The following is a 57,671-nucleotide window of genomic DNA, read 5'->3' as shown; positions in this document are numbered from 1 at the left end:
AATCGGAATTACTGGGCGTAAAGCGTACGCAGGCGGTTTGTTAAGCGAGATGTGAAAGCCCCGGGCTTAACCTGGGAACTGCATTTCGAACTGGCAAACTAGAGTGTGATAGAGGGTGGTAGAATTTCAGGTGTAGCGGTGAAATGCGTAGAGATCTGAAGGAATACCGATGGCGAAGGCAGCCACCTGGGTCAACACTGACGCTCATGTACGAAAGCGTGGGGAGCAAACAGGATTAGATACCCTGGTAGTCCACGCCGTAAACGATGTCTACTAGAAGCTGGACTCTTCGGAGGACTTTTTCAAAGCTAACGCATTAAGTAGACCGCCTGGGGAGTACGGCCGCAAGGTTAAAACTCAAATGAATTGACGGGGGCCCGCACAAGCGGTGGAGCATGTGGTTTAATTCGATGCAACGCGAAGAACCTTACCTACACTTGACATACAGAGAATTTTCTAGAGATAGATTAGTGCCTTCGGGAACTCTGATACAGGTGCTGCATGGCTGTCGTCAGCTCGTGTTGTGAGATGTTGGGTTAAGTCCCGCAACGAGCGCAACCCCTATCCTTAGTTGCCAGCGATTCGGTCGGGAACTCTAAGGAGACTGCCGGTGATAAACCGGAGGAAGGTGGGGACGACGTCAAGTCATCATGGCCCTTACGTGTAGGGCTACACACGTGCTACAATGGCGCATACAGAGTGCTGCGAGCTCGCGAGAGTCAGCGAATCACTTAAAGTGCGTCGTAGTCCGGATTGGAGTCTGCAACTCGACTCCATGAAGTCGGAATCGCTAGTAATCGCGGATCAGAATGCCGCGGTGAATACGTTCCCGGGCCTTGTACACACCGCCCGTCACACCATGGGAGTGGGTTGCTCCAGAAGTGGTTAGCCTAACCTTCGGGAGGGCGATCACCACGGAGTGATTCATGACTGGGGTGAAGTCGTAACAAGGTAGCCCTAGGGGAACCTGGGGCTGGATCACCTCCTTATACGATTTAGAACTTATTTGTTCGAAGTGTCCACACAGATGATTGTTGATTAGAATTAGAGAACACAAACATTGTTTGGGTCTGTAGCTCAGCTGGTTAGAGCGCACGCCTGATAAGCGTGAGGTCGGTAGTTCAAGTCTACTCAGACCCACCACTTTGCTTAAAGTCGGTCATAAACAATGTTACACACCAGTATTGTGGGGCTATAGCTCAGCTGGGAGAGCGCCTGCCTTGCACGCAGGAGGTCAGCAGTTCGATCCTGCTTAGCTCCACCACTTTACTTTTTAAAGATAAACATACTTCAGGTAAATCCTGAGTATGAAGTGTGTTTCTCTTTGAGAAGTTAAATTCTCTTGCTCTTTAAAAATTTGGAAAAGCTGATAATTAATTCTTGTAGATATTTATATCTATAAAGAGTTTTCAAAAGTAAAACATGCCGATAAGCAGTTCTTATTAAGGATTTGTTTATTAGCGTCTACTTTAGTATTCAATATTAACTTCTGGCGAAGTTAAACTGTCTTTGACGATACAAACCATTTTGGGTTGTATGGTTAAGTGACTAAGCGTACACGGTGGATGCCTTGGCAGTTGGAGGCGATGAAGGACGTACTAACTTGCGATAAGCCTAGTTGAGCCAGTAAGAGGCGCTTGAGACTAGGATTTCCGAATGGGGAAACCCGGCCCTTTGGGTCATCATGCAGTGAATACATAGCTGTATGAAGCGAACGCGGAGAACTGAAACATCTAAGTACCCGTAGGAAAAGAAATCAACCGAGATTCCGAAAGTAGCGGCGAGCGAAATCGGACCAGCCCTTAAGCTTTAGTGTAGTTAGTGGAACATTCTGGAAAGTTTGACGACACAGGGTGATAGTCCCGTACACAAAAACTTATCTAAAGTGAAATCGAGTAGGTCGGAGCACGTGAAACTTTGACTGAATATGGGGGGACCATCCTCCAAGGCTAAATACTCCCAACTGACCGATAGTGAACCAGTACCGTGAGGGAAAGGCGAAAAGAACCCCTGTGAGGGGAGTGAAATAGAACCTGAAACCGTGTACGTACAAGCAGTAGGAGCACCTTCGTGGTGTGACTGCGTACCTTTTGTATAATGGGTCAGCGACTTATATTTTGTAGCGAGGTTAACCGATTAGGGTAGCCGTAGCGAAAGCGAGTCTTAACTGGGCGCTTAGTTGCAAGGTATAGACCCGAAACCCGGTGATCTAGCCATGGGCAGGTTGAAGGTTGAGTAACATCAACTGGAGGACCGAACCCACTAACGTTGAAAAGTTAGGGGATGACCTGTGGCTAGGAGTGAAAGGCTAATCAAACCGGGAGATAGCTGGTTCTCCCCGAAATCTATTTAGGTAGAGCCTCGGACGAATACTTACGGGGGTAGAGCACTGTTAAGGCTAGGGGGTCATCCCGACTTACCAACCCTTTGCAAACTCCGAATACCGTAAAGTAATATCCGGGAGACACACGGCGGGTGCTAACGTCCGTCGTGAAGAGGGAAACAACCCAGACCGCCAGCTAAGGTCCCAAAGTGTATGTTAAGTGGGAAACGATGTGGGAAGGCTAAAACAGCTAGGAGGTTGGCTTAGAAGCAGCCACCCTTTAAAGAAAGCGTAATAGCTCACTAGTCGAGTCGGCCTGCGCGGAAGATGTAACGGGGCTAAACATACCACCGAAGCTGCGGCTGCGAATATACCACCCAAACTATTTTAAGATTAACGTTGACGCACGAAGTGCCCAACGGTCAAGCGACCAACACGTTGAGTTGGTAAGAGATAGTTTCGGGGTATATTCGCGGGGTAGGGGAGCGTTCTGTAAGCCGTTGAAGGTGTACCGGGAGGTATGCTGGAGGTATCAGAAGTGCGAATGCTGACATGAGTAACGACAATGCGGGTGAAAAACCCGCACGCCGGAAGACCAAGGGTTCCTATCCCATGTTAATCAGGGTAGGGTAAGTCGACCCCTAAGGCGAGGCTGAAGAGCGTAGTCGATGGGAAACGGGTTAATATTCCCGTACTTGGAATAATTGCGATGGGGGGACGGAGCAGGCTAAGTAAGCATGGCGTTGGTTGTCCATGTGAAAGTGCGTAGGCTGAGAACTTAGGAAAATCCGGGTTCTTAAGGCTGAGACACGAGACGAGCCACTACGGTGGTGAAGTTACTGATGCCCTACTTCCAGGAAAAGCCTCTAAGCTTCAGATTATTTCGAATCGTACCCCAAACCGACACAGGTGGTCAGGTAGAGAATACTAAGGCGCTTGAGAGAACTCGGGTGAAGGAACTAGGCAAAATTGTACCGTAACTTCGGGAGAAGGTACGCTGTTGTTGGTGATGGGATTTACTCCTTAAGCTGACGACAGCCGCAGTGACCAGGTGGCTGGGACTGTTTATTAAAAACACAGCACTGTGCAAAATCGTAAGATGACGTATACGGTGTGACACCTGCCCGGTGCCGGAAGGTTAATTGATGGGGTTAGACGTAAGTCGAAGCTCTTGATCGAAGCCCCGGTAAACGGCGGCCGTAACTATAACGGTCCTAAGGTAGCGAAATTCCTTGTCGGGTAAGTTCCGACCTGCACGAATGGTGTAACCATGGCCACGCTGTCTCCACCCGAGACTCAGTGAAATTGAAATCGCAGTGAAGATGCTGTGTACCCGCGGCTAGACGGAAAGACCCCGTGAACCTTTACTACAGCTTGGCACTGAACATTGAGCCTACATGTGTAGGATAGGTGGGAGGCTTTGAAGCGGTGACGCCAGTCATCGTGGAGCCGACCTTGAAATACCACCCTTGTATGTTTGATGTTCTAACTTAGGCCCCTAATCGGGGTTGAGGACAGTGCCTGGTGGGTAGTTTGACTGGGGCGGTCTCCTCCCAAAGAGTAACGGAGGAGCACGAAGGTTGGCTAAGTACGGTCGGACATCGTACGGTTAGTGTAATGGTAGAAGCCAGCTTAACTGCGAGACAGACACGTCGAGCAGGTACGAAAGTAGGTCATAGTGATCCGGTGGTTCTGAATGGAAGGGCCATCGCTCAACGGATAAAAGGTACTCCGGGGATAACAGGCTGATACCGCCCAAGAGTTCATATCGACGGCGGTGTTTGGCACCTCGATGTCGGCTCATCACATCCTGGGGCTGAAGTCGGTCCCAAGGGTATGGCTGTTCGCCATTTAAAGTGGTACGCGAGCTGGGTTTAGAACGTCGTGAGACAGTTCGGTCCCTATCTGCCGTGGGCGTTTGAGAATTGAGAGGGGCTGCTCCTAGTACGAGAGGACCGGAGTGGACGAACCGCTGGTGTTCGGGTTGTGATGCCAATTGCATTGCCCGGTAGCTACGTTCGGGATCGATAACCGCTGAAAGCATCTAAGCGGGAAGCGAGCCTCGAGATGAGTTCTCACTTTAACTTTAAGTTAACTGAAGGGCCGTTGAAGACTACAACGTTGATAGGCTGGGTGTGGAAGCGTAGTGATACGTTAAGCTAACCAGTACTAATTACCCGTGAGGCTTAACCATACAACGCCAAAGTGGTTTAAGCGACAGAAGTTAGTATTAACTGAAGTAGACAGTTTTAGAATTATCAGAATTTTTCCAGATTTTATAGAATTTTTCCTGATGACCATAGCGTTTTGGAACCACCTGACCCCATGCCGAACTCAGAAGTGAAACGAAACAGCGTCGATGATAGTGTGGCAGCTGCCATGTGAAAGTAGAACATCGTCAGGATTTTATTTAAAGAAACCCGTTGCATTTATGCGACGGGTTTTTTGCTTTTTGGGGTTTTAAAAAGTTAGTCTCTCAGCGCTTTATAAACTGGCTCACTTCACCTTGCGCAAAAAGAGCGTTTCGCTTCGCTCAAGTCGCTAACCTTTTGCACTGTAGCGTCGATGATAGTGTGGCAGCGGCCATGTGGAAGTAGCCGCTGTGGAGCAGAACATCGCCAGGTCCTAATAAGAGAAACCCCGATACGAAAGTATCGGGGTTTTTTGCGTCTGGTACAAAATTGTCTCTTGGGTTCTTGCAGAAGAAACTCGCTGATAAAGAGACATGTTTGCGCAAGGTGAAAAGAGTCACCTTCACTGCCGCTAAGCAACGCTCCCTCAGTTTGGTAGGTGAGTCCCTCAGCAGCAGTTAAACTTACTCATTTCACCTTGCGCAAAAGGAAACGTCCTCACTGCGTTCGTTATCGTTAACCCTTTGCACCCTGCTTGCGCAAAAAGAGCGTTTCGCTTCGTTCAAGTCGCTAACATTTTGCACCTAATTCACCTTGCGCAAAAGGAATGTAAGCGCTACGCGCTTTTTTGCACGATATCACCTTACGCAAAGGAAACGACCTTACTACGTTCGCTGTCGTTAACCTTTTGTACCTAGTGCAAAGTGCGGGGTTTGTCGTTACTATTTAAGGTAGGTATATCAGGTAAGGGTTATTGTGTCGTTTTACTTAATTTATTTACTCATCATATTTGCACTGTTTGGCACGTCTGCGAGCTATTTTTTGCGTTTTTTATATTACTATTGGGTCAAGCGCCGAGTTGAAATAAGCTATATCTGGTACGCTGGAGGTAGTGCCTTAATGATAGTGGTTATTTCTCTAATAGGGCAACTGCTTGTTTAGTATTTGCTCGTGTATGGTTGGCAACTATTTTGGATGCAAATAGGGAGTACTGGGATAACCTGTTTACATCTATCTTCTGTAAGCTTGTTTTGGTTTTCAGCATGTTCTTTTGCCGTAATAGAGGCCGCAATGGACTCTATTTTTTGTTCATTCACCTGTTTAGAAGAATAAATGATATAGCGGCTGGGTCCCTCGCATGCGGGTCTCTCCCCCACTTCAAGTACTTTGCATTGGTAACTGGCATCACAGCTTTTATCAGCGACTAGCTCATTGAGCGTATCATACTGTGACTTTTCTATCGCTACAGGTTGCATTGGCAATATCAGTTCGCAGCCACTCAGTAACGAGCAACATACGGCAACAGACATTAAAGTTTTAATCAAATTCATCGCGTATCTTTAATAAGTTGCTTGAGCGTTATTTGAAAGTTTAACACATTTATTTTCAACACATTGAGTGCTTGGTAGCGTTAAATGCTCACAAATACTTACCATGCTATTTTTTTTGTTGTATGCGCGCTCTTGCTCTGTGATCTGTTTCGCCAATGCTTCGACCTGAGCGGACGAAGCGGTTTTGCTTGAATAAATAGCGTAGCTATTGGGGCCGCCACACGCTCTACTACCAACCCCTATGACTTGACACTGAGCTGATGTATCGCAGTTTTTATCTTGTATCAATGCATTTAATTGGTCATGCAGAGTGGCAATATCCGTCGCTTTAGTTGGGGTAGCAGCGGCCAATTTTTGTTTAACAGGAGTTAAAGGTTGAGCTGGCTTTGTGACTTTTTCAGATTGCGCGTTCACGGTATTTTGATCGTCAGTTACACGCGTAACAGGATCATGAGATGCGTAATTGCAACCGCTCAACAGCAGTGTTGCAATAAGTCCAACGGGAAGCTTTACCATAATAACTCCTTTGTTTTTAAACTAGTTTGCACGTTAAATGCGCGAGTTACAAGTGTAAAGATAATGTACCTAAATACATTATCAGATCAAGCTTGAGTTTCCCCAGTTAGCTTTTTGGGATCAAGCAAGTCTTGCAGCTGTGCTTCGCTCAGATCGGTTTGTTCCTTTGCAACGTCAATAATATCTCGCTGTTGCTCATACGCGAGTTTGGCAATTTTTGCTGCTTTTTCGTAACCGATGATCGGGTTCAGTGCTGTAACAAGAATTGGGTTTTTATGCAAAGCCTTACTAATGTTGTTGGTATTCACTTTGAAGCTGGAGATTGCTTTGTCTGCCAGTAAATTACTAGTATTTGCCAGCAACTCGATACTTTGAATTATGTTATAGGCAATTACTGGAAGCATGACATTCAGCTCGAAGTTGCCAGATTGCCCTGCAACGGTAATAGTACAATCGTTGCCAATGACCTGAGCACAGACCATGGCGGCAGATTCTGGGATCACGGGATTGACTTTCCCCGGCATAATTGATGAACCGGGTTGTAACGCCTCAAGCTCGATTTCACCCAAGCCTGATAGTGGTCCTGAGTTCATCCATCGCAAGTCATTGGCAATTTTCATAATCGCTGTTGCGAGTGTTTTGAGGCTACCCGATAAACCTACTACGGAATCTTGAGTTGAAATACTGTAGAAAAAATTGTTTGATGCTCTAAATGGGATACGCGTGTTTTCGCGCAGGTGGCGATTGAATTGAGTTACAAATTCGCTATTGGAATTAACGCCCGTACCAACAGCTGTGCCACCTTGAGCAAGTGCGTACATATTATCGAGGTGTGCTTCTATATTTTTGCTTGCCATCTGTATTTGCGTAAACCAGCCGCTGAGTACTTGTGCGAATGTTACTGGCATTGCATCCATTAAGTGAGTGCGCCCGGTTTTGACATGATGTCCAACTTCGCGGCCTTTCAGTTCAATTTGTTTACTCAAATGCGCTAAAGCTGGAAGAAGCTGGTTTGTCAGCAGCAGTGCGCAACTCACGTGGATAGCTGTGGGTATCACATCGTTGGAGCTTTGCCCCATGTTCACATCGTCATTCGGATGTATTTCATCTTTGCAGTTCTTACTTGCTAAGGAGGCGATAACTTCATTGATGTTCATGTTTGAACTGGTGCCAGAACCTGTTTGAAATACGTCAACAGGAAATTGCTCGATATATTGACCCGCGATAATGCTTTGCGCAGCCGCGATAATAGCGTTTGCTTTATTTTCCTCTAATTTATCTAAGCTCGCATTGGCTTGTGCCGCAGCTTGTTTGATATGCGCTAAAGCCTGAATAAAGGCGGTTGGCATGGTGAGAGAGCTTACGGGAAAATTATCGATGGCTCTTTGTGTTTGTGCCTGATAGAGCGCATTCTCGGGAATGTTAAGTGTGCCCATACTGTCATGGACTTTTCGAAATGTAGGCATGTAAGCTCCTTTAGTACCTAGTGATGTGATCACAACTATCGTAACTGATTGGCACGAGTTATCAATTGCTTATCGATGACAATATTGCTTAGTTTCTAACAGGGGGGATTATGTGATTGGCGCATAGCTTTTGGCACACGTATTGGGAATGTGTCAAAAGCTATGAGAGTCAGTGATTAGTTATAACCTAGAATGAAGGTTTGTGCTGTTTTTGGCGCATCTTCTTGTTCGGTTGGGGTTAAGATATCTTGCACTTCTTTACGATATTCATCGCTATTCATGAACAAGTCCTCATCATGGCTCTCTACGAGACCGCTTTCGCAAATAGGCATATGAGTGATGGTAGAAATAAACATAATGTTGTCCTCGTGTGATTTAATTCACAACTAGTGATGCATGAGACATACCAATAGGTGAAATTTTTAAAATTCAAATAGTTAAATGATTTTTTATGTGAGCACTTGCATTTTGAGACTCAAATTGCCTCAATATTGGGCATACATGCTCAACCTCTGTGCAGGAGATTTCTATGGATAAACCTTACTCTCAAGCCTGTGAAAATAATAAGTCCGCCATACTGTCGGTGCTCCGGCCACATTTAGCACAGTATAGCCAAGTCTTAGAGATTGGATCAGGCACGGGACAACATGCAATTCATTTTGCAAGGGCGCTGCCTCATTTGCAGTGGCAAACCAGCGATAGACCTATCAACCATGCGGGTATTCAGGCATGGATTGATGAGGCACAGCTGACGAATGTGTGTTCGCCATTGCTGTTAGACCTCAATGCACCTTGGCCGATAGCGCAAGTGCCAGTTATCTACAGTGCAAACACCATGCATATTGTGAGTAAGAAGCTGGTTGAGGCATTTTTTTCAGGTGTGAAGACGCATTTGGCGAATGAGGGGCTGTTGTGTGTCTATGGGCCATTTAACTATCAAGGCCGCTTTACCAGTGAGAGTAATGCGCAGTTTGATGCATTTTTAAAGCGCCAAGATAGCCTAAGTGGCATACGAGATTTTGAATGGATCTGCGATTTGGCCAGTAAGGCCGATCTTAGCCTGCTATTCGACAATGAGATGCCAGCCAATAATCGCTTATTGCTGTTTAAAAGGCAGTAAAGAGGCGCATTGTTGTTGGTAATTGGCTACGTGAGCCTGCTCTTGGATAATAAAATCTTGGATGGCCTTTGAAAAGAGAGGGTCTTCAATATGATGAACAGAGTAGGTTTGCACAGGCTCAAACCCGCGGGTTATCTTATGCTCTCCCTGTGCACCCGCATCAAAACAATGCAGGTGGTGCTTAATTGCGTACTCGATACCTTGGTAATAGCAAAGCTCAAAGTGCAATGCATCATAGGCCTCCAATGCGCCCCAATATCTACCGTATAACGTGTACTGGTCACATAAATAGAGGCTTGCCGCAACCAAGGTCTGATTTTCTTTCGCAACGCATAACCTGATTTGCTCAGGCATTGTGTCGATAAGTTGTTCGAAAAAAGCCAAGTTTAGATAGCCTTTATGCCCAGAACGTTTTAAATAAGTGAGCTGATAACAAGCGTGAAACTGTTGTAGCATGTTTGCAGAAATGTCTTTCCCTGAAAGCCATTCTACACACAATGCATGCCGTTCAACTTGTTGCCGCTCTTTTTTGATTGCTTTACGTTTTCGGGATGTCAGTGAGCCTAAAAAGTCAGCAAAGGACTGATACTGGCGATTAAACCAGTGAAACTGGACCCCATGTCGAACAAAAAAGGCGTCAGACAAAGCGGCATGCTCGAGCAAAAAGTTAATATGAACACTGGACCATTGACGTTGCTCACAGGCTTGTTTTAACACCGTACTAATATACTGATACAGTAGATTACTTGGTTGGCGGCACAGTATTCTTGGCCCTTGAGTTGGCGTAAAGGGAACTCCAGACAACCACTTTGGGTAGTAATCTAGCCCGTAACGTTGATACGCGTCTGCCCAAGACCAGTCAAATACATATTCGCCATAAGAATGGCTTTTAATGTAACCGGGCATGATGGCTATCAGGTGTTCATTATCGAAAACAAGCAGATGCTGCGGCTGCCAGCCTGTTTCTGTGCATACACAGCCACTTTGCTCAAGCGCTCGTAACCACGCAAAGCTACAAAAAAGGTTATCGTTGAGTGCATCCCACTGTGTTTGTGATACTTCATCAATTGTATTGATAAACTTATGGTTGAACATACCTGTCTTGATACGGGTTTAAAAATGAGACTAACTGCGTTACAAAATCATCGTACGCAGGATTGAATGTTAATCTTTGTAATGGTCTTTTCATACGCAAGTTGTGCGGTGTTCTTTCCCCTAGCAAGGGGGATGTATGTCGTTTGCATTCTAAATATTTGCTTAATTCACCTAGGTAGCCACCACAACTGCGATATACACCATGCCAACCATAATAGGGGTGTGCTGGTGGTTGTAAAATACCAATATGCGACATATCTATCACCTGCGCACAGCTTTCATGGGTGCAATGCGGCGTTGTGATGGGATAAGCGGGCGGCAGTTGCACTCTGGCGGATTTAATATTGCCATAATAGAGTAATGTGTGGTCGTCAGGGTTGTTAGCTAACATAGCAAACCGCGTTAGCATTGCTAAACTCGCTTGACTGTCAATGGTGCTATCAACTTCACTCAACGCGCTAAATAAAGGTAACGCTTTGGGTAAATTCACTGACTTGACTTGATTCATTGCTTGATCGGCGAGTGCGGCCGCTTGCCATGGGAAAGACTCATATTTTGCAAAGTCGAGATCGGCATCCGCATCAATCCAATTAACCCAAGGGACTTTTGCGACCCATTTTGCCAGCCAACCATTTTTATTGTGCGGTTCACTGGCCGGTGAAATGAGCGCAAGTGCACGTAAATTTTCGGGTGGTTTTTTCGCAATTTGAGTAATGGCCAGCGCGCCCCCTGTGGAATACCCCAGTACCGAAAAGTTATTAAAATCTTGCGCTGTTTTGGCAATGGCATAGTCAACGATGGCTTGCCAATCTTCGTAATTTACGCGTTGTAAATCGTCGGGCGCAGTGGCGTGGCCTGGCAATAAAAGAGTACGAACGCTAAAGCCCTGCTGATAAAGTGAGTCAGCAAGAAAGTGAAAGGTAAAAGGCGAGTCGGTTAAACCATGCAGTAAGAGCACAGCACGGTCATTTCTAAATTGTCTGAGTTCAAACGGGGCAATGAGATCGGCAACTTTAAGTTCGCTCTGCACAAAGCCAAGTCGTGACGCCACTGGCGTTGAAACTGGGCACGGTAGCTGTGCTCTGGGGTTGCGACTTTCTATGATGGCTTTTGCTTGGGCTAAGTACTCGCTGTAAGGCGCTGAATGCGCAACTTGCCAAGTGACAGGGCCTTGCTTCCTAGCAAAGCGGTACAGACCTTGTTTTTGCTGAGCTTCTATTGATTGCCAGTCGGACGCTATGCTCACACATGTCGTTCGCTGAGCCTGTTGCTCAGTTGCATAACTACTCAATGAAGAGGTTGAGCCGAGCAAGATTATTATAAGTATTATTATATTCATATCATTAGCAGTAATTTGCCAAGCATGTAGCCAGCTTATCTCGCTCAAGCGGTTTTGCAAGATGTCTATTAAAACCAATGGCTAATGCGTGGGCTTTGTCTTCGGGCATCACATCGGCTGTCAATGCGATGATGGGTAATTCTTCGCTGCTCTTGAACTGGCGAATTGCGGCAGTGGCTTGATAACCGTCCATGATTGGCATTTGGCAATCCATTAATACGATGTCATAAGCGTCTTTTTGCACGGCTTCGACAGCTTCTCTGCCATTTGCGACAACCGCATGTTGTATTCCAAGGGAATTGAGCATTGCTTTTATAACGACTTGGTTTACAGGGTTATCTTCTGCAACCAGCACTCTTAAACCATGAATTTGAGAAGTGTCGACTTGTTCAAGATGTTGATGTTGAGCGATCGCATTGTCACAACTGAGTTTCAGTGTAAAGCAGCTACCTTGTGCGACTTCACTCTGCAGTTTTAACTCTCCACCCATTAGCTCGCTGAGTTCTTTTGCGATTGCAAGGCCAAGACCCGTTCCGCCATATTTACGTGAGGTAGAGTTGTCTGCTTGGCTAAAGGCATCGAAAATTGTTTGTTGCTTTTGCTGATCAATACCAATGCCCGTATCTGTCACGGTAAAGGCTATACTGACTTGTTTGGTGCCATATTCTGCATGCACATCAAAAGTCACGCTGCCTTGGGGGGTAAATTTAATGGCGTTACTGCATAAGTTGATCAAGATTTGCTCGATGCGCATTTCATCTCCCAAAATCCAAGTTGGCCCAGACAGGTTATGGGTGACTTGCCAAGCAATACTTTTGGATTGTGCACTGGATGCAAACATCGTATCTACCCGATTGATGAGCGCTTGCAAATCAAAAGGATGCATATCAATGTGTAAACGGTTTGATTCAATTTTTGCAATGTCGAGTATGTCATTGACGAGATTAAGTAGGGTTTTCGATGCGGAGCCTATCTTTTTAATGTATTCGGACAATTCTCTGGCGTTATGAGTGGTATTTGCAAGAGAAGCAAAGCCTATCACTGCATTTAAGGGGGTACGGATCTCGTGACTCATATTGGCCAAAAAACGACTTTTAGCTTGGTTTGCTTTGTCGGATTGCTGTTTTGCTTTTGCTAAAGAGCGCGTACGCTGCTCTACTAAACCGTTTAGCGCGTGATGTTGGTAATTGAAAAGTAGCAAGATATAGATAATTAAAGAAGTAATACTCAGTTGTAGCACGAGCAACATCAGCGTGAGTCGTTGATTGAGCCTCGATGCATATTCTCCTTTTACCGATAACTCCATGCGCCACTTTTGACCCGCAACGAATAGCGTGGCGCCGCGTACCATCGTATCTTGTACTTTGTAGTCCAAGTCGTAATTGCGGTAAAAAATATCATCGTTGCTGAGATCATAAAACGTCACGTTGAATAATTTGGCTTGTGCTTGCTTTAAAGCTTCAGCCAGCAGTGTTTCTACTTGTACGACTGCGGTAGCATAGCCTCTGATCTTCATGTGTTTGTCGCCGCTGTTGATATCATAAACAGGAGAAAACAATAAATAAGCGGGAGAGGGGCGGTTATCTTGCACCAAGTAAATAATATCTGTGGCTTGTGGTTCTGTGGCGATGGCTGAGCGGATGATCGCGGCTTTTCTACTTGGTTTAGAATATACGTTAAACCCGAGTGCACCTTGGTTGCCATTGAGTGGTGAGATGTATTTTACGACCACGAGCGGATCAGTCACCTCAATGGGCTCGCCTTTTATTCGCGCAGATCCGCCATACAAGGCCACAAGCTCGTTTTCAAGCTGCTCACGTTGGGATGGGGTGATACGCTCATTCCATGATAAAGCGCGCAAAAATGAATAATCGTTTTTAAGTCGTTCAGCAATCGTGTCAAACTCAGCTTGTGAAAATTGGGCTCTAGATTGCAATTGGCTAGAGAGAGCTTGTATTGCTAGCATGCTGCGATTTACATAGCGATAAACAATGTTCTCAATGATCTGTGCTTCTCGTTGAGCATTCATGTTGGCGCTTTTTAAATTACTTTGATTGTATAAATAAGTAGTAAAGGCAACGGACGCGCATAGTACGATACAGGCACAAAAGGTGCTCACAACATTATTCAATTTTTGCGTATTGCTTAGCCAAGGCTGTAATAGCATCAACAAAGCGGGGGCGCCAATGAGTACCCCAAGCGAGTCTCCCAGCCACCAAGCCAGCATATTATTCCAATGATTGGCAAAGCTATACTCAGTGCTATATAGACTTAGTGCAAACACGCCGATATTGGCCGAGACCAGATTAATGGCGATCCCTATTAAACCCACAAAGTAAGCGATATGCAGTCTGCTTTTTAACTGTAATGGGTGGCCTAGCCAAGCGCGCAGCAAGTATCCGCCGAGCATGGCTTGCAATACCGCGCCGGTTGCTATCATAGCAACGGCAGAAACATTTTCTAAGTTCAGCGCCGATAAGCTCCAACCATGCGCTGTGGACCAGTTAAATAAAATGGAAGCAATGGCCAGCCCTGGTATAAAGCGCCACCCCCAAATAAAAGCACCAACCAAAGCAAAGCCAGCAGGCAGCCAAATGGGCAAGACTTGATCTTGAAAAGCAAAGACAGTCAGTAGTTTGCCAAAGAGTACGTATCCGCCAGACAAAAAAAGATAACAGAGTCGTGCCTGCCAAGCTTGTTTGAATTTCATATCGTTCTTAATTATTAATCGTATGTTGTCGCAATACAGTATAGTCCGTTCATCTACAAGGTATGTGACTTCTTCAAACTTATCAATAAGTAGCGTATTAATTCGCTTGTGCGGGGAGGTGTTTGCACTACGCATGTACTTGGGATGAGTCAATTTCAGACATAAAAAAAACCGCTTTATTAAAAGCGGTTTTTTTAAAAGCAATGGCGGAGAAGGAGGGATTCGAACCCTCGATAGGGCTACAAACCCTATACTCCCTTAGCAGGGGAGCGCCTTCAGCCACTCGGCCACCTCTCCGACGCAAAACTATAAAATGTGGCGGAGAGATAGGGATTTGAACCCTAGATACGCTACTAACGTATGCCGGTTTTCAAGACCGGTGCTTTCAACCACTCAGCCATCTCTCCATGGGCAAAGATAATACTGAGTGAATTTGTCTCTGTAAACCGTTTTTAAATCGTTTGCCTAAAATTTAAACTAAAATGCGAAGATTTATTAATAACTGGTCAAAAATGAAGTAAATTGAGATGCTTGAGGAAAAGGTTTGCTGAAAAAATGCCAAAGTGCCGCCTGGTTGGGGTGGCGGCACTCAAGCTCAAAAACGCTTACTTATATTGCGAGACATGACTAAGTGCGAGCGATTTACCAAAACGATTCAGAAATGCCATCCAATCAAAAGGTGCTTTTTCTTTCGCTTTCGTGTTTATAGTGTTGGCTTGCGTGTTGCTGCACGCAGCAGCTGAATTAATCATGTTGACTCCTGCAATATAGGTTTAGTTGAAAACATGATTATTTTGCACGCAACACGCGCAAAAATAAAACAATAAAAATTGTGCTTTTCGAATAGAAAAAACTAATGAATAGCTTTGTTTTGTGGTGGCGAAATATTAATGGTTTCGCCAGTCTATTCGCTTTTTAAAATGTGGTGTTTATTTGTTTATGCATTAAAAACAGTTGTTTGCGTTGTTTTTGAACTTCATTTTAAAACTCTGTGTGACTAAATATTCATGTTAATTAATTTTATTATTAAGGTGTTAATTTGCTGGTGGTTGTGAAGCCGTGTCGAAGTAAGTCGACACAATCTCAAATTAGTTGGTTGAAGTTGCAAATAACGCAAAAAAAATTACAAGCGCAGTGGTTTTACACCTCAGGCAACTTTCAATCTGATGTTTTAGAAGTTCGTAACTTGGCGAATGCACAAGATACGGTGGTTGTTATAGGAGGAGATGGCACGATTCATCTTGTCGTAAATGCCATCGCTGAGCTGGACTGTCGACTCGCGTTGTTGCCATCAGGGACGGGCAATGATTTTGCAAGACTGTTTGGGTTGACTCAGGCGCAGTGGCAACGCAGCCTCTTTTGTGAAAATATTACTTATCTAGACCTAGGCCGTGTGAATGGTCGCTATTTTATAAATATGATGGGACTTGGTTTTAGTGCAGCGGTGGTAAAAGGCATTTCTGCGACGCGTAAGCGCCACACATTGAGCTATGTTTGGATGGGACTAAAACGTTTATTTGATTTTTCTGATATTTCCATCAATTCCCCATTTTCGAGTCAAAGGCAAAGTACCATGATGCTGTTGTTTGCCAATGGCCGATATTTTGCTGCCGGTATTGAAAGTGCCCCAAGCGCGGATCCAAGCGATGGGAAGCTCACATGCATCCAGCTGTCTCCCAAATCTATGTTGGAACGGCTTATGGTTTTTATGTTGATGCTTGTTTCCAAACACGAAATTCACCCCTGTGTATCTAAAACTAAGCTCGAGCATTTTCATATTGAAACACCTAGTTTAGACATTGAAGCAGATGGCGAGATTGTTGGACAAACCCCCGCCTATATTGATGTGGTACCCGGTGTAATAAAATTAAAAATATCTCTCGAAAAGAAATGAAAATAGTCGGCTTACGCCGACTATAGGGAGGTACATTTAAATTAATTAGTGTTTAACAGAAAACAGTTTGTAGTCAGACATCGCTGGGATTTGCCTTTCTAATTGGCTTTCTGTCTTTGCGATGAGCGCAAACTGGTCACATAGCGCATTGGCTTGTTGTTCAATTTGTTGCGCTTGAGCTTCTACTTTACTTTCAATCTGCTCACCCATTTTATGCATTCTTTGCTCGAACTTTTCCATATCTCCACCAGAGCTTATCATTTGTGAGCCAACGGCCATCAAAATACTGCCAATGGATTCCATCATGGCGCCTTCAACAGCCGCTTCTACACGCTGTTCAAATTGTTCTTCAAAATGGTTACCAAAGTCGTTGAATGTTTTTTCACCCATCACGAACGCACCTTGCTGATAGAAGGTCGTACTCACTTCTGTCTGCACTTCTTCTAATAAAGTGCTGAGTGAACCAAGCTCTTTGAGCTCAAATGTGGCGGCGACTTCATTCAATGCGACACCGGCTACCTTAATACCTTCTATGGCAATATTCGCGACTTGCGGCAACTGTGCGCGAAGCTCGTCAGCATAGTTCATAACCGCTTGTTGCTGATCTTCGTTGAGCTGGATTTGCTTACCATCGATGTACATCACCCCCGCATCTGTTATGCGTAATTTGCTTTGGTTCTTTGCTTGGATGATCAATAGCTCGTCGGGTGTTATGCGTACGTCATTTTTGAAGTCTACGGAACATTCATCTGAATTAAATGAGATATGCTGATCGTCAGACGGTGAATGTGCAAATGCAGCTGAGCTGACCGATAACGCTGCAACTAAAGCTAATTTTTTCATGATATGTATCCTGTCGATGATTGTTATACGATGAACTATTCAAAACCGATGCCAATGTTTAAATTCGTTTATTTTCAGTTGGTTATGTTTTTCGCTTCAGTATGTAAGGCATACATGAATAATGTTTTTGACTAATATTTAGCAAGTTTGACTAAACTAACATCATCAATAAGATAAATTAATTAAAACGATAAAAAACTCTCACTTCCAAGATGGCGGATTTCCAGCTAAATACACACTTAGGTACCGTGTTCATTGCTACACAGCATGTCCGTACTGATTAATTATTTATTTAACACTTATTGGAGTGGGTTGTGGGTAAGACATTTTCTTATGATGCGCTTGACGATGATTTTGTAGATGACGAGTACGAGAACCTCGGTCGTAATCAGCATGATAAGCAAAAGCGGAAGGTAAAGAAAAAGCTCGATGACTATCTTGAACAAAAGCGTTTGCGCAAAAATTTAGGTGAAGATGATTTCGATTATCTTGATTAGTTAAAAAGGAGGCGATAGCCTCCTTTTTAATTGCGTATCAAATCAATCGGCTGCGAGCGCGCGTTCAATGGCTCTTGTGAGTTTTTCAGGTTTAGTAATAGGCGCAAAACGTTTCAGTGGCATGCCATCTTTGCCAATTAAAAACTTGTTAAAGTTCCACTTGATATTCTTACCAAGCAACCCCGGCAATGCCTCTTTTAAATAGACAAATAGAGGGTGTGCGTGTGCGCCATTTACTTCAATCTTTTCCATCATGGTGAAATCGACACCATAATTTATTAAGCACCCTTGTTGTATTTGTTTCGCGCTACCGGGTTCTTGCGCACCAAACTGATTGCATGGAAAACCTAGGATAACTAAGCCTTGCTCGCCATACTGCGCATGTAGCTTTTGTAGACCTTCATACTGTGGTGTCAGACCACATTGGCTAGCAGTATTAACGATTAGAACCACTTTGTCTTTTAATGATTTGAAATCAAAAGCTTTGCCTTGCAAAGTGTTTGCTGAAAATTGATAAAGTTCATGCATAGTGACAGATCCAAGTGTATTTTTTTAACAGTATCATTGTTATGAAAAGCTATCGAGCAAATGTTCAATGAGTAAACGTACTCGATAAGGCATGAGATCTTTTCGAGGATACACTAACCATGTTGCACCATCATTGACTTGAAATGGTTCCAAAATATACATAAGTTGCCCGCTATCGACATATGGCTGAACAATGTCTTTGGCCAAGTGTGCAACCCCAAGGCCAATGCGACAAGCGTTGATCAGCGCATAGGCGTTATTACTGCGCCAGTTGCCTGATACTTTAAGCTCTTCCAATTGTTCGCAGATCGTAAAGCGCCAACGGCCATGTATGCCAGTTAAGCAATTGTGATTTTGTAATTCATAGGGATGTGCAATCGCGCCGTGTTTTTCAAGGTATTCAGGGCTGACAACCCATGTCATGGGTCTTTGATATAGCTTACGTGCTATCAGGTTAGAATCTTGTAATTGGCCATAGCGGATTGCCAAATCGAAACCTTCTTCGATGAGGTCCACATTGCGGTTGTTAAAGTCGAGGTCTATTTCTACTTCGGGATAGCGCTGCAAAAATTCCGCGATACGAGGCGCGACCTGATTAGCGACAAAATCGCCAGCACCTGCGATACGGATCAGGCCTTTTGGCGTATTTTGCACGCCTTGTACCTGATTAGTGGCATCCACTAACTCTTGTTGGATGACTTTTAGTTTGGCTGCATACTGGCGTCCCGCATCCGTGAGATTTTGGATGCGCGTTGTACGTTGGATCAGCACAGTGCCTAGACGCTGCTCAAGTTGTTGGATTTGTCGACTGACATAGGAAGTTGAAACATCCAATTTCTCAGCCGCTTTGCTAAAACTGCCATATTCAACCACACAGAGAAATACATCTAAGCCTTGCCAATTCATTTATTAAAACTCTTTAAGGTATATAATCTTATTATATCTTCTTTATTGTTGCTGTGTGGCAAAAGTGCTTTGTGTGGGCGCGCTGTTAGTGATGATGTTTTTTGGCTAAACTTTTTGCATATATTTTTTTATTCGATACATAGCAACAAAAGTGAAGCTATGTCGTTTCAATGGAGCAAATGAATGCTTAATTTTAGTTTTGTAAACCCAACTCATATTCACTTTGGTGAAAATCAAATCGCATCTTTATCACAGAGTATTCCTAGTGATGCCAAGGTGCTTGTTGTCTATGGTGGCGGCAGCATTAAAAAAAATGGCGTCTATGAGCAGGTCTCTGAGGCATTGTCTGAACATGTCTGGGGAGAATTCGCGGGTATAGAGCCCAATCCGAGTTATCAAACTTGTATGCAAGCAGTTGAACTTATTAAACAGCATGATTACAACTTTATCTTAGCGGTTGGGGGTGGCTCCGTTATTGATGGCAGTAAGTTTATTGCGGCCGCGGCTTTGTTTGATGGTGAGCCATGGGACATTTTGGCTAAAGGTGCACTGGTGGAAAGCGCATTGCCGCTGGGTGTGGTGTTAACCTTGCCTGCGACCGGCTCGGAGTCGAATAGCTTTAGTGTGGTCTCAAACTTGGACACGCATGACAAGTTACCGTTTGCAACGCCATTAGTACAACCCAAGTTTGCGGTGTTAGATCCAAACGTGATGTTAACATTGCCACAGCGTCAATTGGCGAATGGGGTGGTTGATGCCTTTGTTCACACAATGGAGCAGTATCTTACTTATCCTGTGGATGCGAAGGTGCAAGACCGTTTTGCAGAAGGGTTGTTAATGACATTAATGGAAGAAGGTCCAAAGGTATTTGATGAACAAGCTCCTTATTCAGTAAGAGCTAATGTCATGTGGTCGGCAACAATGGCGCTGAATGGTTTAATTGGTGCGGGAGTTCCACAGGACTGGGCGACCCATATGATTGGCCATGAGATCACGGCAGTTTATGGGTTAGATCATGCGCAAACGCTAGCAATTGTATTACCGCGCATGATGGCTGAGCAAAAAGACGCTAAAAAAGAGAAGCTCTTACAATATGCTGAGCGTGTTTTAGATCTAGACATCAGTGATGAGCAGGGGGCTATTGAGCAAGCAATCGCCAAAACGGAAGCTTTTTTTCACAGTGTGCATATGCCAACTCGTTTGAGTGACTATGGGTTAGGTGACGAAGTAGCCGATAAAATTGTTACGCAACTGGAACGTCATGGCATGACAGCATTGGGTGAACACCAAGCGGTCACGCTAGAGAAGAGCCGAGCAATTTTACGCAAAAGTGTGTAAACGGCTGTTACACATAAAAAGCCTCTGGGGTCACTTCACTCCAGAGGCTTTTTTGTTGTCATGAAACAAGCGCATTTTCGATACTTTTATCTGCAGTATTTGATAAGGTTGTGTTTTGAAAGCAACCACTTGTTAAGCGGGAGATGATTACATGACCAAAGTGTGGGATGGGTTTATCAGAGGATTTCACTGGCTACTGGTATTGGCGATTGCGGTATTGTACGTCAGTGGCGAAGAAGGTTATTTAGATCTTCACTTTGTGACAGGATATTTTGCATTAGCTCTGATAGCGACGCGACTGATCTGGGGCGTGATCGGCAGCGACACGGCAAAGCTGAGCGCACTGCTTCACTCACCGAGTTCGGTTGTTGCAGCGCTAAAAAATAAGCAACAAAGTATTGGCCACAATCCAGCGGGTAGCTATATGGTATTGCTATTTTTGGTATTGCTTATAGTGCAATTATTGAGCGGGTTAATGACCACTGATGATATCTTGATTGAAGGCCCTTTGGTTGCATATGTGTCGTCAGATTGGAGTGAACTCGCATCTGAAATACATCATGAGAACTTTGAGATCTTATTAGTTGCGATTGTCTTACATATTTTAGCTATCGTTGTGTATCGCTTGAAGGGCAAAAATTTAGTAAAAACTTTGGTGACAGGTAGAGAAGAGAGTAATGTTGCACAACCGAATATGCGCTCTGGCAAACTTGCTTATGGCATATTTATATTGCTGAGTGTATTGCTATTAAGTACTTGGGGAGCAGCGCCTCTTAAAGCTTTACTAAGCTAAATGATAGCTGCGAGTGAATTGCAAAAGAGCAGTATAAGCCTTTCTTCTGCTGCTCTTTTTTATCATTAATCTTTAAATGACTTATGGCAGTCTTTACAGCCTTTTGCCCAGTTTTTAAACGCAGGACCTATCACTTTTTTATCACCTGTTTTGGCTGCGACAGCTAACTCTTGTGCGTAGTTGGCAAATGCTTGTGCTTTTTTATCAAAAGTAGCTCTGTCTTTCCATACAGCGGGTAGGGCATCTGTATCACCCTTATCAGAGCCTTCAATGAATGCTTCCCAAGGCATATTAGATAACGATGCTGCATTGTTTGCGCGTTGTGCAAAACGTGCCGCGTCGAAAGGGACTTTGCCTTTTAACATATCGCCCATATCGCCAATTTGATAGCGGATAAGTTGAAACGCGGCTTTACGATACTCAATTGCGTCTTCGCTTTTTTCAAAAATAGGGTTTGCGCTCGCTGTGGATATGAATCCTGCCAATGCGATAACCGTCGCTGCTAGCTTTTTCATAGCTTTAAATACTCCATTGAAAGTTAAGGCCCTAGTTGTACGTAAAAAAAAATGCTAACGCAAGTGAATCAGGTTGGAGAGTGAGGGAATTCAATTCTTAAATTCGAATTTAAAAAGAATTCACGTTTATATGACAGGAATATGTCACATTTACTTTTCTTCACAAAGAAAATGTTTTTTAAAACAATCGATTAGTCACGCTTGTACCTTTTATGTTAACTGGTGGCGTTGTTTCTCTTTTTGCTCTATTGCTTATGTTGATGTATTTACATTATATTAATTGGCTATTCGCTTATAAAAAAAATAGCAACACATAGTAAACAACAAGTCCTAGGGGAAAACATGTCTAACAAAATAAAAATGTCAGCTGTCGCTGCTGCTGTCGGGTTTGCTTTTGCTTCTCATGGCGCAATTGCGGCACCGAGCTTTGATAAAGCCTATCAACCTGAAACGTCTTCTGTAAAAAATTATTCGCAAGAAAAGTATGTACAGCTAAAAACACGTTATATTGTGCAGTTGGAAGATGAGCCTCTAGCAACTTATAGTGGTGGTGTGGTTGGTTTTTCAGCGACTTCTGCACAGGCAACGGGCGATGATAAATTAAATTTGAAATCACACGCAGCGGTTCAATATGGTACTTACCTAAAAAAACAACAAAAGACCATGTCCGCAACGATTGCAGCAAAGACAGGTGCTAAGTCGGTAAAGTCTTTCAATACGCTTTTTAATGCGCTCGTTGTTGAAGGTGAAGAAGGTCAGCAAGCTGCATTAGCGGCGCTCCCTGGTGTTAAAAAAGTATTTTTAGACACTGAATATCATACTCTAATGGATGCTTCTCTTGATGTGATCAAAGGTGTAGAAGCTTGGACTGCGTTAGGTGGCAAATCTGAGGCGGGTAAAGGCGTTAAAGTTGCTATTATTGACTCGGGTATCCGCCCTGAAAACCCCATGTTTTCTGACGAAGGGATGGCTGCCCCAGAGTTTACGCAAGAGCAGCTAGATCATTTAGCTACTAACCCAGATTACTGTCGTTCTCCTGAGGGGGATGCGAACTTTTGTAACAACAAACTCATTGTTGCACGTTGGTTTGGGCCAATAACCAGTAACTTACACCCTGATGAATATATGACCCCGCTTGGCTATGACTCTCACGGTACACACGTGGCTGGCACTGCGGTTGGTAATCAAATTGACGTAACTTTCCAAGGTTCAGATGTCACGCTTTCTGGCGTAGCACCAGCGGCTTATTTAATGGCCTATAAAGCACTTTGGCACAAAACAGATGGCAGAGCGAGCGGAAGAAGCAGTGACTTAGCGCTTGCTTTAGAGGCTGCAGTTAAAGATGGCGCGGATGTAATCAATAACTCTTGGGGTGGTGGCGCCGGTGGTAACCCTGCATCAAGCCCATATGTTGAGTTGTTTGAAGCGGCTGAAGCGGCTGGGGTTGTTGTTGTAACTGCTGCGGGTAATGACGGAAATGGTGCACAAACGATTGGCTGCCCTGGCTGTATTGAATCAGGTTTGACAGTTGCAAATACCCAAACGGGTCGCTTCTTTTCGCAAACAATCGAGATTGCTGGTGAATCATATTTGAGTGTGGAAGGTAGTAATGGTCTATTGAGTGAAACATTACAACTGCCGCTTGTTGCTGCACACTTTGCTGAGCCTGATAATGCTGAAGGCTGTAACGAGTACGCAGAGGGTGTTAGCTTTGCAGACTCAGTAGCGTTGGTATCTCGTGGCTCATGTGCGTTTACTACTAAAGCGCAAAATGCAGCAAAGGCAGGTGCGAAAGCCATTATCATTCATAACAACGCACCTGGCGGTGCGATGGGTATGTCTATGGATGAAGCACCAATTCCTGCATCGGCAGTCAGTCTAGAAGATGGTGAGAAAATTCTAGAGATATTGCAAGCGGCTGAAGACACATTGGTTGCTACTTTGGATCCAACAATCACGCGTACTGTACTTGAGAAATTCACAGATGCTGTTAATACATCAAGCTCTCGTGGTCCTGGTGGTGAGCCAAGCTTCCTTAAACCTGATATTGCTGCGCCTGGTACTGACATTCTTTCAGCAGTGTCTCCAGATGAAGATAATGGTTTAACGATTAGCACAAAAACTGGTACTAGTATGGCCAGTCCGCATGTTGCTGGTGCGGCTGCTTTGATGAAGCAAAGCAAACCTGATTGGTCGGCAGTACAAATAAAGACCGCATTAATGAGTACGTCGAAAATGGACGGTCTACATAAAGAAGACTTGGTTACTAAAGCGGACGCTTTTGATGTCGGTGCTGGACGTTTAGATGTGCCTAGCGCGCTGGATGCTGCGGTTACATTTGCGAAGGGCTCTTATGCGGACCCAAGCTGTTTGTCTGTTTGTAGCTTCACAAATACCATGACCAATATGTTGGATGAAGCGGGCGAGTGGACAGGTAAAATTGTGACTGATATGGATGGTGCTGAATTTACTCTGTCTCCGTCGACAATTAATCTAACTGCTGCGGGTACAGAGGGCGCAGAAGCGACTTTTAACCTAGATATTGATACAACTTACAACGCAGTGAAAGACTGGAACTTTGGTCACGTTGTATGGACGCATACATCAGGTAAAGTGGCACACTTACCATTCGCTGTTTATGACAATGAAACATCCAATGCGAGTGCGTTGGTTGCCAATGTTGATGCAGATTCACTGAATTCTCAAACGCCAGCGAGTATGTCAGTAGAGTTTACAAATATCGCTTACGAAGATGATTTCGAAATTGCTATCGAATTTACTGACGCCTTGGTTGAACAGAGTGTATTCGCGGGTGAAGGTGAAATAAGTGTAAGCCCAGTAGGTAATACCGTTAACTGGAAGGGATCGATACAAAAAGCCTCCATAACCTTAGAACCACAAGCTATTGGTTCTGGAACAGGCTCTATATCGGATGAAGTCACTCCTGTAGCCTGTGGTGGTTGTGATGAATTCTCTGTGACTGTACCTGCATCATTTAAGTTTGCGGGTAAAGAGTACTCAGCATTTACAGTTTCAGATAACGGCTTCATTGCGGTAGGTGCTGATGTTGACATGGCCGGTGCCTATGCTCCACAAGCAATGCCTAGTCAAATTACGCCAAATGGTGTCATTGCACCACTTTGGACAGACTATGACCTAGAAGGTGGGAATACTGGTGGTGGTCAACTTTATATCGGTTTAAGTAGCGATGAAAATGGTGACAAGTATTATATTGTTGAGTGGCATAAGGCACATATATATGATGGCGATGGCACTGAATATACATTCCAAGTGATTATTAAAGAAGGTACGGATGATATTCGTATCAATTATCTAGATGTACCAAAATTACCTGCGTCTTATTCTGCAGGAGCGGAGTCAGATGATGGCACTATCGGTGCTATGATTGAGACAGTGCCAACTGGTACAAGTCTTGACAAGAGCTATATTGTAAATCAAGTCGCTGGTGGTACGGTTAAACTTGATTTCCAAGCTCGTGCTAGCAATATGAGTAAATATACTAGCGCTGACGCAGTGAGTACTGACGAACAGCAAACAGTTAACATTGCCGTACTAGACAATGACACTGCTGAGTCTCGTTTCAAATTTACAGCAAACGTAAGTTCAGAGACTTCAACAGATGAATATAGTGCCGGTAAAGGTGTTCGCGTAACCGGTAGCCCAGATGCATCAACGGTTACCGTTGTTGATGCACCGAAATTTGGTATCGCTACACCAAAAGAAGATGGCACGATTGACTATATGCCAGCACAAGGCTTCTCAGGTAGTGACAGCTTCACTTATACTGTGAGTGATTTGTCAGGAGCGGTGTCAAACCCGACAACTGTTTCTGTAACGGTGAATGATACTATCCCTGCGCCTACACCAGACGTAACCCCTGCGCCGAAGAGCTCATCGGGTTCACTCGCTTGGCTGGCGCTATTGGCTGCACCGTTTGCGATGTTGCGTCGTCGTAAGCAAAAGTAAGCTTGATTAAACGTTAGACATTAAAACGCCAGTCTTAGACTGGCGTTTTTTTATGTATGGAGTTTGCTTCTACCATTTCAGCTTGCTAATGATATTAGGTTCTTCCCCAATCAGTGTTTGCACAACTTGGTTTTGCTCATTGAGTAAGATCAGCCTTGGAATACCAGCGTTGGCATATAGGTTATAAATCTCTCGCTCAGGATCAGCAACCAGTGGAAAGGGGAGCTGATATTGTTCATTGAATTGATTGAGAGAACCATTGTCCTCATTGCGTCCAATCGCAACTATCTGTAAAGTCTCATCGTTAACTAAGGGGGAGGCGTTCAGCTCTTTCAAGGTGCGTTGTGAGTCAGAGCACCAAGTTGCAAACAAAATAACCAGCTTACGTTTGCCATTGAGCATAACGGGTTGACCATGACTGTCGGTAAATGCGGTATGTTTAAATTGCTCACCGGGCTGAATGTATGTTTGATAGTCCTTTGCGGGCGCATCGGTAGCGTGCTCCGCTATCGTTTGGCATGACACTGTTGTTAATACGGCTATTGCAAGCGTGATTTTACTGAACATTTTTATCATTATTATGATCCTTGTCGACATTAAAAGTGCTGTGTTGAGTGCAACAGCATAAACATATTTCAATTGCGGTAGTAGGAAAATTTATGTGGTTGTATGGTGGATTGTTCCTATCGGCGCTTAGTTCGGCTACCTTGTTGCCAGGTTCATCGGAAGTATTGCTTACGGGGTTGTCGATGGCACACCCAGCAACGCTTTTTTGGCTCTGGTTGGTGGCCACCGTTGGCAATGTGCTGGGGAGTTGTATTAATTACTGGTTAGGTAGGCATATTACACGCTATCAAGGCGCGTCTTGGTTTCCGGTGTCACAACAGCGATTACAAAAAGCGACTGAGCATTTTAATCGATATGGCGTTATGAGTTTACTCTTTGCATGGGTACCTATCATTGGCGATCCGCTGACTTTGTTTGCCGGCGTGATGGCAGTAAAAAAGCGCCTTTTTATACTGCTTGTGACAATTAGTAAGGGCATGCGCTACGCCTTGAACATCATGATGGCAACAGGCGTAGGGCAAGTGATTAATTAATCAGATCTTGGGTTAAACTACTTTGTCCAATCAAGGGTTAGTGAGACTGAATCTGCAAACCTCAGCGCATGAGGTTTATCAATGCGTACTTTTGCGTATGTCACAGAGCTGTGACGATGGCACTCGCTGAGCACATCCGCAACGAGCTTTTCAAGTAGCAAGAAGTGCCCATCTTCCACCAATTTAATCACTGACTTAGTGACCGTTTTGTAGTTCAACGCGTGCTCTACTTCGTCATGTGAGACGCATGCAGTGTCTGCTGGGTAGTGGATCTCAATATTTAACACCACATCTTGCTTTTTTTCGCGTTCTTCCGGGTTAAACCCGATATACGTTCGAAGCCTTAAGTTGGTGATATTGATAATGGCATTTTGCATTGGCTTTCCTTAATTTTTTACTAGCTGCATAAACTCATTACGTGTTTTAGGATCTTCTCTGAAGTTGCCAAGCATCACAGAAGTACGCATTTTTGAGTTCTGTTTTTCAACGCCGCGCATCATCATACACATATGTTTTGCTTCAACGATCACACCAACGCCTCTAGCTCCGGTGACTTCCTCCACCGCTTTAGCAATTTGATGCGTGAGCTGTTCTTGAATTTGAAAACGACGTGCGTACATGTCGACAATACGTGCGAACTTTGACAGTCCCAGCACTTTACCATTTGGAATATAGGCAATGTGGCAACGGCCAACAAATGGTAACAGGTGGTGCTCACACATTGAATAGAGTTCGATATCTTGCACGAGCACCATATCATCGGCATCTGAGGTAAACACCGCATTATTGGTGATCTCATCAAGTGTTTCTCTATACCCCTTGGTAAGGTATTCCATTGCTTTGGCTGCGCGTTTTGGGGTATCTAACAGACCTTCACGATTGCTGTCTTCGCCAACTGCGTCAATGATTTGTAAGTAACTATTTTTTAAATTCTCGTGCATAACATTCTCTATTTACTTTAAATGGCGTCCACCGTCTACAGGAATAGTGCGGCCTGTGATGTAATTGCTATTGAGCAATAGTTCTACGCTGTTAATTATTTCGATACATCCAGGCTCGATGCCCATCAGTGATTTTTTCAAGGTTTTTGCCTTGTACTCTGGTGTATCGTGCTGATTAAAAATGATTAAGCTAGGGGCAATGGCGTTGACTTTGATATTTGGTGCATATTTACTAGCGAAGGAGCGAGTCAGGTTATCCAATGCGGCTTTGCTGGCTGCATAGGCGATGTGTTTGGGACTGCCTTTTTCAACCACATAATCAGTCAAATGGATGATATCAGCAATACCATCATAGGCTTGCAATAAATCAGTCAGTGCCAGATTCAGCAAGTAGGGTACCTTCGCATGTATGTGCATCATGCTGTCGAACAAGTTAGCAAAATCAGGGTTGCTGGCTTCACAATCCCAGCTGGATGCATTATGAATCACTGCACGTAACGCGGAGTAACGGGTTCGTAGCGCAGTTTCAAGTTGCTCTAATGCTTGCGGTTGCTCAAAATCACACTCGATGCAATGCACACCTTGTTGCTCTAGCTCATCGATTACGGCATGGCGAGTCCGGTAGGTCATCACAACAGGCTGTTTAGTGTCAATAAAGTGCTGTACTAACGACAAGCCAATACGCTGTCCTGCGCCAGTGATCAATATCGGAGACATCATTGGCAGGGGTGTTCCTCTAAAATATATCAATAAGTTAACTATAACGTAATTTGTACGTAATGTTTCTGTTTGTCGATCATAGAGTCGTTGATTTTTAGAAGAAAGTAGGCAGCATAGCGGGGCTTTGCTGCCTGATAGACTTAATCGTAAACGGTTGGAATGGGCTGACGCTTATGTTGAGTGCGCTGATAAATGGCGATCAGCTTTTCACTCACTTGTGGCGCGACCTCTTTGCCTTCTAAAAAGTCGTCGATTTGGTCATAGGTTAAACCCAGCGCTTCTTCGTCTGTCAAACCGGGTCTATCACATTCCAAATCTGCGGTTGGTGCTTTTGTCACTAGTTCAACCGGTGCACTTAAGTGGGCTGCAAGCGCGCGTACTTGGCGCTTTGATAGACCAAATAGCGGCGCAAGATCACACGCACCATCACCAAACTTAGTGTAAAAACCAGTAATATTTTCTGCACTATGATCGGTGCCTACCACGAGTCCGTTGGACAGTCCTGCAACTTCATATTGTGCGACCATGCGTTGACGTGCTTTTACATTGCCTTTGACAAAATCAACAGCGCTTGTATTTGGCAAGGCAAGGCCAGCATCAGTGATGCCCTGCAGTGCTTCTTTGTGCATTGCATCCACGGCTGGCTTGATGTTGACAGTGACACGTTTGCTTGGATTGATAAAATTTAATGCCAGTTGAGCTTCATCTTCATCCGCCTGCACGCCGTAAGGTAAACGCATGGCGATAAACTGGTATGCTGTTGTATTGTGCTCAGTATTGAGTTCATCAACGGCTAGTTGGCACAATCTGCCACAGGTAGATGAGTCTACGCCACCACTGATCCCCAATACGAGCGTGGTACAATGTGCGCTTATCAAGCGTTGTTTGATAAAGTCGATTCTACGGGTAATTTCATAAGCCACATCGATTTGTGGCTGTACTTGCATTTCTGCCAGTATCGCTTGGCGCATATTACGTTCCTCGTTGCCTGTGCTGTAGCGGGTATTATGTTTTTATTGCCTACAAATTTAAAGCCCTAAGTGCTGTTTGATATGTGCCAATTCTTTTTTAAGTTGCTCAATTTCGCTTAACAACGCATCTAAATCGCTATTTTGCAGTTTATCGTTTGTGATAGTGGGGCTGGTTGAAGTCGCTTCTTCATTTTGAAACAGGTGTATGTAGCGGCTTTCTCGTTTGCCAGGTTCGCGGGATAATTTTTTTACATGCCCTTGCGCTTGTAATTCGTTGAGTGCCGCTTCAACCTCTGTCACCTGATTGAAGTTTGTCAGTCGTGTACTTCTGGTACGCAGCTCACCAGGTGTTTGTGGGCCTCTGAGCAAAAGTAAACAGATAATCGCTCTTTGCTGTTCACTAAATTGAAGATGGCTAAACTCGGTGTTACAAAATCGGTGGCTATATTTGGACACGCGCCCAGACAATGCCTCGTCTATTAACACCACATGCTTTTGCGCGAGTGTGTTCAAGGCATCTAACACTTGCGATTCACTCAACGCCATGACAGGCTCTCGGTTGGACTTTTGATTACATGCATTTGTAAGCGCATTGAGTGATAAAGGATAGTGTTCAGGCGTGGTGGTTTGTTTTTCTAATAAACAGCCGACGATGCGCTGTTCGATATCGCTTAATTCCATGATATAACTCACTGTTTTTTCTTACTCTACGCTATTAACGACGTTTTGTTTAGTCTCTGTACTCCATTGGCGCAGTTTAATTTCTAGCTCTTCAGGTTTTATTGGTTTGGCAAGATAGTCATCCATACCAGATGCTAAGCACTCCTCTTTGTCACCTTGCATTGCATTGGCTGTCATAGCGATGATAGGGGTTTTCTTATGGTGTTTTCCTGCGCCTCCCGAGCGAATTTGCTTGGTTGTTTGATAGCCATTGAGTTCGGGCATCATACAGTCCATAAAAATAATATCGTAACAGGTATCTAGTTTTTTCAAATGAGAGATTGCTAACAGGCCATTTTCTTCACAGTGCACGTTGATATCGAATCTTTTCAGCAGTTTTTGAGCGACAATTTGATTTACCTTATTGTCTTCAACAAGTAACACACGAAGGTGGCTCATATCCACGGGTTGATCGAGTAATAAGTTGTCTGTGGACTTAATTTGGCACACTTTTAACATATCTGAAGGTGTTAATGGCCTGAACAGAGTAAGGCTTGGTTGTAGCGCTGTTTTGTCATGAAACGACAGATATTGATCGTTTAACAAAGCGAGGCCGCCAGAGGATTTTTTGGCGATTTCCTGTAGTTGAGCAAGCTGTGTTTCAGACGCCTGTTTGATAATCTCGTATGCGATAATAAATGCAGGGTTTTTAAGCGGTTTATCGGTTGCAATGGCTATGCCGTTCTCCAGATTGGCGACATGTATCAGTTCGATCCCCCAAGCATCGAACAAGAAATGATTAGTTGTTGGGTAATATTGCAACTGATCAATGATGATCAATCCATCACTATTTGACTGAACGGGTAGCACATCAGCTGGTTCGTGCAGTTCAATACAAAAGGTAAAAGTACTTCCGATACCTTCTTTGCTGTAGGCATTTAACGAACCGCCAAGTAACTCACACAGTTGCTTGGCTATAGTGAGTCCTAGGCCTGTGCCACCAAACTTTCTGGTTGTTGATATGTCAGCTTGGGTAAACGAATCAAAGATCTTTTCAAGTTGGGCTTTATTCATGCCTACGCCCGTGTCTTCAATACTGCACCACAGACGACAGTGGCGCTGCTGCTGTTCTGTGTAGCAACTCAATGTAACCTGACCGTTTTCTGTGAATTTAATCGCATTGCTGAGTAAATTATTGAGAATTTGTTTGAGCCTGTTAGGGTCGGTTTTGGCGTACTGAACGTGCATTTTATGTGTGTCTAAAAACAAGGTGGTTTGACTTTCATACGCTTTCGGCGCAAAAGTACTGATGCTATTGCTGATAACTTGTACAAGGTCGCATTCGATTGTTTCAACACTCAATTTGCCCGCTTCAATTTTGGAAAAGTCGAGAATGTCGTTAATGATGGTCAGCAGTGACTCTGCTGAGCTTTGCGCTAATTCTAGATGATGCTTTTGCGAAGCAGATAGTGTTGAATGTAAAACAACATCGAGCATGCCAAGCACACCATTCATCGGTGTTCTTATTTCATGGCTCATGCTTGCTAAAAACTCGGCTTTCATTTTTGCTGATTGCTGTGCGAGTTCTTTTTCCATAACGGCTTGCTGGCGAGCGTGACGCTGCTCTTTACTCGCAAACAAGCTACCCAACGTGGCTGCAACGGCCTTCATGAGCTTTTCATCGGTTTCATCCCACTCTAAATGGGGGTGCTGATATTCGGCGCAGAGCAGGCCAATGGCGTGACCTTTGTAAAAAATACCATAGCCAAGCAGCGCATTCACTTCGTAAGGATCGAGATAAGTGTCTTTGAGCTCTTGTGTGCATTCGTGCGTTTGCGCAAAGTTGGCACGAATGAACTCATTTTTGAATATTGCAGAGAATAATTCTGGGAGCTGTTTTTTTCGCCAAGCAGGAAAGTGCTGTAAGCTTTCTTTTGTGGCATTACTAAAACTCATTGGGATCAGTTGCGTGCCATCAGAGTTAAGTAACCAAATGCTTGCCCGTTGAGCATCTAAGCCTTTACAGATGGCTGCAATCGCGATTTCTTGTGCAGCATCTAAGCGTAAATTAAGTACCGCTTCATGACTGCTGAGTTTGGCTAGGATCTCATTATTTCTGGCTACCTTGTTATGTTCTATTTCTAAGCATTTGCGGGCATGAATGTTTTGTACCGAGCCATATATTTGACTTGTATAATGCCCTTGGCGAACAGTACGCCCTTTGATTAGTATCCAGCGTTCAATGTTTTTGGCTGTGGTGATCATCAGTTCAAGGTCGAAATCGATGCCTTTTTTAATGGCGTCATCGAAGGTTTTTTGCATCAGGTTTCGATGTTTTCCTGCAACAAAAAATTCAGTAGTTGCTAACCAAGATGGCTTGTAGTTGTCGGGCACTTCAAATATTTTTTTTGTGACTTCTGACCAAGTGATTTCGCGTGATTTTAAGTTGACTGTCCAAGCGCCAACCTCAGCCAGTGCGCCCATGCAGGTGAGTGAATGGGCATTATCTTGGAGCTGTTTAAGGAGTTTATTGAAAAAGATAAAAGCAGCTAAAAAAAGCATAATGATGACTAACAAAGCCAGCCTGAATGGCCATATTGCGGCACTGTCTGGATGCCAGCCTCCTCTGGGGTAAACGTAAAGTTTCCAGTAGCCCGATGAAACCGCAATATTAAAGCTCAGTGGTTGTTCTAATAAAACACTGCTGTCGCCATAGAAAAATTCCCCCTTGTCTCCAAGGCCATCTTTACCTTGAATCGCAACCAAATAGCGGCTGTTTAAGTTATCGAGTTGGACATGTTCAAACAATTTATCGATATCAATCACAACCGATAGCAATCCCCAAAATGTGTTGTCTTTATTGAAAACAGGCACACGTGCGATCAGTGCTTGGCCCCCCTGCTGAAGTGTCAATGGGCCTGCGAGCACAATTTCACCGGTATCTCTGGCTCGAATCGCTGCCGCGCTTTGAGTTGGGTGGGATAAGTAATCAAGACCACGTGCTTTTTCGTTGCCTTTTAAGGGGTATAAGTACTGTAATTTCATATCTGGGGCGGCACCGATATTACGCAATACACCGCTGGAGCGATAGAGAGGGGCGGCAATTCGTTCGAATGAAGATTGATCCAACTTTTCTTGCTGCAACATGGCAATCGCGAGTCCGCGCACAAGTTGAATGTTAGTGGCTAAAGTGCTTTCTAATTGGGTTCTATAAACATTCATTTTTTCGTAGGTACGACTTTTCTCTTCTTGCAATAAGCGGGTGGTGTTTACAGAGTCGACATACCAACCAAAAGAGATAACGGCGAGCAGTAACAACCAAAAGCCGATTTTGATTGAGCGAGTCTTCCTTGGTGCATTGGACAGGTTTTCAAACATTATGGTTAGATGATTGCTGATGATTTTTTAACTATAGTCTACGCACCGTTTTAGCAAAAGAATTGTCGTAAATTATACGAAATACAAAGAGTTCTGATTGAAAGCGAAAGTAGCGGATAAAAAAGTTTTAATTCGTCATAAACTATTGATTAACTACTATAGTTGCCTCATACCGAAAAAAGGGGAAAGGACATGTTCAAATTGTTTAAGTGGTTGGTGAGTGCCGTTATTTTTGTATTTTTGTTCGCAGCCGCAGGCGTGTATGGTTTTTTATCGCTGAGTTTACCGAGTTTGGATGGGACGCAAAAAAGCGACGCGGTTGCTGATGATGTTAACTTATTTAGAGATCATCTAGGACAAGCGGTAATTGAAGCGAAGAATCAGCGTGATGCTGCGTATGGCATTGGTTTTGCACATGGGCAAGATAGGTTTTTTCAACTGGATTTGCTTAGACGCAATGCTGCGGGGGAGCTCAGTGAATTATTTGGTGAGGCAGCTATCGGTTTGGATAAAGACATGCGCTTTCACCAGTTTCGCAAACGCAGTGAGCAAGTTGTTGCTTCGTTAGGCACTGAGCAACGAGCGTTGCTTGAGGCTTATGCCCAAGGTGTTAATGAGGGTCGTGCGCAAGACTCATTTGAATATGTATTGACGGGCGCTGAGGCTAAGCCTTGGCAACCGGCTGATAGCATGTTGGTGATTTTTAGCATGTATCTTGATTTACAGTCCCTGACTTATGAGCGCGATCAAGCAGCACTGCAACTTGAACACCTGTTTGGCGACCAAATGCGTGCGTTCTTAATGCAACCGAGTCAATATCAGGCCGCTTTGGATGGTTCTCGTTTAGAGCAATATGCTGGGGATGTGCCTGATTTAATTGGTGCCACACGACACGCGCGGGTGAGCCACATAGTTTCTAAATCGCACTATGGCAGTAATAACTGGGCGGTAACGGGCACGCATACAAAAACAGGTCATGCAATGCTGTCTGATGATATGCATTTGAGCTTAAATGTGCCAGCCATTTGGTATCGTGCACAACTCAACTACCAACACCAAGGTCAAAAGGTGCAAATTACGGGCGTTTCTTTACCGGGGGTGCCCGCTATCGTCGTTGGCTCGAATAACCAAATTGCGTGGGGTTTTACCAATGGGTATTTAGATGTTGCGGATTGGATTGAACTGACGAGCCAAACTAAAACTTGGCAAGAAACAGAGCAAATCGCGTTGCCAAATGGACAAGCGCACACTTATCAGCTGACCATGAGTGATTATGGCCCGGTTAAAACCATCAATGATAAGCAATATGCACTGAGTTGGGTTGCTCACCAACCTTATGCAGTGAACATGCAATTGCTTGACCTTGCGCATGTAAGCAGTGTGGACGAAGCGATGGTTATTGCACCATCTATCGGTATTCCAGTACAAAATATGATGATAGTAGATGCACAAGGGAATGCAGGATGGCAGCCCACAGGTGCGTTGCCTGCTAGGCAAACGCCTTCCGATGTCGCGGTGTTAGAACGAGATTACTCGTCTAAGTGGCAGCAAAATGAGCGCAGTCGGCCTCAAGTGGTCAATCCCAGTGCGGGTAAATTATGGACGGCTAATGCCCGAGTGGTCTCAGCACAGCAGCATCAGCGTTTTGGTGATGGTGGCTACGCAATGGGCGCCAGAGCACAGCAAATACGTGACCGTTTGTTTGAAAAAGATCAGTTTGTTGAGCAGGACTTTAACCAATTACAATTAGACAACGAAGCACGGTTTTTACAGCCGTGGCATGCCCAGTTAACCTCGTTGTTAAGTAGTTCGACCGAAAATGAACAAACATATGCCCATGACCTAAATTATTTAGCCAACTGGGAAAAGTGTGCCTGTCCCGACTCAGTAGGCTACACCTTAGTTCGATATTATCGAGACGCGCTAATTGACCTCACTTTCTCGCCCATTGAAGAAAAAATGCATGAGATAAATGGCACGTTGAGTCCAATTAAGCGTTATTTAGAATCGGCTTTATGGCAATTACTCGAGCAGCAACCTGTGAGCTGGCTGGCGGAATATGCCAGTTGGTCTGAGTTGCAGTTGGCGGCTTATCAACAAGCAAAAGACAAGTTAACGCAAGAATATGGGCCACAAATGGCGGCGTGGGCATGGGGAGAGGTCAACGCACTGAAGGTGCGTCATCCATTTAGTCGTCAAATGCCGGCATTAAGTGGGTTGCTCGACATGCCATCGGTGAGTGCTTTTGGCGATAATTTCATGCCAGCAATTCAACGCGCTGATTTTGGTGCTTCACAGCGATTTATTGCTCAGCCCGGTGCTTTAGAAAATGCCATTCTCACCGTTGCTGGTGGGCAAAGTGGTCATCCACTTTCACCCTTTTATCGAGCGGGTTTTGAAGCTTATGCCAACGGCGAACATACTCCGTTACTACCAGGGCAAGCGGTACACCATTTAACGATTAAAGCCGCTAAATAGTTTTCAGTGGTGATCATACTGGGGCGACGGTAAGCCTGTTTCGCCCCTTATGTTTGCTTTGATATAGGGCTAAGTCGGCACGTTTGAGTGTTTCTTCAAAGCTGTGTTCAGGCAGCCATGCGCTGAGCCCAAAGCTCATGGTGACTTCTAACTCATTAAGTTTAAAGGTCATAGCTTCTATTTCTTGGCGCATCATTTCCATGCGATGCTGGGCGTCATTTAATGAACAGTTAGGCAGTACAATGAGAAACTCTTCTCCGCCCCAACGTACACCAATATCCGCTTCGCTCAAATGATGTGAAATACAACTGGCAACACGACCAATGACTTCGTCTCCACGCTCATGCCCGTATAAGTCATTAATACGTTTAAAGTGGTCGATATCCGCCATGATCACACAAATTGCTTGTTGGTTTTCGTTACAGCTTTTGGCTGCCTGATGGATGAGTGCATGCGCATATCTGCGGTTAAATAAGTGGGTGAGAGGGTCTTGGGCTGCCAACGTTTGTAAATCAATGCGTTGGTTGATGGTGATCTCTCTGATCAAGCCAATGGTGTATATCATGGGAATACCGCACACAACCACATTGATAAAATGCATGTATGGCGCCAGATAATTTATTTCTAGCAACACGGGCGGCACAGCGAAAATCAAATACATGCAGGCAAAAGCGATGATAATGGCGGCACACCATACAACGGCTTGAGTGAGCTTTAATTTAGTATCGAGCAGTAAAAGGCAGGATGCCGCCCACAAGTAAAACTGAAACCCGTACGATATACCTATTATTGCGGTGACTAAAATAGAGTGGGCGGTGACCTCTAAACTAAAAATACGCAGGGCTAATGATTGTTGTGCACGCTCAAGTAGGCGTATACCAAACCACCAAGTTGCGACACTGAGTATATTAAATGCACTAAGCAGTTCGACACCGACATACAGAAATACGCCAATTAGCAATGTATGCAACGCCAAACAGTACCAAGCAACTCGTATTAGCAGTTGGTTTTTGCGCTGTTCTACTTCATCAGGTTGCTGGTGTGGGTGATCCAAGTATTGCCTCTAGTATTAACCACTATGCGATTACCGTATTTTATAATTTATAGCAATAGTGAGGTATTTAACACGAATAGCGCTAAGTATAGTTGTTTCTCAACGATTTGGTTACAAATGAATCAGGCCGAGATAAATGACCCATGATGTACCTAGCGCTCGGCAAACGCCAATGTTACTGTAAACTTTTCAATAGCCTGTCATTGTTTTTAGCGACTATGCTTTAAAAGAGTGTCGTTTAGGTAGGAGGGAGTATGTCGATAGAAAAAGCGCGGATCACTTTGTGTAACATTAATAAGGCCGACTATCCGCAAATTAAAACGCTCATGGATGAAGCGTATCCCGATCTTGGTGGGGCTTGGCCAAGCCATACTATTTTCAGATTGATTGACCAGTTTCCAGAAGGACAAATTGGGATCTTAGACGAAGACCGATTAGTGGGTTTGGCGCTCAGTGTTCAAGTCGATTATCTGCGTTTTTCCAACCCGCATACTTATGATGAAATTGTCGACGCACACAATCGCGTGTTCAGTGATAATAATGGCGATGCGCTATATGGACTGGATGTCGTGATAGCAAAAAGTCACCGAGGCATGCGTTTGGGAAGACGTTTATACGATGCGCGTAAAGAGTTATGCCGACAATACAACCTAAGAGCTATTTTGGCTGGTGGCAGGATCCCACGCTACACCAATCACAGTGAAGATATGACACCGATGGAGTACATAGATAAGGTCGATCATAAAGAAATCTACGATCCCATTTTAAGCTTTCAGCTAGCGAATGATTTTCAGGTTAAAAGACTACTCAAACAATATTTACCGGAAGATGAAGACTCGGCTGGGTATGCGACCTTACTAGAGTGGAACAATATTTTATTTGAACCAACTGACACTGTGATTGATGTACAAAAAACGGTGGTGCGAGTCGGTGCGGTGCAATGGCAAATGCGCTCGGTGAGTTCTGTTGAAGAGTTAATGCGCCAAGTTGAGTACTTTGTTGATACGGTGTCTGAATATCAAAGTGACTTTATTTTATTTCCCGAGTTCTTCAACGCGCCTTTGATGGGGTTGAAGCCACATCGCAATCAAACGGAAGCCATTCGCTATTTGGCAGAGTACACGGAACAATTTCGTGATGCGATGTCGACCATGGCCATAGAATACAACGCCAATATTGTGACCGGTTCAATGCCGTTGCTGGATGGAGACAAAATATATAATGTCAGCTACTTATGCCATCGCAGCGGTAAAATTGACGAACAGCGCAAGGTACATATTACTCCCCATGAAGCCTACGATTGGGTGATCGAAGGGGGAGATGAGATTGCAGTATTTGATACAGATGCGGGTCGGGTGGGGATCCAAATTTGCTACGACGTAGAATTTCCAGAGCTGACTCGCATCATGGCTGAGCAAGGATTGGACATTCTATTCGTACCATTTTGGACAGACACCAAAAACAGCTACTTGCGCGTACGCCATTGTGCACAAGCCAGAGCCATTGAAAATGAATGTTACGTGGTGATAGCGGGCAGTGTCGGTAACTTACCTCAGGTGGATTCTTTGGATGTACAGTATGCACAATCTGCGGTGTTAACGCCCTCGGATTTTGCCTTTCCCCATGACTCAACGTTGAACGAAGCAACACCTAACACCGAAATGCTGTTGTTCAGTGATTTAGATCTAGATAAGTTAAAACTACTTCATAGTGAAGGCACTGTGCGCAATCTCAAAGATCGTCGCACAGATTTATATAAGGTATTGATGAACCCGCCGCTTAACTAACTCAGCATAACCAACGCAGCAGCAATACCAATTAACACAAGGCCGATATTGTCGCTGCGTTTACTCGGTTGTTTTAGCCAGTAGAAGGAAATGAGTAAGGTAAAAAACACCTCAACCTGGCCGAGGGTTTTCACATAAGCGACATGCTGCAAACTCATGGCCGTAAACCAACCTACGGAGCCGATAAAGCTCGTGAGGCTGATAGCGGATGTGAGCTTGCGCTTTTGCCACAGCTTTTTCCAAGTGTGGCGTTCTTTGCACGATAAATACACACTCAAAATGATAGTTTGGGTACACAGTACGCTCAGCAACACCCATGCTGCACTGTGTAAAAACGGTAGGCTGGTCGTTAAGCTTGCCTCACGAACCCACAAAGACGTCAGGGCAAAAGCAGAGCCACAAGCGAGGCCGATCAAAGCCGTGTTGAGGCGAAACAGCTGTAAATTAAAGCCACTGAGCATTAACACAGCAATTGCGCCGATACCGACACCGAACCAGCCGATGAGCGATAAACTTGAGCCAAAAAGCAACATGCCTAATATAGCGGCCATCAATGCTTCGCTTTTAGCAAGGCCCGCGCCCACGGCATAATTATTTTGCTTAAAAAGCACTACCATGAGTCCCGTGGCCAGGATTTGCATGACGCTAGCACCGAGTATGTAACCGATGAACGCTGCGCTGACATCGAGCTGCGGCGCACTTTGCCAATGATATAAGCTCAGCAAATAGAGTGCTGCCAAAGGGCTGGCTAACAGAAACCGGGCGAGTGTCACACCTGCAACGCTGGTGGTACTACTTAAACGGCTTTGTAGGGCATTACGCCACGCTTGCGAAAACGCCGCAAGCAAGGTGAATAAAATCCAAGTCATTGTGTTAGTTAATTATTTTTTATTGAATGTAACAGGTTCTTAGTGTGTTATCGATTGAATTAAATTCATCACTTAGGTGTGACATTATGTCGCATCGCATTATGCGGATATGCTTAGTATACTTAACTGCGATGCTACGCAATTAGCCGCCAAGTTGTTGAGGCGGCTTTTTTATTTCTGACTTTGTGGTACTGTAACTTGGATAAATAATACTCAAGGAGTCGGTATGACAACCATCGTTATCTGTGCATTAATTGCGGTTATTCTTCCCTATTTGGCCAAAGCCCCCGTTGCCATAGCGCAGCATAAATTGGGGGGCTATGACAATGCCCATCCTCGCGCGCAACAAGCTAAGTTAACAGGCTTTGGTGAACGCGCACTCGCTGCACATCAAAATAGTTTTGAATCACTCATTATATTCTCAGTCGCTATTGCCGTTGTACTGAGCACTAATACGGTTGGCACAACGATACAGTATTTGGCGATTGGTCATGTTGTAGCGAGAGTGCTTTACTGCATTCTTTACTACTTGAATTTACACATTTTGCGTTCAATTACATGGGCTGTGGGGCTTGGATGCGCTGTGGCGATGATCGCGCTCAGTTTATAATGGTTACGCCAGCACTGAGTCATCCGTGCTGGCTTGGTGATATTAATGTGCGACTTTGACACGCTCGTGTTTTACTTTTTGCTTGTAAGACACGTCATTGTCACTCATGGCATAGTCGAGTTGTACAGTATGCAATTCCATCGTGTTAGAGGCTGATGTGTATCGCCATTGTCTGAGTGCGCTTATCGCAGTTTTCTCAAATACGCCTTGGGGTTGAGCGTCAATCACTTCGATGTTATTGGTGTAACCGTGTGCATCAATAGTAAATTGTAATGTCACATAGCCAGATGTGCCGGCATTTGCCGCTTCGATAGGGTACTTGGGCTCGATACGTATAATGGGTTTTGGCTTGCCGTCATGCTCACTGGCTTTGACTTCAGCAGGTTTAGATAAAGCCACCGTGCTAAGTGAGCAGCAAGCCAGCACGACTGCTAAGCATTTCGCGCAAAATGATGACCCTTTCAGGTTTTGTAAGTGTACAAGTCTTTGCTTCATAGTACTTTTATCTCCGTATGATGCATATGCTAAGGCACCGTTGCGGGCATTTTGTAGGCAATTTACCAGTGCCTTCGCATACATGAGGTGTTGATGATGGTTTTTTTGTTGTAATACTTTTTCGTCGCATGCTAGTTCCTGCACGCGGCGAAAGCTTTGGTAGCCAAGCCACAGAATTGGATTAAACCAACAGCTGATACACAGCAATAGCAACGCCATGTTGGCAAGGTTATCGTGGCGATGAATGTGAGTATGTTCGTGCTCAAGCAATAGTTTTAAGGTATCTGAGTCAAACTGTGTTTTGTAGTCGCAGGGGAGTACAACAACTGGGCGCCACAAGCCGATCACCATGGGCGTGGTGATCTGCGCGCTGGTATACGTAGTACGCTCAAAATCTTGGTTTTGTATTGCTTGGATGTTTAGTGTTTTAATAAACCGATAGTGTTGCCACAGTACTAAAGCCAGAAGCCCGAAGGTAACAAGGACATACATCGCGCTCGTATTGAACTGCCAGGTAGAGACTTGTTGATGGATTTGTGGTGTCACCTGAAAATAGCTAATTGCATCATTACTGATTGGTTTGAGCTCATTGGGTAGGTAAAGCGCTAGGATACTGAGTGGCACCATCCACCATAAACTGTATGCCAATCGTGCACCCAGCCAAGTGATCGCATACTTTTGCAAAATGATAAGCATGCCCACCGTGGCACTTAACAGGAGTTGCGTGTTCGGGCTTAACAGCCACTCTGTATACGTATAAAGCATGTTACTTTCCTTGCTTTTGTTCCCACTGTTCGATGATCTGTTTTAGCTCATCAATGTCTTGCTGTGATAACTGCTCTGTTTTAGCAAAGCCGCTGACCAAAGGCGCAATACGACCACGGAAAAATCGCTCTAGAAAGCTTTGGCTTTCTTTTAAGGTGTAGGCTTCTCGGCCAATGGTGGGGCTATAGATGTACTCGCGGCCTTGCTTTTCAAAACTCACGGCTTGTTTTTTTACCAAGCGACTGACCAAGGTTTTTATGGTTTTTTCATGCCATTGGGTGTCGCTGCTTAAACGCTGGATAATATCGCTTGCCTTCGCCGGGTGGCCTTGCCAAAGGGCTTCCATCACGGCAAATTCCGCTTTAGACAGTTCTATCATTGTTATTGCCTACAAGTGTAATCGATAAGTTTAAGATTACACCTGTAACCAAGTCTGTCAAGGAGGTTTTTTAGTCGATGCCTAACAAAGTTGTGTTTATCGGTTGGTACTGGTTTTCTGATAAGTCAGTGGGTAGGTGATAATCGCCAATGCGCACTCGATGTAAATCAATAACGCGGTAGCCACAATGCTTGGCCATTTTGCGAATTTGTCGATTCAGGCCTTGCTTTAAAATAATTTTGAAGCGATCAGTTGCCAGCAAGCTTACTTCGCACGGTAAGGTTATTTGTCCATTAATTAGTATACCGCCCGACATGGTACGGCAAAACTGGCTATCGAGAGGGCGGTCTACCTGCACCCAGTATTCTTTTTCAACACGGTGATCAGGATGAATTAAACGTTGGCACAATTCGCCATCATTAGTAAGTAATAACAAACCACGAGAGTCTTTATCTAAGCGACCAATGGGATATACACGTTGCTCAGTGGGCAAGTGATGGATCAAACTGCTCGGGTCATTTGAGTTGAGCTTACAGTCAACTCCGACGGGTTTGTGGTAGGCATACAATACTTTATTGGCGATGTAAGTGACGCGCTGCCCTGATACCAGAATGATATCGTCTTCAGTAACATGATCGATATGATTGGCAGGACGACCATTGACAGTCACTTCACCCGCATCAATGAGCCGAGAAGCTTGGCGGCGAGAACAAACTCCCGCATGGCCGAGGTATTTTGCAAGGCGTGTAGACATATTCAGGGTTCATTGCAGCGAAAAAGGAGAAGCTAACATATTTTCGCTAAATAGAAACACCTAATTGGCTATAAGACAGCTCTGAAATGAGCTGTCTGTTTTTAATCTCTTAGTACTTACGTACTTCAAGGCTTGTGAAGACTCTTTTAGTCATGGATGTTAGTGATATGAATTAGCGCTAAATATCAGAGTTTAGCGCTTGCGAAACCTTAAGCATTAAAATCGATAGTTAACACCGATAGAAGCGCTGTTCCAGTTATGCGAGTTACTCTTGGGGAGCGCTTGATATTCTAAAAGCAAGTCAACCGAGTCAGTTAATGAGTAGGTAATGCCTAAGCCATAGTTGAGACCATCTTTAAAAACGTGATTCGAATATGAATGCACGCCAATAATAGTGCGGTTTTCATCGACGTTAAACCGGTTCCAAGAAAGGTCAAGGCGAGTTTTAGTGTACCCAATAAGACCATAAACTTTGAACTGCTCGTACGTAAGAAATGACGCTTTGAGGTTGATAGATGCTTGCCATTCCATTTGTTCTTTACTTTTTTCATTGTCTATGAAATCGTAATAGTTGTGATAGCTGTGATAGCTGTGATAGCTGTGATAGCTGTGATAGCTGTAATTATTTGATATGCCAGTTAAATATCTAGACTCGATTGATAAATACTCGTTATATTGATAACCACCTAGTATACCGATAGTTTTAAAGTCTATATTGGAATCAGATATTTCTTGATTCCCGTATAATGCTCCAACATAAAAACTATTGCCTTCACTTTCGCTTTCATTCGCACTCGCATTGAGTGCAGATGTCGCTAAAATAGTCGAAAGTGCCAATGCTACTGTATTTCTCATTTATAATCCTTTTTGAGTTTGGTGTGTCCTAAGTGACTCGATAAGGCAAGAATTGCAAAGTGAGTTAAGCAATGCTTACCCCTTATCCTGCGAGAGTGTATTTATCCTCAAAGTCTATTTCTGTTGTAAAAATGTAATAATCTGTTAAATGTGAGAGCATCAGGTCTTTTAGCTAATGCTATTTGGCGAGCGTATATGTTAGCCTACCTTTTTTAGAAAACACTGAACAGCAATGAAAAAAGCCATTTTTACCCTTGCGATTGGTGACAACCCCATGTACCAAGCCGCTATATTAAGTTTTAAACACTATGCTGACAAAGTAGGGGCGGACTTGATCATTTCGGATGCACTTCATTACCCTATTGATATTAAGAACCCTAAACATAATGCGAGCCCTGCTTGGACTGAGAAGCTAAGAATTGGCGAGCTTCAAGAGCAGTACGATAGGGTATTGTATGTTGATGCCGATGTGTTAATCACTCCACATGCAAGAGATGTATTTGAGCTTTATCCTGATCTTGAAACAGCTTATTGGTTTGATGAAGGTGTTATTCAAGAACGTGCAGATGATGTTGCCATGATCTGCGATGCGCTTGGTCAAGTTGACTGGCCTAAAAAGAGCCATCGACCAGTGTATTACAACGCAGGTATTATATTAACGTCTACTCAATGCCCCCTTTTCAAGCTAACTAAGTTAGAAGATTTACAGGCCGTTTGTAATGAAATAACCCATTATGATCAGAGCTATTTTAATTACACATTACACAAGCATGGTATTAAGCATGAATCACTTGATCGTGCATTTAATCGTATGGACATGTTTGGGCACGAGAAATACTTAGAAGCTGATTTTATTCATTATGCGGGCAAAGGGTATGCGAAAAACAGTCGCCGTCGCGATGTGCAATTTTTAAGGGATTTTGCTCAACTTTACCAAGGCATTGTGCCACAGAATGAGATTGAGCGTTTGCAAGCAATGGCTTGGCATAGCTTTTTGCAAGTAGTTTGTAAAAAGTACCCACTACCCAATTGGCTGATAAGGGTGTGTAGCGAGTCTTTCGTACCACACTAATTGTACCCAAAGTGTTTACATTAAATTTTCTTGTGTTAATATTTTGCGCGCTGGCAGAGGGTCAGCGTCTTAAATAAAAAGGAAATTTTATGAAACTATTCAAACTAGGTTTATTAGCGGCAATTGGTGCAGCATCATTGACGAGTGTTGCGCAAGCAAGTTCATACCAATACAGCACATTTTACTGGAAACAAGGTGAACAGCAAGTAAGCTTAGGTTCTTCACGTGGTCGTGTATGCTTCTTATCGAGTGTTCAAGGTAAGTTTGAAGGCTGGGGCGAAGAAGTAAGCGTAGAAAAACGAGGTGCGAGTTACTACTTAGGCGGCAAATCAAATCAGGATAACGTTGCAGCAACGGCGACTTGTGTTACTAATCCGAAAGGTGATTTGTATACACAATTTGATACTTGGGAACAGGGTCAAAGCGATGTGTACATGGGTGATAGCAACAACGTCTGTTTCCTGACGGGCATGAGTGGTAAGTTCGAGGGTTGGAAAGAGTCTATCGAAGTTAAAAATACAGGTACAGGTGTGTACTTAGGTGGTACTTCTGATCAGCACAGTGTAAAAGCTAGTGCAGCTTGTTTATATCGTGCAGCTCCGAACCTTCGTGCTTACACTTGGAGACAAGGTGAAGGAACTAAAACATTAGCGCCTGCCGCGACTAATGTTTGTTACTTAACTAAAATCTCAGGTAAATTTAAAGGTTCAGGTGAATCGGTAAGCTTATCTCAAAGTAATGGTTACTGGCAGCTAAGTGGTAAATCTCAGCAAATAGGTGTAACTGCGACAGCAACTTGTACGAGTAAGTTCTAAGCTTAATGGATTGAGTTTTTTACTTACAAGTTACAGAAAAGGGGCTAAATTAGCCCCTTATTGGAAGTGTTAACTACAGGTTCTATTTACACTATCTCCGGTCGAGAAATAATATTTTTAATCGCAGTTTTAAAATCTCGTCCATAAGCAATCCTCAAATTTTTCAATCGAGAATCTGCCAAGGCGCAGTCGTATGGTCGCGGTGCATCTTGTTGTGGCTCATCGACCCGTTCTATCAAGGACGTTGGGTAGCCGAGAATATCTGCCATGATGCAGGCCATGGTGTATTTGGTCATGGCTTGGTTATCAGAAATATGAAAAATGCCACCGAGTTGCGCTGGCTGCTTTAATAAATCTCGTAAAGTAAATGCAATGTCTTCAACATGTGTGGGGTAGCGTACCGCCCAATTATCTTGATGGCTTTGTGCTGTAGCGCTGATAGACGTGGCGATAACAGACACAGCTGATTCTGCTAAATGCGTTACCGTACCATATAAAACCGGAACACGAATAATGCTGTGTTTTTCGGATGCAGCTAACACTGCTTGCTCAGCACTGGCTTTACTTTGGCCGTACAGGTTGAGTGGGTTTGGCGCATCATGTTCAAAATAAGGTGCGTAGTTACCATCAAACACATAGTCGGTACTGATAAATAAAAAACGAATATTGCGCTGCGCACATTGCTCAGCTAAAAACTGGCTTGCCGCAACATTGAGCGCGATAGTTTGCTCTGGTGAGTTTTCACATACGTCGGGTTTGCGCTCGGCTGCCGCATGAATAAGCGCATCAGGTTGATGGTTATCTAAAAAATCAATAACGGCTTGTTGGTCGCCTAAATCCAGTGCGTGTAAAGGGGCCTTGGCGCGACTAAACCCGGTGCCAATGACATCAAAATGTTCAGTGAGGGTGGAATAAAGCGTGCGGCCTAATAATCCGGTGGCACCTGTGATCATAACTTTTTGCATAGCGGCTCCCCAAGGGTTTGTTCCTTAAATGAGCCGCTAGCTTAGCAAGTTTTGTAAGGTGGCAACATACTTTATGCGTGGTTAACTTTCGCGTCGCTTTCCCAGTGTTTTGACTTGAAGCTGAGTAACCCAACAATGATGCCAACACCTATGCAGAATAAGCTTATTTGTAGGTATAAATTGGGCATTTCTTCCACTTTATTGGGGTCAAAGTGACCTGCCAACAAGCCTGAAATAATGTTGCCAATTGAGTAAGTGAGTACAAACACGCCCATCATTTGCCCCGCAAAACGCTTAGGTGAGAGTTTACTGACTGCACTGAGTGCCACAGGGCTTAAACATAACTCGCCCACTGTGTGTAAAAAGTAGGTGGTGATCAACCAATAGGGTGCTACTTTTAACCCTTGAGCCGCATATTGCGATGCCATAAACATCACCAAAAAGCCGCTGGCCATTATTACCAAACCAATGGCGCATTTCATATTGTATGACGGGGTGATCATGCGTTTGGCTAGGTTGATCCAAAGCGCAGCAAAAAACGGCGATAGAATAATAATAAAAATGGCGTTAGCGGATTGAAACCAAGCGGTAGGGATCGCAAAGGAGCCAATCATTCGGTCGGTATAGTCACGGGCAAATAAGTTCAATGATGAGCCTGCTTGTTCAAAGCCAGACCAAAAACAAGCCGAGGCAACACAGACAAAAAATAAAGCCCACATTTTCTTTTTCTCATCGTCATCTAACTCCCCTTTAAAATAGATAAAACCATAATAGATAAAGAAAATAATGGTAAAGGCGATGGCTACATATTGTGCAAGAACTACGGGATTTATGACAATGATGCCCATGTAAGTCAGTGCGGTGATGGCCGCGACTGTCGCTATCGCTGCTGCAATGACCCCCCACACTTTTTTAGCTTGTTGCGGTTCAAATGGGTTGGTGGGTTGCTCGCCGACGCCTGCAATGTTGCCTAAGGTACGGCGATATTGAATAAGGCCAATAGCCATGCCGACTGCGGCTGCACCAAAGGCATAGTGCCAGCCAACATTCTCCATGAAGTAGCCACACACATAGTAGCCAATCACGGAGCCCATGTTGATCCCCATGTAATAAATGGCGTAACCACTGTCGCGGCGTTCATCTTCCGAGCTGTAAAGCTGGCCAACCATGGCGCTGATATTGGGTTTTAAAAGCCCAGTGCCGAAGGCCACAAAAATTAAGCCAACAAAAAAAGAATGAGTGCTGGGGATTGCTAAGATGATGTGGCCACACATAATAATGATACCGCCGTACCAAACGGTTTTTTGCCCGCCGAGAAGACGGTCTGCGACCCATCCTCCGGGTAAGCCAAGGAAATACACGGCGCCAGTGTAAAGACCATAAATAGCGGCGGCTGAGGCGACAGTAAAACCAAGCCCTTGCTCTTGCAGGCTGGCTGTCATAAATAAAACCAATAAGGCACGCATGCCGTAATAACTCATGCGTTCCCACATTTCAGTGAAAAAGAGTGTTGAAAGACCCTTTGGGTGACCAAAGAACCCAGTATCCTGTGCTGACATAGTGTGTTCCATTATTGTTTGTTTTTACGTCAGCTTTTATTAGTACGCCAAAGCTTGGCTGAATGCAACCAAGCGAGGCTGGCGGAAATTATCGGTGGCGTTAGGCGTGAAAGTGGCTGAGTTGCAGGATGTCGGTGATCTCAATATCCGCTAAGCCACGGTAGCGGTAGCTTTCATCTTGGTTATTGAGCCACATGCTGTGGCAGTGTGCATTATTGGCGCCTTGTACGTCGGTGTCGAGGTTATCACCGATATGCAGTATTTGCGCGTTTTCAACATGCAATTGTTGAGCTGCATTATCAAACAGGTCGCGATAAGGCTTTGCGCGTCCATCAACGCCAGCCTGTAGCACCAGTGAAAACATGCCTGCTAAATTAAACTGCTCAACATCGGCATTGCCGTTGGTAATGGCGATAAGGGTGTAATGCTGACTTAATTGCTTTAGCATCGTGATCACGGGTTCGGGGACCACAATTTGACTACGCGCTTGCGAAAATGCGTCAAAAGCAAGTTCCGCATGCTGTTTTGCTTTTGAAGGTGCATAACCACATTCAAGCATACCAAGGTATAAGGCTTGTTTGCGCCAAGCGCTGACATCATGCTCAATGGCGGGGTTCTCTATCCTTGCCTGACGACGACAGCGTTCCCAAAACTGACCGTCTTGATGTGGCCAATTTACGACTTGCGCGAGATAGTCATCTTGCGCTTTTAAGGCGCGCGCAATGATAGGATGGTTGTTATAGAGCGTATCATCTAAGTCAAAACTGAGTACTTTTATGTGACCGATAGCACGGTTAAATCGCATATTACTAACTCGCTTTTTGGTTATTTGTTATGGCTGCGCTTTTTGGCTCTTGGATGAGCCTTATCGTACACCTTCGCTAGATGCTGGAAATCGACATGCGTATAAACTTGTGTTGCCGACAAGCTACTGTGGCCAAGCATCTCTTGAATGGCCCTTAAATCGCCACTGGATTCTAGCATATGACTGGCAAAAGAGTGGCGTAACTTATGAGGGTGGATAGGTGTGCTGATCCCTTGTTTTAAGCCCCATTCTTTCATGCGCTCTCGTACGTGACGAATTGAAATGCGTTGTTTACGGCGACTCAAAAATACAGCAATTTCTCCTTCATGCGCAAACTGCCCTCTGAGTACCAGCCATTGCTCAAGCGCTTGCAACGCTTTACCACCCACTGGGACCACTCGCTCTTTTGAGCCTTTACCCAATACGCGAATTTCACCATCACGTATATCACCAAGGTTCACGTTTACCAGCTCACTAATACGTAAACCACTGGAATACATGAGTTCCATCATTGCTTTGTCGCGCACCGCTAATGCATCGTCATCACTGATCGATAGTAGTTGCGCCATTTGATCCACATCGAGGTTTTTGGGGAGTGGTTTATCAAACTTGGGGCCCTTGATCCCTTCACCAGGATTAGTGACTGTACTTTTTTGATTATGCTTCACCTTTAAAAACTTATATAAGCTGCGAATACAGCTGAGCTTTAAATTAATGCTGCGTGGATTGTACTGCTTGGCTCTTAATTGCATGCTGAAGCGACGAATTTGTTCACTGCTGACCTGCAACCAACTGGGTGCTATGGGCGCGAAGTACTCGGCCGCTTGTAGTAACTGGGTTCGATACTGAGTAATGGTATGGTTGGAATACTGCTTTTCATGGCGCAGGTAGCCCATAAAATCATGGATGGGCTGCAGCCATAAATCACTCAGTTGTACGTCGTCGGCCGCCACCAGTTTACGCCAAAGCGCTTAAACGCAGTTGCAAAGAGGTAACAAACTCTTGCATAAATAAGTTGTCGTTACTGGGGGCAAAGTGTTCTGCACTGTTGCTTGCAAAGGCGAGCAGCGCTTCGGGTTTTTGTGTATCGCCAATTAGGTACAGGGCCACCGATTGCACGTTTTCAGGCTGTTGCCACAGCAGCTCGCGTTCTTGACTAGATAGGCGACCCAGGTAGACACCGGTGTTAGCTAAGCGCCGTGTGATGATGTCATCCAACTTGTTGTCATAGGGCGTAAGTTCACAACTAATGATATAAGGTGCACGAACCAGCGTATCGGCTAAATGTGACGCTAACTCTATAAAACTATGGCAATGCCACAGTTGTCTTTGGCATTCACTCAGTAATTTAAAAACTTGTTCATTTTCAAGGGCGCATTGTGACATGGTCTTAATTTGCTGTTTAAGTTGGGCATTTTCTTCGCGCAACAAACGCTGTTGCTGCAAAGCTAGATTAGGCAGCCCTTCACTTTGGCCTTGCAATTCAAGTTCTAGCAACACGTATGGATGCTTGATTAAAAAGTCGGGGTGATGGGTTAAATAATCACAGACTTGCTGTTCATCAATATCAGTTTTATTTGTCATCGTTCCCCCAAAATTTATAGTGAGATCTGCCCGTCAAAAACATGCTCTGCGGGACCCGTCATTTTCACACTGTGCCCTTCACCTTGCCAACGTATTTGTAAACTACCACCGGGTAAATCAACACGTACGGTGTTGGCGAGCTTTTTCTGCGCGATGCCAACAGCAACGGCAGCACAGGCACCACTGCCACACGCTAAGGTTTCTTGTGCACCGCGTTCCCAAACACGCAGTTTGATATGTTCAGGATTGAGGATCTGCATAAAGCCAACATTAGCGCGCTCAGGAAAACGCTCATGGGTTTCAAGTAGCGGCCCTAGCTCATCCACATTGGCGGTGTTTATGTCGTCCACTTCTAGCACGCAATGCGGGTTACCCATAGAAACCACGCCGCAAAAAACGGTATGTTCTTGCACACGTAAAATGTAAGTTAATTCAGGTTTACTGGCCTTAAAAGGGACACTGCTGGGCGCAAAATGTGGATGACCCATATTGACCGTCACTTGGCCGTCTTTTTCAGAGTACAGGGTGATGTTACCCGATTTGGTAGACACGGTGACTTTATGGCGATTGGTTAAACCTTTCATGCGTACAAAGCGGGCAAAGCAGCGCGCACCATTGCCACACTGTTCTACTTCTGTGCCGTCGGCATTGAAAATACGATAATGAAAGTCGAGATCCGGTGAATAAGGGGCTTCAACCATCAACAGTTGATCAAAGCCAATGCCAAAGTTTCTGTCAGCGAGTTTTTTGATTTGGTCTCGAGATAAAAATACATTTTGGGTGATGTTGTCGACCACCACAAAGTCATTACCCAAACCATGCATTTTTGAAAAATTTACAAACATAATGTTTTAATACAACTCCAACTGAGTTTACTTTGCCACGCGCTGGGCATCGCTGTCATTAACAAATTAAGGTAATACGTGTTCGCCTTGCCACAGTGACGAGATGGTCTCGCGTTGGCGCACCACGTAACATTGGTCACCATCGACCATTAATTCGGCCACTCTTGGACGAGAGTTATAGTTGGAACTCATGGTAAAGCCATACGCGCCTGCGCTGCGTTGCGCCAGTAAATCCCCAGCTTGAATAGCTAACAGCCTATTTTTGCCAAGAAAGTCCCCAGTCTCACATACCGGACCTACCACATCATAGTTGTGGGTTGGTGTGTCATCTGAGCGCGGGTTAACGGCGATAATATTTTGCCAAGCTTGATAGAGCGATGGACGCAGCATGTCATTCATGCCCGCGTCGACAATGGCAAAGTGTTTGTCTTGAGAACATTTTAGGTATTCAACTTTGGTCACTAAAATTCCGGCATTCGCCGCAATTGCGCGACCGGGCTCAAAGACCAGTTCAAGATTGGGGTAGGCAGTTAATTTTGCTTTCACTTCTGCGGCATATGCACTGGGGTGCGGTGGTTTCTCACTGTCGTAAGGTACACCTAAGCCGCCACCAATATCTAAATGTTGCAGCTCAATACCTGCGCGCTTTAACTGTTCAACCAGTTCTAATACTTTATCAAGGGCTGCTAAAAAGGGTTCGATTTCCGTTAATTGCGAGCCAATGTGAAAATCAACACCCACGACTTCAATACCAGGCAGCGCATAGGCGCGTTGGTATACATCAAACGCTTGTTTAATATCAATACCAAACTTATTCTCTTTCAAACCCGTTGAAATATAAGGGTGCGTTTTTGCATCGATATCTGGGTTGACCCGAATAGACACGCGTGCGGTGGTGTTATTCTTTTTAGCAACGTCACTGATCCTATCCAGTTCAGCAATCGACTCAACATTAAAACACTTAATGTTGTGTGAGAGCGCAAAGGCAATTTCATCCGCCGTTTTGGCAACCCCAGAAAATACCACTTTGCTGGTATCGCCACCGGCTTGAATAACGCGTGCTAACTCACCTTGAGAAACAATATCAAACCCTGCGCCCAATCGTGCTAACACGTTTAACACTGCAATATTGGAGTTAGCTTTAACGGCATAACACACTAAATGAGAATGGCCTTCAGCTGCATCGGTAAAAGCGTGGTAATGTCGCTCTAAGGTTTTACGCGAATACACATAACAGGGTGTACCATGTTGTTTAGCAATATCGGCTACCGCGACATCTTCGGCAAAAAGTTGCTCATTTTTGTATTGAAAAAAGTCCATCTAGTCATCCTGCTTTTTGGTTTGTGTGTCATTGGCGTTATTACTGCTGTTTGACTGAGCCTGCTGGGTTTGGTTCGTGGTTTGACTCTTTTGTTTTTCAGGCAAATAGAGCGGCCCACTTTGACCACATCCTGCAAGTATAAGGGTAGTGAAAATAACCAAAAAAAATAAGCTTGTTTGAGAGAATGTCGCTTTCATTAGATTAATGATGTCAGTGGCTTTATAATCGCAGAGTAACAGAATTCGTAAAAAAAGCAGCTACTGAAGTAAGTATTTTGATGCTTGCTGACATTAATTTTGTACCCAGAGGGAAACCTTATGACTGATTCCGAGTACCATGAGTTGGCTGACGCCTTAATGCTCACCATTGAAGAACAAATAGACGACTGTGACGCTGATTTAGATTACGAGTCGGCTTCGGGTATTTTAGAAATCATTTTTGCCGATAAAAGTAAAATCGTGATCAACAAGCAAGCGCCATTACATCAGGTGTGGGTTGCAACGAAATTTAATGGCCATCACTTTGAATTACATGGCGATAAGTGGATAGACAACCGTTCTGGCGCGGAGTTTTGGCAGTTTATGTGTGATGCAGCCACTCGCCAAGCGGGTACTCAAATTGTGTGGGAACAAAACTAATGCTGCCATTTGTAGAATACGCCGCAAAAGGTGAGCATAAGGGCAGCATCATTTGGCTACATGGTTTAGGTGATTCAGGGGAAGGTTTTTTACCCATTGCGCCTGAGCTTAATTTGCCCGAGGAGTTGGGTGTGCGTTTTATTTTTCCGCATGCCCCAGAACAACCGGTCACCATTAATGGCGGTATGGTGATGCGTGCTTGGTATGATATCAAATCGTTTGATCTAGATAACCGTGCCGATGAGACGGGTGTGAGAGAGTCAGCCGCTGCGGTTGAGCAATTGATCCAAGCAGAATTAGATAAAGGCATTGCCCCTGAGCGAATTATTTTGGCTGGTTTTTCGCAAGGTGGTGTGATTGCTTTGCATTTAGCGCCACGATTAGCGTTTAAAATTGCGGGCGTTATGGCATTATCTACTTATATGTGCGTGCCGCAAAAATTGGCTGATGAAGCGCAGCAAACACAATTGAATATTTTTATGGCGCACGGCAATCAAGACCCGGTGGTGGATATGTCGGCGGGACGCCAAGCCTACGACGTGTTGACAAACCAAGGTTACGACGTGAGCTGGCAAGATTACCCTATGGCCCATCAGGTGTGCTATGAGGAATTGGTTGCTATTCGTAACTGGTTGATAGAGACATTATCTTAATATTGAGGAGCTGCAGCAATGACACAAAGGATCGTAATAAAAACGTCGGTTAATCGGGTGCCACAAGCCAATGCAAAAGTGAGCTATCAATGGCACTGGCGACGTATTTTTGCGGCTTCTAGTATTGTGTTGTTATTTGCTGTAGCGCTGGCTTATGGGTTGATGAATTCAGTTAATGCCGACGAATTAGCACCTCAATCCGAACCTCTCAAAGTCGTTCTAGCTCAACTTGATAGCGATACGCCCAGTGATGTGCGTGAAAAACTCAGCGATAGTGCTTTAGCTGCATCGGCGACTGAGTTGGCAGAAACGGTGGATAAACAGCCAGCGCAAGCCGAACAGAACGAGATAGCGCAAGTCGATACGGCTCTTGTAAATACATCAACTGAAACAGAGCCTGAAGTTGCAGCATCTACCTCTGTTGCCTCAGACAATGAGCGTGTTGTTGAATCACAGCTTGCAGATGAAAGTGCATCACAAAGCGAAGTGGATCAGCAAATTGATGATGTTGAAGTAAGCGTCAATGAATTTGCTGAGGGTGCCAATGTGAAAAGCGTGGCACTTGGGGCGCAGATAGATACTAATTTAGTCAGCCGCGCTGTATTAACTACCGGTGTGGTGGGGCGTGAGCCTATCGATGTATTAAAAGAAAACTTAGATAGAAGCGCTTTTGACGATAAGCTGTATTTCTTTACTGAAGTGAATAATATGCAAGGACAAACGATCCAGCATTTATGGTTTCATCAAGATCAGCTCATGGCGGAAATTTCACTTGAGATCAGCGCGGTGCGCTTTAGAACGTATTCAAGTAAAAACATTATGCCAAGCCAAACGGGGCCTTGGCGTGTGGAGGTAGTCACCGAACAAGGTCAGCTACTGGCACAAAAATCTTTTCGAATTATTTCAGACGCCCAATAAGGGCCATTAAAGGTTTATCATGACACAACAACATACCTTGCGAATTGCGACAAGAAAAAGTGCATTGGCACTATGGCAAGCGGAGTTTGTTAAAGCGCAACTATTGCACTTTCATCCAGAACTAAACGTTGAACTGGTTCCAATGTCGACGCAAGGGGACATTATACTCGACACGCCATTGGCAAAAATTGGTGGTAAAGGCTTGTTTGTTAAAGAGCTAGAGCAAGCAATGCTCGATGGTCGTGCTGATATCGCGGTACATTCAATGAAAGATGTGCCGGTTGAGTTTCCTGAAGGGTTAGAGCTTTACACCATTTGTGAACGTGAAGACCCAAGGGATGCATTTGTGTCAAACCAGTACAAGCAACTGGATGAGCTACCCCAAGGTGCCGTTGTGGGCACTTCAAGCCTACGCCGTCAGTGCCAAATTCGTGCTCTGCGCCCAGATTTGGATATTCGAGATTTACGCGGCAATGTGAATACTCGTTTAGCCAAGCTAGATAATGGTGATTATGATGCCATTATCCTCGCTGCTGCTGGATTACTGCGTTTAGAAATGTCAGAGCGCATCGCAAGTTACATTGAACCAGAGCAATCATTGCCGGCCAATGGTCAAGGTGCCGTAGGGATTGAGTGTCGCAGTGATGATGCACAAACCAAAACCTATTTAGCTCCGCTTGAGCATGCCGTTACACGCACCCGTGTATTGGCAGAGCGTGCCATGAACCGTCGTTTGGAAGGGGGATGTCAGGTACCAATTGGCGCTTATGCTGAGGTGGAAGGTGAGCAAGTGACTTTACGTGGTTTAGTGGGAGCCGTTGATGGCAGCGAAATTTTACGCGCAGAGGTCTCTGGTCCAAGTGTGGATGCCGAGCAATTAGGTTTAGAGTTGGCTGAAAAGTTATTGGCGCAAGGCGCGGATAAAATTTTGGCTGAGGTTTATAAAGACGCAAAATGATGCGAATTGCCGTCACTCGACCAGAAGGAAAGGGTCAACAGTTAATTGAACTATTGACCCAAGCTGGTGTTGCCAGTGTACACACCCCAGTGTTGCGCATCGAAGCCTGCGCGCTTTCGGCGCATGAACTGGCACCTATTGCAGAGGCCGATATCTTGGTGTTTATTTCCCAAGATGCCGTTAAACATCTCGCTACACAGCTTGATAAACTGCCCCAAACCGCGCAAGTGTTCGCGGTGGGGGAACAAACCGCGAAGGTCTTACACTCTCAATTTGGCGTTACAGCGCTCAGTCCCAAACAGCAAGATTCAGAAGGCTTACTTGCCTTACCTCAATTGCAAAAAATAGACGATAAACAGGTTGTTATTGTTAAAGGGCGGGGGGGTCGTGCGTTGTTGGCAAACACCTTTAAGCAGCGTGGTGCCATCGTCAATCTCTGTGCTGTGTATGAACGCTTGGGTGAAAAAACATACTCTGATGGCTGGTTAGACCACTGGCGTGCTCAGCAAATAGACGGTATAGTCGTGACCAGCAATGCGGGTATTGATGCCATTTTTAATGCTCAGAACAAAGAAAAACTAGACTGGCTTAAAGCAAAACAATTTTATTTGGTCAGTGAACGCAGCGCAGATTATGTACAGACCACGTATGACGTGGATAGGCAACATATTACGATTGCCGAGGGGCCAGGGGATCTGGCGATATTCAATTCCATCGTGCCAAACCAAGATCAGCAAGGTAGCCATATGAGTGAGCAAAATATGCAATCGCAAGATGTAGCAGCACCCGCATCAAGCGAAAAACCGGTTTTTAAGCAAAAAGTCAGTAAACTAGCTATCCTCGCCTTGTTGGTGGCATTAGCAGGCGGTGCAGCAACCGCGGGCTTAATTATTCACGGTCAACAGATCAGCGATAAAACCTATGCGGCATTGGCCGAGTTAAAAGCGCATAATGCGCAGTTGCAAAAACAGCTAACTCAGTCACAGCAGCAGGTGGTGGCTATGCAAGCCGCTGACAGCAAACTGATGCAGGAGATTGAAGCGCGTTTAGCGGCACAATCTCAAGCGGTAGAAGGGCAGATTGAAAGTGCCCTTTCTCAAGCCAAACAGCAGGTAAGTGGTGCTTTAAGCAGTGAAGCGCAGTATTTACAGCGCATGGCAGAGTTTAAAGCCCATGCTGAGCGGGATTTTGAAGGTGCAATTGCGGTGTTACAACGCTTGTATCAGGTAGTGCAAAATGAGTCGAACAATACCCAGCTGCTAAGCGCAATCGCGACGGACATTGCCACTTTACAAGCGCAGCCTAAACCGGCTTTAGAAGCAACTTATTTGCAATTAAATGGTATGTTGAACCAAGCAGGCAGCTTAGCATTACAAGTTTTTAAATTACCAGAACCGAAAACAAAACCAGAGCATGCTTTATCCAACGAGTTAGGTGATTGGCGTAGTAATATTCAGCACTCATGGCAGCAATTTAAAGCAACATTTTTGACGATTAAGTCGCGAGAAATGCCTGTGGTAGATCCATTGTTGGATGGACAACATCAGCAATTGTTGCGTGCGCAGTTACGTAGCTATTTGTCGCAAGCGCAAACAGCCTTAATGGATAAGCAAGCGAGTATTTTCTTTACGGCGCTTGATGGTGCTTCGCAAACACTTGAACAGCATTTTGATCAAAAAGATGCTGCCGTACAGGCAATGCAAGCCCAATTAGAAGTGCTACAACAAATGTCGTTGCAGTTTCATAGCAAGGTAGAGTTAGTGTCTGGAGGGGCGTTGAAGGAGTGGTTGCAATGATAAAATTGCTTTTAGTCATTGTTGTTATAGCAGTTGCCTTGGCGGCGGGTCACTTGCTAATCGATGAAGCGGGCTATGTGCTGATCGCATTCAACGAGACCACTATAGAAGGTACGCTGTTTTCATTTGCGACTTTATTTGTCCTAGCGTTTGCCGTATTACTCGTCATTAAATTTGTATTTGGTTGGGCATGGAGAGCGTATCGCTCTACCACTGGGCACTTTAGTAATAAACGTCGAGCTAAATCTCAGCAAGCGTTTAATCAGGCGGTATGGGGATTACTGAATGACGATACGCAATCGATTAAATTAGCGTTTTCAAAAGTAGATGCCCCTGAGTCTTGGCAAGACCAACAACATGCAATGTTGGCAAAA

General features: G+C 44.6%; 51 protein-coding genes, 4 tRNA genes and 3 rRNA genes (2 of these 58 cut by a window edge). 23 read left to right on the top strand and 35 right to left on the bottom strand.

Annotation, left to right across the window (positions count from 1 at the left end; genetic code table 11):
• The 5 genes from AC5FX4_RS02395 to rrf all read left to right on the top strand — a co-directional run.
• Positions 1–989: ribosomal RNA gene (locus AC5FX4_RS02395) — 16S ribosomal RNA — on the top strand; it begins 550 nt to the left of the window's first position.
• 77 nt (positions 990–1,066) lie between these two features.
• A tRNA-Ile gene (locus tag AC5FX4_RS02390) sits at positions 1,067–1,143 on the top strand.
• 45 nt (positions 1,144–1,188) lie between these two features.
• Positions 1,189–1,264: transfer RNA gene (locus AC5FX4_RS02385), tRNA-Ala, on the top strand.
• Positions 1,265–1,538: 274 nt separating this feature from the next.
• Positions 1,539–4,517 (top strand): 23S ribosomal RNA (locus AC5FX4_RS02380).
• 95 nt (positions 4,518–4,612) lie between these two features.
• A 5S ribosomal RNA gene (gene rrf / locus AC5FX4_RS02375) occupies positions 4,613–4,727 on the top strand.
• The 16S, 23S and 5S rRNA genes sit together here with 2 tRNA genes alongside, the layout of an rRNA operon.
• 885 nt (positions 4,728–5,612) lie before the next feature.
• Here the strand turns inward: rrf and AC5FX4_RS02370 are convergent.
• The 4 genes from AC5FX4_RS02370 to AC5FX4_RS02355 all read right to left on the bottom strand — a co-directional run bounded on the left by AC5FX4_RS02370 (position 5,613) and on the right by AC5FX4_RS02355 (position 8,343).
• On the bottom strand, positions 5,613–6,005 hold the full coding sequence (locus tag AC5FX4_RS02370; protein ID WP_493604926.1) for a hypothetical protein: 393 nt from the start codon (positions 6,003–6,005) through the stop codon (positions 5,613–5,615).
• A 9-nt stretch (positions 6,006–6,014) separates the two neighbouring features.
• A complete protein-coding gene (locus AC5FX4_RS02365) occupies positions 6,015–6,521 on the bottom strand; it encodes a hypothetical protein (RefSeq protein ID WP_493604925.1) in 507 nt (168 codons plus the stop codon).
• 86 nt (positions 6,522–6,607) lie between these two features.
• The gene (locus AC5FX4_RS02360; protein WP_493604924.1) at positions 6,608–7,987 is read right to left on the bottom strand and encodes a class II fumarate hydratase; all 1,380 of its coding nucleotides are present in this window, start codon (positions 7,985–7,987) and stop codon (positions 6,608–6,610) included.
• Positions 7,988–8,163: 176 nt separating this feature from the next.
• Entirely contained in the window at positions 8,164–8,343 is a 180-nt protein-coding gene (locus AC5FX4_RS02355; RefSeq protein ID WP_493604923.1) for a hypothetical protein, read from the bottom strand.
• A 173-nt stretch (positions 8,344–8,516) separates the two neighbouring features.
• Between AC5FX4_RS02355 and AC5FX4_RS02350 the strand changes: the two genes are divergently transcribed.
• Complete coding sequence (locus tag AC5FX4_RS02350) at positions 8,517–9,107, top strand: DUF938 domain-containing protein (RefSeq protein ID WP_493604922.1); 591 nt, start codon at positions 8,517–8,519, stop codon at positions 9,105–9,107.
• On the opposite strand, the gene AC5FX4_RS02345 is transcribed toward AC5FX4_RS02350, so the two are convergent.
• From AC5FX4_RS02345 to AC5FX4_RS02320, 6 genes are all read right to left on the bottom strand, one after another.
• Entirely contained in the window at positions 9,084–10,202 is a 1,119-nt protein-coding gene (locus AC5FX4_RS02345; protein WP_493604921.1) for a GNAT family N-acetyltransferase, read from the bottom strand. The genes AC5FX4_RS02350 and AC5FX4_RS02345 overlap by 24 nt on opposite strands.
• Positions 10,189–11,541: an alpha/beta hydrolase gene (locus tag AC5FX4_RS02340; protein ID WP_493604920.1), complete on the bottom strand. Its 1,353-nt coding sequence runs from the start codon at positions 11,539–11,541 to the stop codon at positions 10,189–10,191. The genes AC5FX4_RS02345 and AC5FX4_RS02340 overlap by 14 nt, the downstream gene beginning before the upstream one ends.
• 4 nt (positions 11,542–11,545) lie before the next feature.
• Positions 11,546–14,251: a CHASE domain-containing protein gene (locus tag AC5FX4_RS02335; RefSeq protein WP_493604919.1), complete on the bottom strand. Its 2,706-nt coding sequence runs from the start codon at positions 14,249–14,251 to the stop codon at positions 11,546–11,548.
• A gap of 204 nt (positions 14,252–14,455) precedes the next feature.
• Positions 14,456–14,548: transfer RNA gene (locus tag AC5FX4_RS02330), tRNA-Ser, on the bottom strand.
• A gap of 19 nt (positions 14,549–14,567) precedes the next feature.
• Positions 14,568–14,658 (bottom strand) — tRNA-Ser (locus tag AC5FX4_RS02325).
• A gap of 198 nt (positions 14,659–14,856) precedes the next feature.
• Positions 14,857–15,003 (bottom strand): hypothetical protein, encoded by a 147-nt coding sequence (locus tag AC5FX4_RS02320; protein WP_493604918.1) that lies wholly within the window; start codon positions 15,001–15,003, stop codon positions 14,857–14,859.
• A gap of 293 nt (positions 15,004–15,296) precedes the next feature.
• On the opposite strand from AC5FX4_RS02320, the gene AC5FX4_RS02315 reads away from it, so the two are divergent.
• A complete protein-coding gene (locus AC5FX4_RS02315) occupies positions 15,297–16,145 on the top strand; it encodes a diacylglycerol/lipid kinase family protein (protein WP_493607757.1) in 849 nt (282 codons plus the stop codon).
• Between the two features lie 45 nt (positions 16,146–16,190).
• Here AC5FX4_RS02315 and AC5FX4_RS02310 read toward each other — a convergent pair whose 3' ends face one another.
• Positions 16,191–16,988, bottom strand: a complete 798-nt coding sequence (locus tag AC5FX4_RS02310) for a YggN family protein (RefSeq protein WP_493604917.1) — start codon at positions 16,986–16,988, stop codon at positions 16,191–16,193.
• 314 nt (positions 16,989–17,302) lie between these two features.
• Here AC5FX4_RS02310 and AC5FX4_RS02305 point away from each other — a divergent pair, with 314 nt between their 5' ends.
• Positions 17,303–17,485 (top strand): PA3496 family putative envelope integrity protein, encoded by a 183-nt coding sequence (locus tag AC5FX4_RS02305; protein ID WP_070983449.1) that lies wholly within the window; start codon positions 17,303–17,305, stop codon positions 17,483–17,485.
• Between the two features lie 42 nt (positions 17,486–17,527).
• On the opposite strand, the gene AC5FX4_RS02300 is transcribed toward AC5FX4_RS02305, so the two are convergent.
• On the bottom strand, positions 17,528–18,013 hold the full coding sequence (locus tag AC5FX4_RS02300; RefSeq protein ID WP_493604916.1) for a glutathione peroxidase: 486 nt from the start codon (positions 18,011–18,013) through the stop codon (positions 17,528–17,530).
• Between the two features lie 39 nt (positions 18,014–18,052).
• Positions 18,053–18,919, bottom strand: coding sequence for a LysR family transcriptional regulator (locus AC5FX4_RS02295; RefSeq protein ID WP_493604915.1), 867 nt, complete (start codon positions 18,917–18,919; stop codon positions 18,053–18,055).
• A 183-nt stretch (positions 18,920–19,102) separates the two neighbouring features.
• Here AC5FX4_RS02295 and AC5FX4_RS02290 point away from each other — a divergent pair, with 183 nt between their 5' ends.
• Positions 19,103–20,257, top strand: coding sequence for an iron-containing alcohol dehydrogenase (locus AC5FX4_RS02290; RefSeq protein ID WP_493604914.1), 1,155 nt, complete (start codon positions 19,103–19,105; stop codon positions 20,255–20,257).
• Between the two features lie 151 nt (positions 20,258–20,408).
• Complete coding sequence (locus tag AC5FX4_RS02285; RefSeq protein WP_493604913.1) at positions 20,409–21,050, top strand: cytochrome b/b6 domain-containing protein; 642 nt, start codon at positions 20,409–20,411, stop codon at positions 21,048–21,050.
• A 65-nt stretch (positions 21,051–21,115) separates the two neighbouring features.
• Here AC5FX4_RS02285 and AC5FX4_RS02280 read toward each other — a convergent pair whose 3' ends face one another.
• On the bottom strand, positions 21,116–21,565 hold the full coding sequence (locus AC5FX4_RS02280; protein ID WP_493604912.1) for a c-type cytochrome: 450 nt from the start codon (positions 21,563–21,565) through the stop codon (positions 21,116–21,118).
• A 342-nt stretch (positions 21,566–21,907) separates the two neighbouring features.
• On the opposite strand from AC5FX4_RS02280, the gene AC5FX4_RS02275 reads away from it, so the two are divergent.
• Positions 21,908–25,552, top strand: a complete 3,645-nt coding sequence (locus tag AC5FX4_RS02275) for a S8 family serine peptidase (RefSeq protein WP_493604911.1) — start codon at positions 21,908–21,910, stop codon at positions 25,550–25,552.
• A 69-nt stretch (positions 25,553–25,621) separates the two neighbouring features.
• Here the strand turns inward: AC5FX4_RS02275 and AC5FX4_RS02270 are convergent, their stop codons facing one another.
• Positions 25,622–26,128 (bottom strand): TlpA family protein disulfide reductase, encoded by a 507-nt coding sequence (locus AC5FX4_RS02270; RefSeq protein ID WP_493604910.1) that lies wholly within the window; start codon positions 26,126–26,128, stop codon positions 25,622–25,624.
• A gap of 83 nt (positions 26,129–26,211) precedes the next feature.
• Between AC5FX4_RS02270 and AC5FX4_RS02265 the strand changes: the two genes are divergently transcribed.
• On the top strand, positions 26,212–26,652 hold the full coding sequence (locus tag AC5FX4_RS02265) for a YqaA family protein (RefSeq protein WP_493604909.1): 441 nt from the start codon (positions 26,212–26,214) through the stop codon (positions 26,650–26,652).
• Between the two features lie 17 nt (positions 26,653–26,669).
• On the opposite strand, the gene folX is transcribed toward AC5FX4_RS02265, so the two are convergent.
• From folX to AC5FX4_RS02235, 6 genes are all read right to left on the bottom strand, one after another.
• On the bottom strand, positions 26,670–27,029 hold the full coding sequence (gene folX / locus AC5FX4_RS02260) for a dihydroneopterin triphosphate 2'-epimerase (protein ID WP_493604908.1): 360 nt from the start codon (positions 27,027–27,029) through the stop codon (positions 26,670–26,672).
• Positions 27,030–27,038: 9 nt separating this feature from the next.
• Complete coding sequence (folE, locus tag AC5FX4_RS02255) at positions 27,039–27,593, bottom strand: GTP cyclohydrolase I FolE (protein WP_493604907.1); 555 nt, start codon at positions 27,591–27,593, stop codon at positions 27,039–27,041.
• Between the two features lie 12 nt (positions 27,594–27,605).
• A complete protein-coding gene (folM, locus tag AC5FX4_RS02250; RefSeq protein ID WP_493604906.1) occupies positions 27,606–28,313 on the bottom strand; it encodes a dihydromonapterin reductase in 708 nt (235 codons plus the stop codon).
• 140 nt (positions 28,314–28,453) lie between these two features.
• A complete protein-coding gene (nadE, locus tag AC5FX4_RS02245) occupies positions 28,454–29,284 on the bottom strand; it encodes an NAD(+) synthase (protein ID WP_493604905.1) in 831 nt (276 codons plus the stop codon).
• Positions 29,285–29,341: 57 nt separating this feature from the next.
• Positions 29,342–29,965 carry a YceH family protein gene (locus AC5FX4_RS02240; RefSeq protein ID WP_493604904.1) on the bottom strand — a complete coding sequence of 208 codons (624 nt, stop codon included), beginning with the start codon at positions 29,963–29,965 and terminating at the stop codon, positions 29,342–29,344.
• A 21-nt stretch (positions 29,966–29,986) separates the two neighbouring features.
• On the bottom strand, positions 29,987–33,322 hold the full coding sequence (locus AC5FX4_RS02235; protein WP_493604903.1) for an ATP-binding protein: 3,336 nt from the start codon (positions 33,320–33,322) through the stop codon (positions 29,987–29,989).
• 192 nt (positions 33,323–33,514) lie between these two features.
• On the opposite strand from AC5FX4_RS02235, the gene AC5FX4_RS02230 reads away from it, so the two are divergent.
• On the top strand, positions 33,515–35,800 hold the full coding sequence (locus AC5FX4_RS02230) for a penicillin acylase family protein (protein ID WP_493604902.1): 2,286 nt from the start codon (positions 33,515–33,517) through the stop codon (positions 35,798–35,800).
• Positions 35,801–35,813: 13 nt separating this feature from the next.
• Here AC5FX4_RS02230 and AC5FX4_RS02225 read toward each other — a convergent pair whose 3' ends face one another.
• The gene (locus AC5FX4_RS02225) at positions 35,814–36,854 is read right to left on the bottom strand and encodes a GGDEF domain-containing protein (protein WP_493604901.1); all 1,041 of its coding nucleotides are present in this window, start codon (positions 36,852–36,854) and stop codon (positions 35,814–35,816) included.
• 254 nt (positions 36,855–37,108) lie between these two features.
• Here AC5FX4_RS02225 and AC5FX4_RS02220 point away from each other — a divergent pair, with 254 nt between their 5' ends.
• Complete coding sequence (locus tag AC5FX4_RS02220) at positions 37,109–38,641, top strand: carbon-nitrogen hydrolase family protein (RefSeq protein ID WP_493604900.1); 1,533 nt, start codon at positions 37,109–37,111, stop codon at positions 38,639–38,641.
• On the opposite strand, the gene AC5FX4_RS02215 is transcribed toward AC5FX4_RS02220, so the two are convergent.
• Complete coding sequence (locus AC5FX4_RS02215) at positions 38,638–39,510, bottom strand: DMT family transporter (RefSeq protein WP_493604899.1); 873 nt, start codon at positions 39,508–39,510, stop codon at positions 38,638–38,640. The genes AC5FX4_RS02220 and AC5FX4_RS02215 overlap by 4 nt on opposite strands.
• A gap of 226 nt (positions 39,511–39,736) precedes the next feature.
• Here AC5FX4_RS02215 and AC5FX4_RS02210 point away from each other — a divergent pair, with 226 nt between their 5' ends.
• On the top strand, positions 39,737–40,120 hold the full coding sequence (locus AC5FX4_RS02210; RefSeq protein WP_493604898.1) for an MAPEG family protein: 384 nt from the start codon (positions 39,737–39,739) through the stop codon (positions 40,118–40,120).
• A gap of 42 nt (positions 40,121–40,162) precedes the next feature.
• Here AC5FX4_RS02210 and AC5FX4_RS02205 read toward each other — a convergent pair whose 3' ends face one another.
• The 4 genes from AC5FX4_RS02205 to AC5FX4_RS02190 all read right to left on the bottom strand — a co-directional run bounded on the left by AC5FX4_RS02205 (position 40,163) and on the right by AC5FX4_RS02190 (position 43,368).
• On the bottom strand, positions 40,163–41,380 hold the full coding sequence (locus tag AC5FX4_RS02205) for a M56 family metallopeptidase (RefSeq protein ID WP_493604897.1): 1,218 nt from the start codon (positions 41,378–41,380) through the stop codon (positions 40,163–40,165).
• 1 nt (position 41,381) lies between these two features.
• Positions 41,382–41,759, bottom strand: coding sequence for a BlaI/MecI/CopY family transcriptional regulator (locus AC5FX4_RS02200; protein ID WP_476293377.1), 378 nt, complete (start codon positions 41,757–41,759; stop codon positions 41,382–41,384).
• A gap of 70 nt (positions 41,760–41,829) precedes the next feature.
• Positions 41,830–42,513: a pseudouridine synthase gene (locus AC5FX4_RS02195; protein WP_493604896.1), complete on the bottom strand. Its 684-nt coding sequence runs from the start codon at positions 42,511–42,513 to the stop codon at positions 41,830–41,832.
• A 216-nt stretch (positions 42,514–42,729) separates the two neighbouring features.
• On the bottom strand, positions 42,730–43,368 hold the full coding sequence (locus tag AC5FX4_RS02190; RefSeq protein WP_493604895.1) for a porin family protein: 639 nt from the start codon (positions 43,366–43,368) through the stop codon (positions 42,730–42,732).
• 232 nt (positions 43,369–43,600) lie between these two features.
• Between AC5FX4_RS02190 and AC5FX4_RS02185 the strand changes: the two genes are divergently transcribed.
• Together AC5FX4_RS02185 and AC5FX4_RS02180 are read left to right on the top strand one after the other, a co-directional pair.
• Positions 43,601–44,440: a glycosyltransferase gene (locus AC5FX4_RS02185; protein WP_493604894.1), complete on the top strand. Its 840-nt coding sequence runs from the start codon at positions 43,601–43,603 to the stop codon at positions 44,438–44,440.
• Positions 44,441–44,529: 89 nt separating this feature from the next.
• Complete coding sequence (locus AC5FX4_RS02180; RefSeq protein ID WP_493604893.1) at positions 44,530–45,255, top strand: hypothetical protein; 726 nt, start codon at positions 44,530–44,532, stop codon at positions 45,253–45,255.
• A gap of 86 nt (positions 45,256–45,341) precedes the next feature.
• Here the strand turns inward: AC5FX4_RS02180 and AC5FX4_RS02175 are convergent, their stop codons facing one another.
• The 8 genes from AC5FX4_RS02175 to lptM form a co-directional block, all read right to left on the bottom strand.
• A complete protein-coding gene (locus tag AC5FX4_RS02175) occupies positions 45,342–46,220 on the bottom strand; it encodes a dTDP-4-dehydrorhamnose reductase family protein (protein WP_493604892.1) in 879 nt (292 codons plus the stop codon).
• 71 nt (positions 46,221–46,291) lie between these two features.
• Positions 46,292–47,779: a peptide MFS transporter gene (locus AC5FX4_RS02170; RefSeq protein ID WP_493604891.1), complete on the bottom strand. Its 1,488-nt coding sequence runs from the start codon at positions 47,777–47,779 to the stop codon at positions 46,292–46,294.
• A 100-nt stretch (positions 47,780–47,879) separates the two neighbouring features.
• Positions 47,880–48,584: an HAD-IA family hydrolase gene (locus AC5FX4_RS02165; protein ID WP_493604890.1), complete on the bottom strand. Its 705-nt coding sequence runs from the start codon at positions 48,582–48,584 to the stop codon at positions 47,880–47,882.
• 20 nt (positions 48,585–48,604) lie between these two features.
• Positions 48,605–49,480, bottom strand: a complete 876-nt coding sequence (locus AC5FX4_RS02160) for a tyrosine recombinase XerC (RefSeq protein ID WP_493607756.1) — start codon at positions 49,478–49,480, stop codon at positions 48,605–48,607.
• A 61-nt stretch (positions 49,481–49,541) separates the two neighbouring features.
• Positions 49,542–50,168, bottom strand: a complete 627-nt coding sequence (locus tag AC5FX4_RS02155; protein WP_493604889.1) for a DUF484 family protein — start codon at positions 50,166–50,168, stop codon at positions 49,542–49,544.
• 14 nt (positions 50,169–50,182) lie between these two features.
• Positions 50,183–51,013, bottom strand: a complete 831-nt coding sequence (gene dapF, locus AC5FX4_RS02150; RefSeq protein ID WP_493604888.1) for a diaminopimelate epimerase — start codon at positions 51,011–51,013, stop codon at positions 50,183–50,185.
• Positions 51,014–51,079: 66 nt separating this feature from the next.
• Entirely contained in the window at positions 51,080–52,333 is a 1,254-nt protein-coding gene (gene lysA, locus AC5FX4_RS02145) for a diaminopimelate decarboxylase (protein ID WP_493604887.1), read from the bottom strand.
• Positions 52,334–52,531 (bottom strand): LPS translocon maturation chaperone LptM, encoded by a 198-nt coding sequence (gene lptM, locus AC5FX4_RS02140; protein ID WP_493604886.1) that lies wholly within the window; start codon positions 52,529–52,531, stop codon positions 52,334–52,336.
• A 120-nt stretch (positions 52,532–52,651) separates the two neighbouring features.
• On the opposite strand from lptM, the gene cyaY reads away from it, so the two are divergent.
• The 6 genes in view from cyaY to AC5FX4_RS02110 are tightly spaced (at most 19 nt apart) and all read left to right on the top strand, a layout consistent with a single transcriptional unit that may run on beyond the window.
• Positions 52,652–52,972: an iron donor protein CyaY gene (gene cyaY / locus AC5FX4_RS02135; RefSeq protein WP_493604885.1), complete on the top strand. Its 321-nt coding sequence runs from the start codon at positions 52,652–52,654 to the stop codon at positions 52,970–52,972.
• Positions 52,972–53,625: an alpha/beta hydrolase gene (locus AC5FX4_RS02130; protein WP_493604884.1), complete on the top strand. Its 654-nt coding sequence runs from the start codon at positions 52,972–52,974 to the stop codon at positions 53,623–53,625. Before cyaY ends, AC5FX4_RS02130 begins: the two co-directional genes overlap by 1 nt.
• A gap of 18 nt (positions 53,626–53,643) precedes the next feature.
• Complete coding sequence (locus AC5FX4_RS02125; protein WP_493604883.1) at positions 53,644–54,543, top strand: DUF2914 domain-containing protein; 900 nt, start codon at positions 53,644–53,646, stop codon at positions 54,541–54,543.
• 19 nt (positions 54,544–54,562) lie between these two features.
• Positions 54,563–55,501, top strand: a complete 939-nt coding sequence (gene hemC, locus AC5FX4_RS02120) for a hydroxymethylbilane synthase (protein WP_493604882.1) — start codon at positions 54,563–54,565, stop codon at positions 55,499–55,501.
• Entirely contained in the window at positions 55,498–57,297 is a 1,800-nt protein-coding gene (locus AC5FX4_RS02115; RefSeq protein ID WP_493604881.1) for a uroporphyrinogen-III C-methyltransferase, read from the top strand. The genes hemC and AC5FX4_RS02115 overlap by 4 nt, the downstream gene beginning before the upstream one ends.
• Positions 57,294–57,671: the 5' portion of a heme biosynthesis HemY N-terminal domain-containing protein gene (locus AC5FX4_RS02110; protein WP_493604880.1), read on the top strand. Its footprint extends 732 nt past the window's final position; only the first 378 of its 1,110 coding nucleotides appear in the window; it begins with the start codon at positions 57,294–57,296; the stop codon falls past the right edge of the window. The genes AC5FX4_RS02115 and AC5FX4_RS02110 overlap by 4 nt, the downstream gene beginning before the upstream one ends.

It is taken from the genome of Pseudoalteromonas sp. ATL1 (assembly GCF_058933015.1).
The sequence above is the reverse complement of the archived record's forward strand: the minus strand, read 5'-3'. Positions and strand labels throughout refer to the sequence as shown.

Coding starts and splice junctions, on each gene's coding strand:
- AC5FX4_RS02175 (WP_493604892.1), bottom strand. CDS start 46,220: ATGCAAAAAGTTATGATCACAGGTGCCACCGGATTATTAGGCCGCACG.
- AC5FX4_RS02185 (WP_493604894.1), top strand. CDS start 43,601: ATGAAAAAAGCCATTTTTACCCTTGCGATTGGTGACAACCCCATGTAC.
- nadE (WP_493604905.1), bottom strand. CDS start 29,284: ATGCGCCAAGCGATACTGGCAGAAATGCAAGTACAGCCACAAATCGAT.
- AC5FX4_RS02285 (WP_493604913.1), top strand. CDS start 20,409: ATGACCAAAGTGTGGGATGGGTTTATCAGAGGATTTCACTGGCTACTG.
- AC5FX4_RS02265 (WP_493604909.1), top strand. CDS start 26,212: ATGTGGTTGTATGGTGGATTGTTCCTATCGGCGCTTAGTTCGGCTACC.
- AC5FX4_RS02240 (WP_493604904.1), bottom strand. CDS start 29,965: ATGGAATTAAGCGATATCGAACAGCGCATCGTCGGCTGTTTATTAGAA.
- AC5FX4_RS02230 (WP_493604902.1), top strand. CDS start 33,515: ATGTTCAAATTGTTTAAGTGGTTGGTGAGTGCCGTTATTTTTGTATTT.
- AC5FX4_RS02210 (WP_493604898.1), top strand. CDS start 39,737: ATGACAACCATCGTTATCTGTGCATTAATTGCGGTTATTCTTCCCTAT.
- folX (WP_493604908.1), bottom strand. CDS start 27,029: ATGCAAAATGCCATTATCAATATCACCAACTTAAGGCTTCGAACGTAT.
- AC5FX4_RS02300 (WP_493604916.1), bottom strand. CDS start 18,013: ATGCATGAACTTTATCAATTTTCAGCAAACACTTTGCAAGGCAAAGCT.
- AC5FX4_RS02290 (WP_493604914.1), top strand. CDS start 19,103: ATGCTTAATTTTAGTTTTGTAAACCCAACTCATATTCACTTTGGTGAA.
- cyaY (WP_493604885.1), top strand. CDS start 52,652: ATGACTGATTCCGAGTACCATGAGTTGGCTGACGCCTTAATGCTCACC.
- AC5FX4_RS02275 (WP_493604911.1), top strand. CDS start 21,908: ATGTCTAACAAAATAAAAATGTCAGCTGTCGCTGCTGCTGTCGGGTTT.
- AC5FX4_RS02345 (WP_493604921.1), bottom strand. CDS start 10,202: ATGTTCAACCATAAGTTTATCAATACAATTGATGAAGTATCACAAACA.
- AC5FX4_RS02335 (WP_493604919.1), bottom strand. CDS start 14,251: ATGAAATTCAAACAAGCTTGGCAGGCACGACTCTGTTATCTTTTTTTG.
- folM (WP_493604906.1), bottom strand. CDS start 28,313: ATGATGTCTCCGATATTGATCACTGGCGCAGGACAGCGTATTGGCTTG.
- AC5FX4_RS02115 (WP_493604881.1), top strand. CDS start 55,498: ATGATGCGAATTGCCGTCACTCGACCAGAAGGAAAGGGTCAACAGTTA.
- AC5FX4_RS02155 (WP_493604889.1), bottom strand. CDS start 50,168: ATGACAAATAAAACTGATATTGATGAACAGCAAGTCTGTGATTATTTA.
- AC5FX4_RS02195 (WP_493604896.1), bottom strand. CDS start 42,513: ATGTCTACACGCCTTGCAAAATACCTCGGCCATGCGGGAGTTTGTTCT.
- folE (WP_493604907.1), bottom strand. CDS start 27,593: ATGCACGAGAATTTAAAAAATAGTTACTTACAAATCATTGACGCAGTT.
- lysA (WP_493604887.1), bottom strand. CDS start 52,333: ATGGACTTTTTTCAATACAAAAATGAGCAACTTTTTGCCGAAGATGTC.
- AC5FX4_RS02280 (WP_493604912.1), bottom strand. CDS start 21,565: ATGAAAAAGCTAGCAGCGACGGTTATCGCATTGGCAGGATTCATATCC.
- AC5FX4_RS02370 (WP_493604926.1), bottom strand. CDS start 6,005: ATGAATTTGATTAAAACTTTAATGTCTGTTGCCGTATGTTGCTCGTTA.
- AC5FX4_RS02205 (WP_493604897.1), bottom strand. CDS start 41,380: ATGCTTTATACGTATACAGAGTGGCTGTTAAGCCCGAACACGCAACTC.
- AC5FX4_RS02355 (WP_493604923.1), bottom strand. CDS start 8,343: ATGTTTATTTCTACCATCACTCATATGCCTATTTGCGAAAGCGGTCTC.
- AC5FX4_RS02310 (WP_493604917.1), bottom strand. CDS start 16,988: ATGAAAAAATTAGCTTTAGTTGCAGCGTTATCGGTCAGCTCAGCTGCA.
- AC5FX4_RS02190 (WP_493604895.1), bottom strand. CDS start 43,368: ATGAGAAATACAGTAGCATTGGCACTTTCGACTATTTTAGCGACATCT.
- dapF (WP_493604888.1), bottom strand. CDS start 51,013: ATGTTTGTAAATTTTTCAAAAATGCATGGTTTGGGTAATGACTTTGTG.
- AC5FX4_RS02170 (WP_493604891.1), bottom strand. CDS start 47,779: ATGTCAGCACAGGATACTGGGTTCTTTGGTCACCCAAAGGGTCTTTCA.
- AC5FX4_RS02295 (WP_493604915.1), bottom strand. CDS start 18,919: ATGAATTGGCAAGGCTTAGATGTATTTCTCTGTGTGGTTGAATATGGC.
- AC5FX4_RS02130 (WP_493604884.1), top strand. CDS start 52,972: ATGCTGCCATTTGTAGAATACGCCGCAAAAGGTGAGCATAAGGGCAGC.
- AC5FX4_RS02160 (WP_493607756.1), bottom strand. CDS start 49,480: ATGGGCTACCTGCGCCATGAAAAGCAGTATTCCAACCATACCATTACT.
- hemC (WP_493604882.1), top strand. CDS start 54,563: ATGACACAACAACATACCTTGCGAATTGCGACAAGAAAAAGTGCATTG.
- AC5FX4_RS02360 (WP_493604924.1), bottom strand. CDS start 7,987: ATGCCTACATTTCGAAAAGTCCATGACAGTATGGGCACACTTAACATT.
- AC5FX4_RS02180 (WP_493604893.1), top strand. CDS start 44,530: ATGAAACTATTCAAACTAGGTTTATTAGCGGCAATTGGTGCAGCATCA.
- AC5FX4_RS02365 (WP_493604925.1), bottom strand. CDS start 6,521: ATGGTAAAGCTTCCCGTTGGACTTATTGCAACACTGCTGTTGAGCGGT.
- AC5FX4_RS02350 (WP_493604922.1), top strand. CDS start 8,517: ATGGATAAACCTTACTCTCAAGCCTGTGAAAATAATAAGTCCGCCATA.
- AC5FX4_RS02220 (WP_493604900.1), top strand. CDS start 37,109: ATGTCGATAGAAAAAGCGCGGATCACTTTGTGTAACATTAATAAGGCC.
- AC5FX4_RS02270 (WP_493604910.1), bottom strand. CDS start 26,128: ATGATAAAAATGTTCAGTAAAATCACGCTTGCAATAGCCGTATTAACA.
- AC5FX4_RS02165 (WP_493604890.1), bottom strand. CDS start 48,584: ATGCGATTTAACCGTGCTATCGGTCACATAAAAGTACTCAGTTTTGAC.
- AC5FX4_RS02320 (WP_493604918.1), bottom strand. CDS start 15,003: ATGATTAATTCAGCTGCTGCGTGCAGCAACACGCAAGCCAACACTATA.
- AC5FX4_RS02235 (WP_493604903.1), bottom strand. CDS start 33,322: ATGTTTGAAAACCTGTCCAATGCACCAAGGAAGACTCGCTCAATCAAA.
- AC5FX4_RS02125 (WP_493604883.1), top strand. CDS start 53,644: ATGACACAAAGGATCGTAATAAAAACGTCGGTTAATCGGGTGCCACAA.
- AC5FX4_RS02340 (WP_493604920.1), bottom strand. CDS start 11,541: ATGAATATAATAATACTTATAATAATCTTGCTCGGCTCAACCTCTTCA.
- lptM (WP_493604886.1), bottom strand. CDS start 52,531: ATGAAAGCGACATTCTCTCAAACAAGCTTATTTTTTTTGGTTATTTTC.
- AC5FX4_RS02215 (WP_493604899.1), bottom strand. CDS start 39,510: ATGACTTGGATTTTATTCACCTTGCTTGCGGCGTTTTCGCAAGCGTGG.
- AC5FX4_RS02200 (WP_476293377.1), bottom strand. CDS start 41,759: ATGATAGAACTGTCTAAAGCGGAATTTGCCGTGATGGAAGCCCTTTGG.